General features: G+C 48.5%; 53 protein-coding genes and 1 riboswitch (2 of these 54 running past the window's edge). Of the genes, 19 read left to right on the top strand and 34 right to left on the bottom strand.

The genetic code is table 11. The annotated features are described in order from the left end of the window. From fapR to ACEN86_RS13820, 3 genes are all read right to left on the bottom strand, one after another. Positions 1-504 carry the 5' portion of a transcription factor FapR gene (gene fapR / locus ACEN86_RS13810; RefSeq protein WP_495631191.1) on the bottom strand. 93 nt of this gene lie to the left of the window's left edge, so only the first 504 of its 597 coding nucleotides appear in the window; it begins with the start codon at positions 502-504; the stop codon falls past the left edge of the window. Between the two features lie 202 nt (positions 505-706). Further along, positions 707-880 (bottom strand): 50S ribosomal protein L32, encoded by a 174-nt coding sequence (gene rpmF / locus ACEN86_RS13815; protein WP_026263995.1) that lies wholly within the window; start codon positions 878-880, stop codon positions 707-709. 108 nt (positions 881-988) lie between these two features. Next, positions 989-1,504, bottom strand: coding sequence for a YceD family protein (locus ACEN86_RS13820; protein WP_495631192.1), 516 nt, complete (start codon positions 1,502-1,504; stop codon positions 989-991). A gap of 243 nt (positions 1,505-1,747) precedes the next feature. On the opposite strand from ACEN86_RS13820, the gene ACEN86_RS13825 reads away from it, so the two are divergent. Then, positions 1,748-2,977, top strand: a complete 1,230-nt coding sequence (locus ACEN86_RS13825; RefSeq protein ID WP_495631193.1) for a nucleotidyltransferase — start codon at positions 1,748-1,750, stop codon at positions 2,975-2,977. Here the strand turns inward: ACEN86_RS13825 and ACEN86_RS13830 are convergent. Beyond that, a complete protein-coding gene (locus tag ACEN86_RS13830; RefSeq protein ID WP_495631194.1) occupies positions 2,964-3,995 on the bottom strand; it encodes a SepM family pheromone-processing serine protease in 1,032 nt (343 codons plus the stop codon). The genes ACEN86_RS13825 and ACEN86_RS13830 overlap by 14 nt on opposite strands. Positions 3,996-4,149: 154 nt before the next feature. On the opposite strand from ACEN86_RS13830, the gene ACEN86_RS13835 reads away from it, so the two are divergent. Further along, positions 4,150-5,367 (top strand): nucleoside recognition domain-containing protein, encoded by a 1,218-nt coding sequence (locus ACEN86_RS13835; protein ID WP_495631195.1) that lies wholly within the window; start codon positions 4,150-4,152, stop codon positions 5,365-5,367. Here ACEN86_RS13835 and coaD read toward each other — a convergent pair. The 9 genes from coaD to gpmA all read right to left on the bottom strand — a co-directional run bounded on the left by coaD (position 5,364) and on the right by gpmA (position 11,942). Then, entirely contained in the window at positions 5,364-5,882 is a 519-nt protein-coding gene (coaD, locus tag ACEN86_RS13840) for a pantetheine-phosphate adenylyltransferase (RefSeq protein ID WP_495631196.1), read from the bottom strand. The two genes, ACEN86_RS13835 and coaD, sit on opposite strands and share 4 nt — an antisense overlap. Before the next feature lie 5 nt (positions 5,883-5,887). After that, a complete protein-coding gene (gene rsmD / locus ACEN86_RS13845; RefSeq protein WP_495631197.1) occupies positions 5,888-6,475 on the bottom strand; it encodes a 16S rRNA (guanine(966)-N(2))-methyltransferase RsmD in 588 nt (195 codons plus the stop codon). 398 nt (positions 6,476-6,873) lie between these two features. Next, the gene (locus ACEN86_RS13850) at positions 6,874-6,981 is read right to left on the bottom strand and encodes a YjcZ family sporulation protein (RefSeq protein ID WP_495631198.1); all 108 of its coding nucleotides are present in this window, start codon (positions 6,979-6,981) and stop codon (positions 6,874-6,876) included. Between the two features lie 83 nt (positions 6,982-7,064). Beyond that, positions 7,065-7,349 (bottom strand): hypothetical protein, encoded by a 285-nt coding sequence (locus tag ACEN86_RS13855; protein WP_495631199.1) that lies wholly within the window; start codon positions 7,347-7,349, stop codon positions 7,065-7,067. 304 nt (positions 7,350-7,653) lie between these two features. Next, positions 7,654-8,166 carry an accessory gene regulator B family protein gene (locus tag ACEN86_RS13860; RefSeq protein WP_495631200.1) on the bottom strand — a complete coding sequence of 171 codons (513 nt, stop codon included), beginning with the start codon at positions 8,164-8,166 and terminating at the stop codon, positions 7,654-7,656. Next, positions 8,129-8,827: a hypothetical protein gene (locus ACEN86_RS13865; RefSeq protein WP_495631201.1), complete on the bottom strand. Its 699-nt coding sequence runs from the start codon at positions 8,825-8,827 to the stop codon at positions 8,129-8,131. Before ACEN86_RS13865 ends, ACEN86_RS13860 begins: the two co-directional genes overlap by 38 nt. A 261-nt stretch (positions 8,828-9,088) precedes the next feature. Further along, entirely contained in the window at positions 9,089-9,994 is a 906-nt protein-coding gene (locus ACEN86_RS13870; RefSeq protein ID WP_495631202.1) for a cation diffusion facilitator family transporter, read from the bottom strand. A 313-nt stretch (positions 9,995-10,307) separates the two neighbouring features. Continuing rightward, positions 10,308-11,126: a glycoside hydrolase family 25 protein gene (locus tag ACEN86_RS13875; RefSeq protein ID WP_495631203.1), complete on the bottom strand. Its 819-nt coding sequence runs from the start codon at positions 11,124-11,126 to the stop codon at positions 10,308-10,310. Positions 11,127-11,192: 66 nt separating this feature from the next. Then, on the bottom strand, positions 11,193-11,942 hold the full coding sequence (gene gpmA / locus ACEN86_RS13880; protein WP_495631204.1) for a 2,3-diphosphoglycerate-dependent phosphoglycerate mutase: 750 nt from the start codon (positions 11,940-11,942) through the stop codon (positions 11,193-11,195). 130 nt (positions 11,943-12,072) lie between these two features. Here gpmA and ACEN86_RS13885 point away from each other — a divergent pair, with 130 nt between their 5' ends. After that, positions 12,073-12,747: a tetratricopeptide repeat protein gene (locus ACEN86_RS13885; RefSeq protein ID WP_495631205.1), complete on the top strand. Its 675-nt coding sequence runs from the start codon at positions 12,073-12,075 to the stop codon at positions 12,745-12,747. A gap of 130 nt (positions 12,748-12,877) precedes the next feature. Here the strand turns inward: ACEN86_RS13885 and nirB are convergent, their stop codons facing one another. From nirB to ACEN86_RS13925, 8 genes are all read right to left on the bottom strand, one after another. After that, positions 12,878-15,325 (bottom strand): nitrite reductase large subunit NirB, encoded by a 2,448-nt coding sequence (gene nirB / locus ACEN86_RS13890; RefSeq protein WP_495631206.1) that lies wholly within the window; start codon positions 15,323-15,325, stop codon positions 12,878-12,880. A gap of 342 nt (positions 15,326-15,667) precedes the next feature. Further along, positions 15,668-18,835 carry an MMPL family transporter gene (locus ACEN86_RS13895; RefSeq protein ID WP_495631207.1) on the bottom strand — a complete coding sequence of 1,056 codons (3,168 nt, stop codon included), beginning with the start codon at positions 18,833-18,835 and terminating at the stop codon, positions 15,668-15,670. Next, on the bottom strand, positions 18,835-19,281 hold the full coding sequence (locus tag ACEN86_RS13900) for a MarR family winged helix-turn-helix transcriptional regulator (RefSeq protein ID WP_495631208.1): 447 nt from the start codon (positions 19,279-19,281) through the stop codon (positions 18,835-18,837). The genes ACEN86_RS13895 and ACEN86_RS13900 overlap by 1 nt, the downstream gene beginning before the upstream one ends. 194 nt (positions 19,282-19,475) lie before the next feature. After that, a complete protein-coding gene (locus ACEN86_RS13905) occupies positions 19,476-19,907 on the bottom strand; it encodes a GNAT family N-acetyltransferase (RefSeq protein ID WP_495631209.1) in 432 nt (143 codons plus the stop codon). Positions 19,908-20,114: 207 nt separating this feature from the next. Further along, positions 20,115-20,789: a ribose-5-phosphate isomerase RpiA gene (rpiA, locus tag ACEN86_RS13910; RefSeq protein WP_495631210.1), complete on the bottom strand. Its 675-nt coding sequence runs from the start codon at positions 20,787-20,789 to the stop codon at positions 20,115-20,117. 134 nt (positions 20,790-20,923) lie between these two features. Continuing rightward, positions 20,924-22,165 carry a bacillibactin exporter BcbE gene (gene bcbE / locus ACEN86_RS13915; protein ID WP_495631211.1) on the bottom strand — a complete coding sequence of 414 codons (1,242 nt, stop codon included), beginning with the start codon at positions 22,163-22,165 and terminating at the stop codon, positions 20,924-20,926. A gap of 91 nt (positions 22,166-22,256) precedes the next feature. Beyond that, entirely contained in the window at positions 22,257-24,602 is a 2,346-nt protein-coding gene (gene helD / locus ACEN86_RS13920) for an RNA polymerase recycling motor HelD (RefSeq protein ID WP_495631212.1), read from the bottom strand. 221 nt (positions 24,603-24,823) lie between these two features. Then, on the bottom strand, positions 24,824-25,849 hold the full coding sequence (locus ACEN86_RS13925; RefSeq protein ID WP_495631213.1) for an FUSC family protein: 1,026 nt from the start codon (positions 25,847-25,849) through the stop codon (positions 24,824-24,826). A gap of 161 nt (positions 25,850-26,010) precedes the next feature. Here ACEN86_RS13925 and ACEN86_RS13930 point away from each other — a divergent pair, with 161 nt between their 5' ends. Beyond that, complete coding sequence (locus ACEN86_RS13930; RefSeq protein WP_495631214.1) at positions 26,011-26,541, top strand: hypothetical protein; 531 nt, start codon at positions 26,011-26,013, stop codon at positions 26,539-26,541. Positions 26,542-26,650: 109 nt separating this feature from the next. Here ACEN86_RS13930 and gntK read toward each other — a convergent pair whose 3' ends face one another. Both gntK and ACEN86_RS13940 read right to left on the bottom strand, forming a co-directional pair. Beyond that, a complete protein-coding gene (gene gntK / locus ACEN86_RS13935) occupies positions 26,651-28,216 on the bottom strand; it encodes a gluconokinase (RefSeq protein WP_495631215.1) in 1,566 nt (521 codons plus the stop codon). A 170-nt stretch (positions 28,217-28,386) separates the two neighbouring features. Next, a complete protein-coding gene (locus ACEN86_RS13940; protein ID WP_495631216.1) occupies positions 28,387-29,490 on the bottom strand; it encodes an AI-2E family transporter in 1,104 nt (367 codons plus the stop codon). A gap of 224 nt (positions 29,491-29,714) precedes the next feature. On the opposite strand from ACEN86_RS13940, the gene ACEN86_RS13945 reads away from it, so the two are divergent. Next, the gene (locus tag ACEN86_RS13945) at positions 29,715-30,533 is read left to right on the top strand and encodes a PPK2 family polyphosphate kinase (RefSeq protein ID WP_495631217.1); all 819 of its coding nucleotides are present in this window, start codon (positions 29,715-29,717) and stop codon (positions 30,531-30,533) included. A 130-nt stretch (positions 30,534-30,663) separates the two neighbouring features. Here the strand turns inward: ACEN86_RS13945 and ACEN86_RS13950 are convergent, their stop codons facing one another. After that, positions 30,664-31,719, bottom strand: a complete 1,056-nt coding sequence (locus ACEN86_RS13950) for a lactonase family protein (RefSeq protein ID WP_495634306.1) — start codon at positions 31,717-31,719, stop codon at positions 30,664-30,666. Between the two features lie 149 nt (positions 31,720-31,868). Then, positions 31,869-32,867: a Gfo/Idh/MocA family protein gene (locus tag ACEN86_RS13955; RefSeq protein WP_495631218.1), complete on the bottom strand. Its 999-nt coding sequence runs from the start codon at positions 32,865-32,867 to the stop codon at positions 31,869-31,871. Between the two features lie 191 nt (positions 32,868-33,058). Between ACEN86_RS13955 and ACEN86_RS13960 the strand changes: the two genes are divergently transcribed. After that, positions 33,059-34,168, top strand: coding sequence for a Gfo/Idh/MocA family protein (locus tag ACEN86_RS13960; RefSeq protein ID WP_495631219.1), 1,110 nt, complete (start codon positions 33,059-33,061; stop codon positions 34,166-34,168). Between the two features lie 195 nt (positions 34,169-34,363). Then, positions 34,364-34,717 (top strand): LytTR family transcriptional regulator DNA-binding domain-containing protein, encoded by a 354-nt coding sequence (locus ACEN86_RS13965; protein WP_495631220.1) that lies wholly within the window; start codon positions 34,364-34,366, stop codon positions 34,715-34,717. A gap of 116 nt (positions 34,718-34,833) precedes the next feature. Here the strand turns inward: ACEN86_RS13965 and ACEN86_RS13970 are convergent, their stop codons facing one another. The 3 genes from ACEN86_RS13970 to ACEN86_RS13980 are packed head-to-tail and all read right to left on the bottom strand — an operon-like array spanning position 34,834 to position 38,285. Further along, positions 34,834-35,829, bottom strand: coding sequence for an aldose 1-epimerase (locus ACEN86_RS13970; RefSeq protein WP_495631221.1), 996 nt, complete (start codon positions 35,827-35,829; stop codon positions 34,834-34,836). Positions 35,830-35,869: 40 nt separating this feature from the next. Continuing rightward, positions 35,870-37,147: an MFS transporter gene (locus ACEN86_RS13975; RefSeq protein ID WP_495631222.1), complete on the bottom strand. Its 1,278-nt coding sequence runs from the start codon at positions 37,145-37,147 to the stop codon at positions 35,870-35,872. Between the two features lie 43 nt (positions 37,148-37,190). After that, complete coding sequence (locus ACEN86_RS13980; protein WP_495631223.1) at positions 37,191-38,285, bottom strand: ArsR/SmtB family transcription factor; 1,095 nt, start codon at positions 38,283-38,285, stop codon at positions 37,191-37,193. 207 nt (positions 38,286-38,492) lie between these two features. Here ACEN86_RS13980 and ACEN86_RS13985 point away from each other — a divergent pair, with 207 nt between their 5' ends. The 9 genes from ACEN86_RS13985 (at position 38,493) to ACEN86_RS14025 (ending at position 48,379) form a co-directional block, all read left to right on the top strand. Beyond that, positions 38,493-39,134 (top strand): metal-dependent hydrolase, encoded by a 642-nt coding sequence (locus ACEN86_RS13985; RefSeq protein WP_495631224.1) that lies wholly within the window; start codon positions 38,493-38,495, stop codon positions 39,132-39,134. Positions 39,135-39,342: 208 nt separating this feature from the next. Further along, positions 39,343-40,728: a class II fumarate hydratase gene (fumC, locus tag ACEN86_RS13990; protein ID WP_495631225.1), complete on the top strand. Its 1,386-nt coding sequence runs from the start codon at positions 39,343-39,345 to the stop codon at positions 40,726-40,728. A 279-nt stretch (positions 40,729-41,007) separates the two neighbouring features. Continuing rightward, a complete protein-coding gene (locus ACEN86_RS13995; protein WP_495631226.1) occupies positions 41,008-41,916 on the top strand; it encodes a GDP-mannose 4,6-dehydratase in 909 nt (302 codons plus the stop codon). Positions 41,917-41,920: 4 nt separating this feature from the next. Next, positions 41,921-44,308 carry a glycosyltransferase gene (locus ACEN86_RS14000; RefSeq protein WP_495631227.1) on the top strand — a complete coding sequence of 796 codons (2,388 nt, stop codon included), beginning with the start codon at positions 41,921-41,923 and terminating at the stop codon, positions 44,306-44,308. A 52-nt stretch (positions 44,309-44,360) separates the two neighbouring features. Then, on the top strand, positions 44,361-44,699 hold the full coding sequence (locus ACEN86_RS14005) for a L,D-transpeptidase (RefSeq protein WP_495631228.1): 339 nt from the start codon (positions 44,361-44,363) through the stop codon (positions 44,697-44,699). A 188-nt stretch (positions 44,700-44,887) separates the two neighbouring features. Next, entirely contained in the window at positions 44,888-45,268 is a 381-nt protein-coding gene (locus tag ACEN86_RS14010) for a MerR family transcriptional regulator (RefSeq protein ID WP_495631229.1), read from the top strand. Beyond that, positions 45,265-46,035: a carboxymuconolactone decarboxylase family protein gene (locus ACEN86_RS14015; protein ID WP_495631230.1), complete on the top strand. Its 771-nt coding sequence runs from the start codon at positions 45,265-45,267 to the stop codon at positions 46,033-46,035. The genes ACEN86_RS14010 and ACEN86_RS14015 overlap by 4 nt, the downstream gene beginning before the upstream one ends. 91 nt (positions 46,036-46,126) lie before the next feature. Beyond that, on the top strand, positions 46,127-47,011 hold the full coding sequence (locus tag ACEN86_RS14020) for a molecular chaperone DnaJ (RefSeq protein WP_495631231.1): 885 nt from the start codon (positions 46,127-46,129) through the stop codon (positions 47,009-47,011). A 117-nt stretch (positions 47,012-47,128) separates the two neighbouring features. After that, positions 47,129-48,379 carry a methyl-accepting chemotaxis protein gene (locus ACEN86_RS14025; protein WP_495631232.1) on the top strand — a complete coding sequence of 417 codons (1,251 nt, stop codon included), beginning with the start codon at positions 47,129-47,131 and terminating at the stop codon, positions 48,377-48,379. Between the two features lie 69 nt (positions 48,380-48,448). On the opposite strand, the gene ACEN86_RS14030 is transcribed toward ACEN86_RS14025, so the two are convergent. Together ACEN86_RS14030 and ACEN86_RS14035 are read right to left on the bottom strand one after the other, a co-directional pair. Next, on the bottom strand, positions 48,449-49,498 hold the full coding sequence (locus ACEN86_RS14030) for a DUF4349 domain-containing protein (RefSeq protein WP_495631233.1): 1,050 nt from the start codon (positions 49,496-49,498) through the stop codon (positions 48,449-48,451). A gap of 142 nt (positions 49,499-49,640) precedes the next feature. Further along, positions 49,641-51,416: an ABC transporter ATP-binding protein gene (locus tag ACEN86_RS14035; protein WP_495631234.1), complete on the bottom strand. Its 1,776-nt coding sequence runs from the start codon at positions 51,414-51,416 to the stop codon at positions 49,641-49,643. Between the two features lie 173 nt (positions 51,417-51,589). Between ACEN86_RS14035 and ACEN86_RS14040 the strand changes: the two genes are divergently transcribed. The 3 genes from ACEN86_RS14040 (at position 51,590) to ACEN86_RS14050 (ending at position 54,342) form a co-directional block, all read left to right on the top strand. Continuing rightward, complete coding sequence (locus tag ACEN86_RS14040; RefSeq protein ID WP_495631235.1) at positions 51,590-52,480, top strand: AraC family transcriptional regulator; 891 nt, start codon at positions 51,590-51,592, stop codon at positions 52,478-52,480. Positions 52,481-52,558: 78 nt separating this feature from the next. Beyond that, positions 52,559-52,713, top strand: a riboswitch (FMN riboswitch). A 139-nt stretch (positions 52,714-52,852) separates the two neighbouring features. Then, a complete protein-coding gene (locus tag ACEN86_RS14045) occupies positions 52,853-53,809 on the top strand; it encodes a DMT family transporter (protein WP_495631236.1) in 957 nt (318 codons plus the stop codon). A 119-nt stretch (positions 53,810-53,928) separates the two neighbouring features. After that, positions 53,929-54,342 carry a hypothetical protein gene (locus ACEN86_RS14050; protein ID WP_495631237.1) on the top strand — a complete coding sequence of 138 codons (414 nt, stop codon included), beginning with the start codon at positions 53,929-53,931 and terminating at the stop codon, positions 54,340-54,342. 93 nt (positions 54,343-54,435) lie between these two features. On the opposite strand, the gene ACEN86_RS14055 is transcribed toward ACEN86_RS14050, so the two are convergent. The 4 genes in view from ACEN86_RS14055 to ACEN86_RS14070 are tightly spaced (at most 38 nt apart) and all read right to left on the bottom strand, a layout consistent with a single transcriptional unit that may run on beyond the window. After that, the gene (locus ACEN86_RS14055; protein ID WP_495631238.1) at positions 54,436-54,888 is read right to left on the bottom strand and encodes a PTS sugar transporter subunit IIA; all 453 of its coding nucleotides are present in this window, start codon (positions 54,886-54,888) and stop codon (positions 54,436-54,438) included. A gap of 38 nt (positions 54,889-54,926) precedes the next feature. Then, the gene (locus ACEN86_RS14060) at positions 54,927-56,294 is read right to left on the bottom strand and encodes a PTS fructose transporter subunit IIC (RefSeq protein WP_495631239.1); all 1,368 of its coding nucleotides are present in this window, start codon (positions 56,292-56,294) and stop codon (positions 54,927-54,929) included. 13 nt (positions 56,295-56,307) lie between these two features. Beyond that, on the bottom strand, positions 56,308-57,261 hold the full coding sequence (gene pfkB / locus ACEN86_RS14065; RefSeq protein ID WP_495631240.1) for a 1-phosphofructokinase: 954 nt from the start codon (positions 57,259-57,261) through the stop codon (positions 56,308-56,310). Between the two features lie 11 nt (positions 57,262-57,272). Beyond that, a protein-coding gene (locus ACEN86_RS14070) for a DeoR/GlpR family DNA-binding transcription regulator (protein WP_495631241.1) crosses the window boundary here: on the bottom strand, positions 57,273-57,671 show its 3' portion. The gene runs 372 nt beyond the window's last position; the window shows 399 of its 771 coding nt (coding positions 373-771); the start codon falls outside the window, past its right edge — the gene reads right to left on this strand; the stop codon is at positions 57,273-57,275.

A 57,671-nucleotide genomic window follows, 5' to 3' on the forward strand; every position in this document is an offset into this window, starting at 1 on the left:
ACCTACATAGGTGAAGACCTCGACCTTTGCCTTCCCTTTGTTGCCAGCCTCCGAACGGACATAGGCCTTGGCAATACATTTCTCCCCCAAATGCACCGATCTCACAAACCGGATATCTGCAGAAGAAGTAAGTGCGATTTCATCATTGATTACGGCGACCGCAAGGGAGTTCGCTTGTGCGAATACATGATGCCCCCGGGCGATTCCGGTGCGCGAGAAAACATGCTCGTCTCGTATTTCAAAAATGGAAATCCCGCTCTTGTCCAGCTGAAGGTCAACGATATCCCCAATCACTTCATGCAGCGGCAGAGACTTCACTTGATCATAAGAAAGCTCGGCCATCAGCTTCATCCGTTCACGGAGTTCAGGTATGCCAAGTTCCAGACGATCCAGACGAATGGTCTGAATACTTACTTTAAGCTGACGCGTCAGTTCCTGATCGGTAATGAACGGATTCTCTTCAATCATTCTTACGAGCTGCTGCTGTCTCGCCCGTTTGGGCAAACGTTCGATAAGGATCGCCCCCTGCGTGATCTATAAATTATTAATATAGTAAATATATCGTCTTAGAACCAGGTACTAAGCTCCAGTATAAATCATCCTGTTTTAAAAAGAAAGACAATCCCAGCAGGAGAGTCTCTTCTTCCGATATTCAAAAAAAAATAGCACCCCATCCAAGATGTAGGTACTACTTTGATTTCGTTCATTATTGCTTGATAATTTCTCTTGCTTTGTATGTGCCGCATACTTTGCATACGTGGTGAGCAAGCTTTAATTCTCCGCATTGTTCACATTTTACCATGCCCGGCACAGCCAATTTGAAATGAGTGCGACGTTTGTCACGACGCGTTTTGGACGTTCTCCGTTGAGGTACTGCCATGGTTCCCACCTCCTTATTCAAGTCAACCTGGTTCCATTGCTTAGTTTAGACAACCGTTATATGGATTGAACTTACTTCTCTTCATTCCATATCGATGTCAGACTTTTATTATTGTTGTTTAAAAAAGTCCTTCAGCGCCGCAAGACGCGGGTCGATGACTTCTTTATCACAGCCGCAATTCTGTTCGTTCAAATCGGTTCCACAAGTAGGGCACAGACCTTTGCAGTCGTCCTTGCAGACGGCAGCAAACGGGAGATTCAGAAGCAAGGCTTCTTCTATGAAAGGAATCAGATTCACGTTATCCTCTGCAACGTAGCGGATCTCGTCTTCTTCGTCCTGTACATTCTCTGTATTCTCACTGTACTTAAACCGTTCCTCGAAATGAATACCGACTTGTTTCTTCAAAGGCTTCAGGCATCGGGAGCACGTCATGTCCAGTTCCGCAGATAATCTCCCCTTTACTTCTACTTCTCCCTCACCCAAAGGAATTACCTTCAGATCAGCTTGAAGCGGACTCACATGGGTTATATCCTTGCGGCCTTTGGCAACATGATGAACATCCAGCGCCTCGTGGAACTCCACAGGGCCTTCGGCTGACGCCAATTTACGAAATTGAAAGTGCATGATCATCACTCCAAACAAACAAAAATTATTATACCGATTTTTAGAGAGTCTTGTCAATAACTTATACGAGATACTCCCTTTATTATACGGCATTTGCCGGTTTCCTACCCACAATAATTTGCAGCACTCCTTGTGCAGCCAAAGGGACAGGTTCGTAAATTATAGCATGTTTATTCTGTAAATGATGCAGTTCATGATATTATTTCTTTTAAAATCATCCACAGATGCAAGGAGGCCAAGATTTTGAGCATTGTCGGCGTAATTGTTGAATATAATCCGCTCCACCACGGACATGTCTATCACTTCACCCAGGCCAAGCAGCAGACTGGCGCCGAAGCGGCCATCGCCGTAATGAGCGGCAGCTTCCTTCAGCGGGGCGAGCCGGCCCTCGTCTCGAAATGGGCCCGGGCGGAAATGGCGCTGTCCATGGGAGCTGATGTCGTGTTCGAGCTGCCCGTGTCCTATGCCGTGCAGCCAGCGGAGTGGTTCGCGTACGGGGCCGTGTCGCTGCTGAATGCGACCGGTCTTGTGACGCACCTGGTCTTCGGCAGCGAGGAAGGAAGCACGGACAAGCTGCACGAGCTGGCCTCGCTGCTCGCCGAGGAGAGCAGCGACCTGAAGGACGCCGTGGCGGAGGAACTCGCCGCTGGCGTAAGCTACCCCGCCGCCTATGCTGCGGCGGCGGAGCGGACCCTTGCGCGCGGCGCAGCCGAAGGCGCGCGCGAGCTCTTGATGCAGCCCAACAATTCGCTTGGGCTGCACTACATGATCGCGCTGCGCCGGCTCGGCAGCACGATCACGCCCTTGACCATCCGGCGCGAAGCGGCCGGATACCACGATGCGCAGCCGGGCGAGGGGCCCATCGCCAGCGCCACCGCGATCCGGCGGCTGATATTGGCCGAGGGACTGCCGCAGGCGAGTCCCTACATGCCTGACTATGCCGCCGGCATCCTGGCCCGCGAGCTGCACGCGGGCCGCGGGCCTGTGACCTGGGAGTCGCTCCGTCCGCAGCTGCTGCACCAGCTGCTGATCAGCCCTGCGGAGCAGCTCTCCCAGATCTACGAGATGACTGAGGGACTGGAGTACCGGATCAAGAAGCTGCTGCCTCATCTGGCGGAGCCCACCGTAGCAAGCCTGCTTCAGGCCCTGAAGACCAAACGCTACACCCACACCAAGCTTCAGCGCCTGCTGGTGCATGTGCTTCTTGGGCACACTAAGCAGTCATTCACGCGGGAGATTCTATCGACAGGGCCTGGCTATTTGCGTGTGCTTGGCTTCACAGATAAGGGCCGAGAGCTGCTCCGTCGCATGAAAAAGACGGCCTCGCTTCCCATCCTGACGAGGCCGTCCGACTTGTCACATCCTCAGCTTGAGCTCGATCTTAGAGCCTCGGCTGTCCATGCGAGTTCTTACTCTTCCCTTGATACGAACCAGCTCTTCCGTGATTATCGCCAGCCACCTATCCAGCTTTAGCTGTAATCGAGCTTAGATAACGTAGGGCATCATCCACCGTCTTGACCGGTACAAGCTTCATAGAAGTCCCGATATCCTCAGCTTTCTTCTTCGCATCTTTGAAATTATCCTCAGGCACGAAGAAAATCTCAGCCTTCTGCCGGTCAGCCGCCACAATTTTGAACTGTACGCCGCCGATCGGCCCCACAGTTCCATCTGCCGACATGGTACCCGTTCCAGCAATCCGGTAACCTTTACTGAGGTCACCGGATGTGAGCCGGTTGTATATTTCCAGTGTGAACATCAGACCGGCTGAAGGCCCGCCGACCTCCGTCTTGGCGAATTCCACCTGCTTTTGCGGATCGGTAGATTTCACTTTTCTGAGTTCGCCTATGTTCAGCCCAAGACCTGCCCGGGTCTCCCCTGTTGCAGAGTCCTCCAAGCTCACGAGTCCTACCTTCTCGGTGATTTCTCTCCCGTCCCGATTTAGCTCAACCCGGACAACTTCACCCGGTTGTCTTCCTTTAAGCACCTCGGTCATATCTTCATGCCGGGTAACCGGCTTGTCCTCAACCTTTTGAATAATATCCCCAGGAACAAAATCCCCTTTAGGCGCAGGGGAAGTGGATAGGGATATGACAAATAGATATTCCGGCTCGATCCGGTAGGGCAGCTTGGCCTTGGCGTATGCCGCAGCCATCGCACTGGACTGGGAATCACTCATATAATACACCTGCTGAGTCTCATACTCTTTCCCGCCCTGCTCCGGCCTTTTTCGGACAATCTCCGCCTCGGAGTTGAACTGGGAAGTAATCAGCATCGCCAGATTCGCATAGGTCACTGATACGGTGGTCATCATGAAGGTCCCCTTCTCTTCGGGGTCTCCTCCCTTCACAATAATCATCGGCTTGATCTCCTCAGCCGTACCCGGCTGATTCACCATGTAAGGCGTAGGCATGTACACCACTACATACACAATTATAGTCATCATGATGATGTACATCGCCAGTTTAAAGATTTTTGAATTTCTCAGCTGCACCGGTGTCTCCTCTCCCTTGCCCGCAGCATGGACGAAGCTGGTCTGATCTCTGCCCGCCATGCATAAAATTTGTACTAGCCGTAAGAACAAGATGATGTGTCTTTGTAATTGAATAGTTCAATCCATCTTTATTCCATAATGAGGTGAGACATTCATGAAGGGAACGCACCAGCAAGGGGGATCCTTATGGGTAACTATTGCTTTGGCCAGCTGCGCCGTACTGCTTGCAGCCAGTATTGTGAATTCACCGGGTGCCGCGTTTGAAGCATCACTTCAGGGCTTGACTCTATGGTGGAGAATTGTATTCCCTGGACTATTGCCCTTCCTGGTCCTCTCCCAAATGCTGGTTGCTTACGGGTTGGTCCATGCCCTGGGCACCCTGCTTACCCCCCTGCTTCGAAAAGGATTGGGGGCTCCAGGGATTGCAGGCTGGGTCATCCCGCTCGGCTTAATCGCCGGTTTCCCAGCCGCTGCAGAAGCATCAGCCCAGTTGTATACAAGAGGAAGGATTACAGCCAGGCAGGCGGAAAAATTAGCCGCGGCCGGACACTTCTGTAATCCGATGCTGATTATTGTCGTTGTCGGTACCGGCTTTCTCCATAATCCGGGACTTGGCCTTCTTCTGGCAGCCGTGCATGGTATAGCAGGCATCCTTGCTGGAATCACTCTGCACAAGGTCATACTCCAGAGCCGCCGGGATCTATACCAGGCCGGCCCCGAACCTGTACGCACGGGGTCGCCACTACAGCAAGTAGTTCACAGCATGGAAGAAGCCCGCCGAATAGACGGGCGCAGCTTTGGTAAATTGCTTGGAGATTCAGTAGCTTCCGCAGTTCAGACATTAATGATGATCGGCGGGTATATGCTGATTTTCGCGGTGATCATACGTATGATCCAGTTCCATGTTCCGGGGATCGCCCCTTCCTTCATCCTTCCAGGCCTCCTAGAAGTACACTTGGGAGCGAACGCTGCCTCGACTTCCCTCTTCTCTTCCCCGGCACTGCAAGCCGCCTTAATCGGCGCGATTCTGGGCTTCAGCGGACTGTGTGCCTATCTGCAGGTTCGCGCCGTACTGCGGCCTTCCGGAATTGGAACGGGCGGGTTCCTGCTCACCCGGATTTTGCATGGAATCTATGCTTATGTACTAACACTTCTGCTTTGGAAGCCGCTGCTAAAGCTGTTCCCAGACGCTACCCCCGTCTATGGGGATTTCACTACTGACGGGAGGCTGAGATACCCCATACTTGAACTTCCGAGCTGGGACCAGGCCTTTTCACTAATGAAGCTGCAGTTCCTCAGCCTATTATTCATCACTGCCTGTCTGGTAGTGTTCGCCATACTGTGGCGCTTCCGTCACAGAGTATCCCGTTAAGGCTTAATCTGTGCCAATGCAGCGAACTTCTGCCTAAGAGCCTCCTCAACTTCCGGAAGCACCAAATCTACAACTTCACCCTGAAAACGGGCAATTTCCTTCACTACACTAGAGCTTAAGTAGCTGTATTTGGGATTCGTCATCATAAATATGGTCTCCACTTCACTATTCAGCTTGTGATTGATGGAGGCCATTTGCATTTCATATTCGAAGTCTGTAACAGAACGTACACCCTTAACAATGACGTGCGCCTTCTTCTGCACCATATAGTTCACCAGAAGATCACTGAAGCTGTCTACCTCAACATTGGGCAAATCCTTTGTTGCCTGCTGCAGCAGCTGCTTTCTCTCTTCCATGGTGAAAAGCGGGTTTTTACTCGAATTGTTAAGAACAGCTACAATTAAAATATCGAACTGTCTCGCGGCCCGCTGGATAATATCCATATGCCCCATCGTGACGGGATCAAAGCTGCCCGGATACACGGCAATTCTCAAGCTTTTGTTGTTATCATTCATACGACTTACTCCTCCTGTCCAGCCTCTTCCAAGTTCGCGCCCCGCTCATAGCTGTACACCGAGACTGCCGTCTCGCCGTATTCGGCTTTGCGTACACGTGTGAAATTACCAAATCGCTCCGGATATTCATAGGAAGATTCATATTCCAGAACAATCGTGGCGTTGTCCTCGAGAAGAGCCAGCTCATCCATCTTATTCATCAGCTTGTCCCCATGCTTGAGGCGGTATGGAGGATCCAGAAACACAAGGTCAAAGGAGGTCTCGCGCTTCGCCAGCGCCTTCAAAGCCCGCTCCGCATCATTCTTGTACACTTCGGCTTTATCCTCCATGCCTGTCGCTTTGAGATTGGCCTTCACAACCTCAAGACTCTTATATTCAAGATCTATAAATACCGCTCGATCCATGCCCCGGCTTAACGATTCGATCCCGAGTCCCCCGGTTCCAGCGAATAGGTCCAAGGCTCTCCCGCCGTCAAAATATGGACCAATCATACTGAATATGGCCTCCTTCACTTTATCCGTGGTCGGCCTTGTCCCAGTACCAGGCACAGCTTTAAGCGGTCTGCCTTTGGCAGTTCCTGAAATTACGCGCAATTTATGTCACCCTATCCTTCGTCACATCCGTGTCGCTTTTTTATGACGATATCGTACCATACTCCTCCCTGAAATGAAAAACGGATTCCCTATGTTTTCCCTTTTTTGTGACACCCAGGTATAAAAGTGACAAGAGCGGACACAATAAAGATATCGACATCACCAAATGTCGTAGACAACCGCGGAGAAGACTTACGTTTCCCCATAAGCTCTTCGTCCGGTTTCTCCTCTCCCATGATGGGGATCTCGCAAGAGATCCCCGGACAAAAGCCCTTGTATCGTGCATTTGTACGAGGGTTTTTGTCCTTTTTTTATTGGAGACAGGCTGGAAATACGTACAAAATCCCCGCCAGGCTTTCTCTGCCCGGCGGGGATAATGTTACATCACCTGGATTCCATTATAAAAGAATAGAACGGGAGATGATAACCAGCAGAATGAACAGAACCAGGATTGCGCCAGTCGATGTAAACATTCCGCCACCGTAGCCGCCTCTTACTTCGCTCATTTGTGAAAACCTCCTCTTTATTTAAGATACAATGGTAAGGTATTCAGGAGACAACCTGAAGGTTTGTACACTCACCCACCGATTTAATATTTCGTCCAATACTCTGTATTGCCATCCTCGCCGCTTTCCCGGGGAACTCCAGATTGTGCACGATCCCAGCCTTCCAGAATCCGTATGGTTCCCATATCACTCCGGTTCTCCCAAATAATATACTTCTCCTCCTCAAGCCGATGAAGTCCGGCCTCGATCTCCTCAGGACGGTGTCTGCCTGTGAGACGCTGAATATCCCGAATATCCGGCATACGCCGGTACTTCAAAGAAAAATTATACAGAATCCGCAGCAGCTTACGCTCGTAATCAGGGAGCATACGGAGTCCTCCTTTTCTATGTACATATGGCAGTTACAATTTCCCGAATGAGCCCATTTAAATTATATACGAACATATGTTCCGTTATCAAGCCTGAAGAAAGCCCATGTGAACCATGGGCTTCCACAGTTATATTAAATTGCTTCTCTGGTGGGTCTGAGCTGTTTTACAGCGAATTACTTAGACTTAATTTCTTTTAGTTCTTTAGGTAGCGACTTAGCTCCAATAAAACTTTTTGTGGAGAAGGAGGATTTCTTTGCACTTCTATACAACAACAACGAGATACTGCGGGCTAATTGCTGCTTCACCTTGGTTCACCTCCCTTCCAGAAAGGCAGAATAAGAAAAGCTTGTACAGCACAGGCAAGCGCTATCGCTGTAGAAAGAAATATTAAGTTAGAGAGCACAAGGGTAAATGAGGTGATTTTCATGTAAGGTGTCAAAGGCGAAGGGTTTAATTCCTCTAGAATATTAGGAGAGTACATCAAAAATACTGCTGCAGATAAAAGTGTGAGTAACCGTATTTGATCATGCTCCAATGATATGAACGAAATACTAACAAAAATGGTAGCGGATACAACAGCACAAAGGGTAAGCGACTTCATATGAACGCCGCCCGAGAACCTTCTTACCACCAGGAAGGAGGCCATGGCAAGGCAAGCCTTGCCCAAGTCCCCGGTGATCCATCCTGCCAGCATGGTGATCAGTATAGTGGCGATGAAATTCAGTCGTATTCCCAGCTCATACTCCAAAACTTCGAGGCTGACCGGTCCCTCTGGATCACTGGCCTTTATCCTGCTGGAGAGATGCTTCGACAATGCTTCTAACCCCTTCATAATCGCTCCTTTGCGAGAGGAAATAAGAAATGCTGAAGGTTGAGAAAGCCATGATGATAATACCCAGAGTATCTACGTTGTACAGAAAAAAGCTGATTAAGAAAATGGTTATCGTTGAAAGAATAGAGGCAATTAGCAAGGATGTCTGGTTGTTACGGGGAGTAGGGTGCCCGTCCTCTGGAATCTGGATAAACGAGAAGCCCAGTCTAAATGACTTAAGGAAGATAGCGATCCCATAGGCCGTGAGAATGGAGCTGATCTGGATCAGATACACAGCACCTTCAGTCTTCAACAGATCACTCTGATAGATCATACCCACCAGATGATACACGTAGTAGATCGTAAGCTGCAAAACTGCGTAAGCCGTAACTCCCGCCCCAGCAACAAATGAGGAATGACTGAACCTGAGCCTGTACACATATTTGATAAAGATCAGGAAGAATACATACTGAATGGGAAGATCCAGTTGCGGGATTTCAAGCACCAGTCTCATTACGAAGGAAAAAAGGGCTATGAATACAACAAGAGCAGCCACTTTGTAACGCTGGGACCAGAGGGGAAGCCTGTAAAGGGAGATCATGAGAGCAAACATGGCGAGGGCGTCAAAAACCCCAAGACCAATATAAACATAAGAAGACAACAAAATCCTGCACCACCCTTTACTTATTACCTAAATTATAGGGAAGTGCAGAGGAAAGTTCTAGTACTTTATGAATGCAAAATATGAAATTTAACAAGTATTTTTAGTAGTATCTTCACGAATCGATGGATATTATTGTATAATTAGTTAACATTTAAACGAGGAGTGATTATCTGTGAAAAGATTGGACTCGTTTGAGAGAATCCTCATTCTCTTTGCTGCTATCATCGTCCTCTTTATTATCGGTTCATGTACGGCCTTTCTCTACTTCTCCTCCCTTGTATCCCCTTGATACCAAGGATTGATATGCACCATAACCTCTTCTACGTAATTCACTTCACTCTTAATTGAATTCCGAATCGCTTTGCTTACATCATGACCTTGCTGTACCGTCATCTCACTTGGAATACTTACCCTGACATCAACAATAATGTAATTCCCGAGCTCCCGCGCCCGAATTCGGTCAATCCGCTTCACATGCTCGGCCCGCTTCACAATCTCATTGATCTGATCCAGCTGATCTTGGGAAATATTTTTCTCCATCAGGACGTCAACGGATTCCTTTCCCATCTTATACGCCAGCTTAAGCACGAAATAAGAGACTACCAGCCCGGCAATGGGATCACCGTATTTCGTAAAAGGAATATCATAATAATCTCCGATCAGTGCAAGACCTATCCCCGCACATGCGGCAGCAGAGGCATAGACATCTGCAAGATGATCATAGGCGGTTGCCATCAGACTTTTGCTGTTCTCCACCCTGCCGACCCGGATACAATACACATACAGCACCTGCTTCCAGATCAGTGATATCACTGCGGCGGATAAAGCGATTAAGCTTGCTTCCTCAGCAGGCGAGAAGAATGCTTCTATAGATTTGACTATCATAAGAACTGCGGCAAGCGCCAGGATTAAAGCCACTACGGCTGAGGCCAGAACCTCCGCTTTACCATGCCCGTAAGGGTGGTCCTCGTCCGCGGGTTTCTTCGAGATCCGGGTAGAGGTAAGCGCGGCAAAAGAAGCCACCACATCCCCCGCATTATGTATACCGTCTGCAACGAGAACTTGGCTCTTGAACAGAAAGCCGACAAAAATTTTAAGTCCTGTCAGAAACAAATTGCTGATCAGACTAATCCACACTGCCATAAAGGTTTTGTTTGCTTCTTGCATTCTTAGACATACCGCCTTGTTCGTAATTTGTGAATTCCTCCGGTCGATGGCCGGTCAATCTATCTTAACCAAAGGTGTGCGAGTGGGTCTAGAGAAACAGTGTTGTTGCCAGCCTTAAACAAGGGACATTCACAAAACTATTGACAAACCACAAAATTGTTTCTGTAGAGCAAAACAAGCTGAACTTGAACACGAATTAGACATGAAAAAAGCCAGCACCGATGGACATCCCCCTTTTCACTTGACACAGGGGGGTATGACCACGCTTTAACCACGGGTGCATGGCTATTCTAAGGACAGCTTTCCACTTAGATTAAGATTTCATGTTTCTTGAAGTGAACTTGGCAAGGATCGCCCCAAGCGTTCCAATATCAACCGGGTCTTCCGCTTTCCAATCCGTACTGATTCCGGCATTGTCGATCAGCCATTGTCTGCCGGATTCCTTCCAGGCTGGAACGCCTTTGTTGGTGCCAGAGGATTCCTGGTCGTCCTTGCCCTTCTTGTAGGCAGCCATCAGTTCAGCCTCACTCCCCTTATATTCATTAAGATCGACATTTCCACCGATTCCCGGAACCTTCCCTTCGCTCGTATACTGGAGGAATACCCAGGATTTCCATCCGGACTTATTTACCGGAGCTGTATTACTGTAATAGGCATACCACAGCGGCACATCAGCAAGACTGGCGTCCAGATATCCCTCTACAAAGCTGGGGTACGTGTATAACAAGGGGACCGTACCGGTCTGCCGCTTGAACTCATCAACCCAGGAACGCACTGTGGCGGTTATATTGGCCCGGGTTCCCGCCTCCTTGGTCTCTGCATCCAGCACAAAAGGCAGATCAAAAGTACTCATCCCCCCAGCTTGATGAATGACCTCCAGGAAATGATCTACTTCTGCTTTCACATCAGCAGGCTTGGCTGCTCTGGTGAAGTGATAGGCTCCTACCAGAAGTCCTGCTGACTTGGCTCCCTTAAGATAACTGAAAAACTGATTATCCGTGTATCGGCTGCTCTCCGTAGCTTTAATAAATACAAAGGATTTGCCTGCCGCTCTCACCTTCTGCCAATCGATAGATCCCTGCCAGTGGGAGACATCAATACCTTGTGCATGGTTCACGCTTCTGGTCTGCATACGATCCCTCCTTTTAGCTTAAGATAGCATATGCCAAAAAGGATAATCCCGTATCGGCCTGTACCCTTACTCCATAATCTTTCCGGGATCAGCCACCTTCTCGATCTTCTTCTCGGTCCGTCTCTCACTGCCCAGATAATACTTCTCTATAGGCCTGAAGTTCTTATCAAGAGTATATACGAGAGGTGTACCTGTAGGAATGTTGAGATCAATAACCTCCTCATCACTCATCTGGTCCAAATATTTAACCAGGGCTCTCAGGCTGTTGCCATGCGCGGAAATAATAACCCTTTTGCCTGCGGTGATCTGAGGAATAATCATCTTGTTCCAGTAGTCCTCCACCCGGACAATCGTCTCCTTCAAGCTCTCGGTCAGAGGTATATATTGATCCGGTACATCCCGGTATTTCACATCATTGCGCGGGTACCGATCATCCTCTTTGGTAAGGGCAGGAGGCAGCACATCGTATCCCCTGCGCCACAGATGAACCTGGTCCGCTCCATACTTCACAGCTGTAGCCTCTTTGCTTAGTCCCTGAAGGGCCCCATAATGCCGCTCATTGAGCTGCCAAGTCTTATGGACCGGAATCCACAGCAGGTCCATTTCTTCCAATATGTAATGTAAAGTCTTGATCGCCCGCTTCAGATAGGAAGTGAACGCTACATCAAACACGAACTCATCCTGCTTCAGCAGCTTACCAGCTTCCTTTGCCTCCGTTATTCCTTTCTCGGACAAATCCACGTCCGTCCAGCCGGTGAACCGATTCTCCAAGTTAAAAATACTTTCTCCGTGTCTCACAAGAACTAATCTGTACATGCGGCTATTCCTCTCCTCTCTAATTCATATAATATTTACCCATTATCTGCTGCGCATGGAACTAGTCCCGCCAGAGTCCTTCCTGCTTGTGATATAATCGGAAATAATTACAAATCTTCTGGAGGTTCCGATGTCTAAATTTATCCTTTTCTCAGCATTGTGGTGGCTTGTAGGAAACCCTTTTCTGGCATTAATCATTCTGCTGGCCATTATTTATGTGCTTGACCGGCAATTCGTCGGTGTGTTCCCCAGTGTGACCAAGCCGTTCAGACGATTGAGGGGCATATCCTTGCTTCGGCAGCAGCTTGCACTTAATCATCATGACATCTCAGCCAAACGTGATCTCGCAAGACTTCTGCTGGAGAGAAAGAAATACAGCGAAGCTTATAAGTTGTTACAAGAGATGGAATCGTCCTCGGAGGAATCTGCGGAATATTGGGACGATCTTGGAAATGCCGCTTTAGGACTCGGTCAAGTAGAGGAAGCCGAGGTACATATCCTTCATGCCCTGCAGCTTAATGAACGTGTTCGTTATGGACAACCCTATCTAAGACTTGCAGCTGTCTATCAAAATAAAGATCCCGAGAAATCTATAACCTATGCCGGGAAATTCAGCCTGATCCACTCTTCCTCCAGCGAAGCCTATTATTTGCTGGGCAACGTATACCAGTCGCTGAACCGAAAAGACGAGGCACGCAAGGCCTATACGGAATCAATCAGTATTTACCGTTCACTGCCCAAGTACAAGAAGCGTCACGAACGCAAATGGGCTTTGAGAAGCTGGTTCAAACGTCTAAGATTATAATCTGCCAATATTATACATCATAACCAGGGTATATAGAAAACCAGCCACCAGCAGACGATGATTTCGCATGCTGATGGCTGGTTATTTATTTAACATTTTAAACTTCTTAACTGTCAGAAATGCTTAAATCCTATTCCCCTTGATGACTCACACCCGTCACGGCAAGAGGCTCAAAGTTCTTACGCAGGCTCGGGTCATGGATAATTTCCTTCCATGGGTCACGGGTCTGCTCAAGAGCTATCCCAAGACGGTCCAGCAGCGCCTGCCGATCCTGCGGCTTCTCCAGCGCTTCCTTGATTGAAGCAAGCCCTACTCTCTCTACCCAATGGGCGGTTCGTTCATTCCACGAAGCATCCTCCCTGTAATACTGGAGAAAAGCTCCCGACCATTCCATGACCTCTTCTTCGGTCCGTACCGTACAGAGCAGGTCGGTTGCCCGCACCTTCACTCCTCCATTGCCTCCAACATGCAGCTCCCAGCCCCCGTCTATCGCCACAACGCCGAAATCCTTGATTGTGGCTTCAGCGCAGTTCCTCGGACAGCCGGATACCGCCATCTTGAATTTGGAAGGCGTACTTATTCTCTCATAGGCCTTCTCCAGCCGAACTCCCATGGCCATCGCATCCTGTGTACCGAACCGGCAAAAGGTATTACCCACACAGGTCTTGACCGTCCGAAGCGTCTTCCCGTACGCGTACCCGGAAGCCATATCCAGGTCCTCCCACATCCCTGGAAGATCCTCTTTCTTCACGCCAAGCAGATCCAGGCGCTGTCCGCCCGTAAATTTAACCAAAGGCACCTCATAGCGCTCGGCCACCTCAGCGATTCTCTTCAATTCAGACGGTGAAGTTACTCCGCCATAAATGCGGGGAACAACGGAATAGGTGCCGTCTTTCTGAATATTGGCGTGATAGCGTTCGTTCGTAATTCGGGATTCCCGCTCATCCTCATAAGAATCCGGCCACAGCATACCCAGATAGTAGTTAAGGGCGGGCCTGCACTTGGAGCAGCCTTCCGGCTCGCCCCAGCCCAGAACATTCATCGTCTCCTTCACACTCTTAAGCCCCATGGACTTCATCGACTGAATGATCTCGTCACGTCCAAGCGTAGTGCATCCGCAGATGCCCTCCTTGAGATCAACGGAAGCCGCTTCACCTGCATACAGATTCAGGAGTCCTTCTACAACAGGCTTACAGCCTCCACATGAGCCGGTTGCTTTTGTACAGGCTTTAATCGATCCAATCGATGTACATCCTTTATTCGTAATCGCATCTGCGATGGCTGCTTTGGACACTCCGTTGCACCCACATACAATCTCATCGTCCGGCATGGCTGCCAGCCGCTCAGAGGGATCGGCCTGAGTCTTACCAGGAGTGTAGCCAAGAAGCAGTTCCTTCTCCCGTCCTGCAACGGATTCTCCGCTCTTCATCAGAGAGAAAAGCATCGGGCCATCCCCCGTATCCCCGAACAATACGGAGCCAACCAGCTTATCGCCCCTTAGCACGATTTTTTTGTAGATTCCTTCCACTTCATCCTGATAACACATGGATCTTGTATCCTCTGAGCCTTTGAATTCCCCTGCAGAGAATACATTAACTCCGGATACTTTCAACTTGGTTGATGTCACAGATCCGTGATAGCCTTCGGTTGGCACCCCTGCCAGATGTTTGGCAAGTACGGCCCCTTGTTCATACAAGGGAGCTACAAGACCATAAGAGATCCCCCGGTGCTCTGCACATTCCCCCACCGCGTAGATCCCTTCTACGCCGGTGGACATATAGTCATTGACAAGAATCCCGCGCCCTACTGGAATCCCCGCATCCTTAGCAAGACTCATATTCGGTCTAATTCCCACGGCCATTACTACAAGATCCGTCTCAAGCAGGGTATCGTCTGTGAACGTAATATGGGTAACTCGCTTCCGTCCCCCGATATACTCGGTCTGCTTGTTCATCAGGAACTTCATTCCCTGATTCTCGAGTTCCCTTCTCAGCATCCGTGAAGCAGGAGAATCCAGCTGACGGTCCATAAGCTCTCCATGGAGATGAATAACGGTCACATCCATCCCAAGGTTCAACAGGCCCCTTGCTGCTTCCAGACCTAGCAGACCTCCGCCAATAACAGCCGCTTTCTTATACTTGCGAGAGACGTCAAGCATGGCCCTGCAATCCTTAATGTCCCGAAATCCGATAACCCCGTCCTTGGCAGCACCCGGAATAGGAAGCATATACGGGGAAGAGCCAGTCGCCATGACCAGAACATCGTAATCCGCAACTATCCCTTGATCCGAGACCACTCTTCGAGATTTGATATCCACATGCCCGACCCGGTGTCCCGCATAAAGCCTGATTCCGTTGTCTTCGTACCAGTTCCAGTCATTCAGCACAATCTCACTAATATCGGTTCCGCCTGCCAGGACAGTGGATAACATAATCCGGTTGTAGTTAGGATGCGGCTCAGCACCAAATATGGTGATCTCATAAGCATCCGGTGATAGTTTCAATAAATGTTCCAAGAATCTGATACCGGCCATTCCGTTGCCGATCATGACTAATTTCTTCCGCGCTGAGGTATGCATGAGCAGAACTCCTTTCAAATAGAGGAAGCAAACCGATTCAGGCACCTGCTGACCTTAATTTGTATCCATGTAAGATTTGTTACAGAAAATATACAATAGCATTTACATGTATGTCAATATATATGACATAAGTTTCTTTGAATTAGCTCTTTTTGACCAATAAACTTATGTATTGTGTTACGTTATATAACATAAACATACCATATTTATTTTTCAAACACTCATTAAAGTACTTAAGTCCCACAATATATAACATCTGCCACCGTGGATAAATAATAAAAAGAGCATCCCCCCAGCCAGTAAATGGCTGTTGGGACACTCTTTATAAGCAAAGCTTTTTATTCAACCGATATTCTGAGCCTTGGATGCTTTGACGCTCCCTGCTTCTTCCTTGCGGGAGAAAGGCCACCAGTTGGCATTTCCGAACATCTTGACCATAACCGGAATAAAGAACGGAAGAATAACCAGGGAATACAAGGCCAGACCCGTCAGCACCACGGTAGCAATTTGCATCATAGACATGACACCTGACGGATACATGGAAGCAAAGGTCCCGCCCAGAATAACAGCAGCAGATAGAATGACAGTACCCATATTTTTCATCGCATGCAGAATGGAATCTCCAACATTCCACTCTTTGTTCTCATTGAAACGATCCATCAGGAAGATACTATAATCGATCCCCAATGCCACAAGAATTACAAAACCGAAGAATGGAGTGGCCCAGCTGATGCCAGACATGCCCAGTATCTTCACGAAGATAAGCTCCGTAACTCCCAGGGAAGTGTAGAACGTGAGTACCAGTGAAGCAATGAGATAGATCGGCATAATAATAGAGCGAAGCAGGAGTACAAGAATGATGAATATACCCACCAGCATTAAAATAACTGTACGCAAGTAATCTTCGTTAGAGATGGCTCTCAGATCATTAAATGTGCTCGACACCCCGCCATATCCAATCTCGGCATCCGCTAGCTTGGTGCCTTGAATCGCACGGTCCACAGCTGCCTTGACCTGATCAACCTGGTTGATCGCTGTTGTTCCGTATGGGTTCTCAGAGAAGACGACATCCAGAGTCATAATCTTGCGATCCGGAGACAGGTAAGTATCGAACAATTGCGTGATATCCTTGTTGTTCAAAGCCTCAGCCGGAACGTAGAAGCCGCTCAGCCCGTTGTCTGCACCCCCGACCTCATTCAGATAGTCCTTCGCTGTATCAATTCCGCCGGACACTTTGGCAATTCCGTTCGCACTTTGGCTTAGCCCGTCAGTAAGCTTCGAAATTTGGCCTGAGAACTGGGTGAAGCCGTTCTGTACCTGCTTCTGACCGTTCTCAATTTGAGAGAGTCCGCTCACGACAGAAGGGATCTTGCCAATAATCTGGCCTTGACCTGAAGCCGCTTGATTCAGACCTGATTCTAGCTGGGAGATGCCGTTAATCAGCTGATCAAATCCGCCTGCAAGGGCAGCCTGGCCTCCTGCGACTTTAGCAAAGCCCTCATTCGCCTGCTTCAAGCCGCCAGCAGCCTGATTCAGAGCCGTCTGCAGCTGCTTAAGCCCTGCGGCCATCTGCGTCATACCCTTACCTGTCTCGGTAACCGTACCGCGAATGGTCAGATAGTCCGGGTCTTTCGCAAGCTCTGGATACTTGCTTTCCAGGCTGCTGAATTTACCACTGAGGCCATTAAGTCCTTGTGCAGCACCACTTAGCTGTTCATTAACATTGGACAGTCCGCCATCAATCGAGCCAAGTCCCTGGCCAATTTGCTGGTAAGACTTCAGAAGCTGCTGCTGGGCAGCGGCCAGCTGCTGGGCACTCTTCTTGGCCTGCTGCAGGCCCTGCTTAAGCTGCCCCGCTCCAGAGGAGCCGCTTCGGATTCCCTTCTCGATAGCAGATAATCCGTTACTTAGCTGGGAGATTCCGTCCTTGAGCTTCGCCGTACCTTCAGCCAGCTTCCCTGTGCTGTCGGCAGCCTGTTTAAGCTTCGGCTCATTCTCGCTTAACGAATTACTCGCCTTAGTAAGGCCCTCCTGAATGGTATTCAGCCCTTCATTTCCTTTGCCTAGTCCCTCGCCAACGGTCTTCACCTGCTCCGTCAGTTTGAAGTCCTTGACCTCATCACCGGTTGGACGGCTTAATCCGCGCACACTCGCCACGCCGTCAACCGATTTCACCTCCTGGCTGATCTTCTCCGCCAGAGCCATATACTCAGCCGAATCCATGCGTTCCTTATTCTTGATCACGATCGAAGTAGGCAGGGATTCACCAGGTTCAAAGCTGTCCGAAATGATGTTAAAAGCCTTGACGGACTCATAATTGCTGCCAATCTCCTCCATGCTGTTGAAGGATACCTTGCCGCTGTAAGTGAGCAGAAAAGGTACTGTGAATATGGCTACAAGCAGAATCGCCGCCCAAGGGCGCTTAAGAGAGAAAGAACCAAAGGCTCCCCAGAATTTGTTCTCCTTGTGCTCAAGCGAGCCTTTTGCAGGCCAAAAAATCTTGGTACCCAGCACAGCCATAAAGAACGGCACCACCGTAAGCAGGGCAAGCAGCATGACAGCAACCCCTACCGCTACGGCTACGGCTGATTTGTATAGAATAAATTTGGACAAACCAATTGCCGCAAAACCAACAAGTACAGCAAGACCTGAGAAAAACACCGTTTTTCCCGCAGTACGGTAGGTAGCAATAATAGCTTCCCATTTATCATCCGTATGCTGAAGCTCTTCCTTAAACCGGCTGATAAGCAGAATACAATAATCCGTCCCGATCCCGAACATAATAGCGACCATGAATATCTGGGTAAATGTCGATAACGGGAAATCATAAGAATCCACCAGGAAGGCAACCACCGACTGGGATACCACATAGCTGATTCCGACTGTAAGCAGCGGGATAAACGGCGCTACAAACGAACGGAAGCTAATGAATAGAATCAGTAGAATGAAGACGACAGTAATGTACTCAGATTTCTTGAGGCCGCTCTCCGAGCTGGCAATCGTATCTTCACTAATCTGCTCTTGACCCGTCAGATAGTGCTTAACCTTTACGGAATCCAGCGTACTGCGGATATCGTTCTCGATATCCTTGAGGGAGCGTTTGTCCTTATCAACCGAGAGGGCTGTCAAAATGGTCTTTCCATCCTTGGAGATCATTTTATCCGCCGCATCTGGAGTGGAGAAAGGATCCGTGATGGACACAATTCCAATTTTAGCTTTGGCCGCATCCAGTTTCTCAATGCCATCCTTGACCGCATCCTTGTCGGCCTGACTTAACGAAGTATCTTCATGAAAGACGAGCGCAATCTGTGTTTCTTTGCCTCCTCCCTTCATTGCTGTAATTTCCTTCATAATGGCGGACGCCTCGGATGAGGAATACCCGTCAGGGACCGATAAGTTCCCTTTCTGACGGACCAGATCCGCCATGGAAGGAGCCGTCATGACCAAGAGAACTGCAGCCGCAATCCACAGAAGGATAATCCACCATCTGGCTTTTAGAATCAACCTCATTATTCCTTACTCCCCTCTTCAAACATACTCGCGAGCTTCTCAAAATTAGTGATGAAAGACTCAATCTCTTCCGGAGTAAAATGGGTGAGATACCTGGACACCACTTCCTGCACTTTCTCATCAGCCTTGTCAGAAATCTCTCGGCCAAGTTCCGTAAGTGACAGATACACAAGTCTGCGGTCTCCCTCATCCCGGGTCCGCTCAATCAATCCCCGGTCCACAAGCCGGGTAATGATTGCTGTTATTGAGCTCTTGCCCACGCAAAAAACATCAGCAAGCTCTGTAGAGGTGCACTCCTGCTGTGTCTTGATATAGTACATAATCTGATACTGATCAATGGTCATCTCATCTTGAACCACCTTGGCAATCTCGCTGCTCAGCCGCTTGGTTACAATAGAAGAAGCCGTTACATACCGATCAATCAGCATCTTAGACTGCTGCTCCATTTCTCCCTCCTCCTTTTCTCTCTAAATGATTCACCTATGAAATAGTTCGACAATAGAACTTTAACGGTTTCCAATCCAGAAGTCAACCAGAGCTCTATAAGAATTATTAATCATGCCCTTAATCACAAAAAACCAACGTGAGTGTATGCATTACACCTGCGTTGGTTATCTAGCCCGCATATCCGGATGCTTGATTAGTCTTCCTGTAGTTCCGTTTCGTACATACAGCGAAACCGTTCGATTCCGTTCGGAAGCCGGCCGATACTTAATACGACAAAACCGATATTCCGATAAAAGTCAACCGCGTCTTCATCCGTCTCTGCGATGATGCGGTCCGGCTTCGCTTCATACAGAGCCTCAAGAACGATAGCTCTTCCGTAGCCCTGATTCCTGTGTTCGGGAGCAATCGCCAGATGGGTAATGTTCAGAGTATTGTGGTCATCCATCACATAACCGATAAGACCAATCAGCTCCCCTTCATGCTTAAGAGCATATAACTCAGCTCCTGCTTCTGCACGATAGCGGTTGATCGCGCCGGCGAGCGCATCTTCATCTGTATACACTGCATATTCCAACAGCTGACTTATTTCCGGACTTTCCACTTGATCCTTAACATTCACTAACATTTGCATATCCCCCTCTATGTAAAAACATCCAGATTATCGTCTGTATAGTTTACTCTATATAACAGAAACAACACAATCTATGCCGTCCAGCAAAGATCAATACCTTGGATTGCCAAATTTTCACCCGTTATCTTCTTATCAAAAAAAAGACCACACCCGCGCTAATGCCGGGCTGGTCTCTGGGTCCGATGCTCTCTAGCACCGGAGCTATTTCACTTCAATGATTTCAGTATGTCCATCCTCATAACCGACAACCGCCTTGGCTGCAATCCCAATGAACAGACCATGGTCAACAACCCCTGTTATGCGCTTCAATTCCTCGGCCAGCTGCTGAGGGGACTCAATCCGTCCGAATGACGCATCAATAATATAATTCCCATTATCCGTTACCACGATGTCCTGGTCTTTCATTCGAAGCTCAAAAGGAACTGGATAGCTCTCCCGAAGCGTATGCAGAGTCCATTCATAACAGAACGGCACAACTTCAATCGGCAGCTTGAACGCTCCCAGCTGATCTACAACCTTGCTGCCATCCGCCACAACGATAAATTGATCACTATGAAGTGCAACAAGCTTCTCACGAAGAAGCGCCGCGCCGCCGCCTTTGATCAGATTCAGCTGCGAATCAAGCTCATCAGCGCCATCAATCGCGATATCAAGCTTATCTACTTCGGACGCCTTCAATAATGGAATGTTATATTTCTGGGCAAGCTCCTCAGAGGCCTTCGAGGTGGCAATCGCGGTAATCTTAAGGCCCTCTGCTACCCTCTGCCCTAACTTCTCAATTGTGTAATAAGCGGTTGACCCGGTACCAAGCCCCACAGTCATGCCGTCTTTAACCCATTCGGCAGCCAGATAACCCGCCGCTTGTTTTCCATTCATTTGCTGTTCCTCCCGGTATGTATTGGCATGCCTCTATCATACCAAATGTGCACAGGGCTTGGCACCCCTTTCATAAATCAAAAGAAGCCCGCATACCGCAGGCTTTGGATAAAAATCTACACAGGTGTCCCTAACTAAGGCTGATGAATAGCATGTCTCCTTAAAGGAGGCTCCCCTTCCGGCTCCGCGGAGGGCCTAATCGCGAGGAGAATAAGGATCACCGCAGCAAGGGATACCACGGCAATGACGATGAACATGGTCATATGCGTCGTATGGATGAGCAAAGATACAACAGGCGGTCCCAAGGAGACGCCAATGAACCTCATGCTGCTGTACAGGGAGGTAATCGTCCCGCGCTGCTCCTTCTCGATGCCTTCTGTGATCAAGGTGTCTGTACAGGGCAGAACAATCCCTACCCCGGCACCGCAGACGATCAGGCAGGAGATCACGAAATAGATGTTATTGAACATGCTAATGCCGAATAGGGATCCCGTGGACAGTACCATTCCGATAACACTGGCCCATTTCATCAGCACTTTGTTTTTGCCGATTTTTTTGCCGGTAATATAGGAGGCCAGACACAGAGCCGCGAGCGGGATAGCCAGCACCAGTCCCTTCATAATACCCTTCAGGTGATGCTTGGTCTCAAGCTGCTCGGACAGATAGAACAGCACCCCGAACAACAGGAACATGCAGATCCCCCCGATAGCAAAGATCGCGTAGAGCCAGCGCCCTTTCTCCTTAAGGACGTCTTTCACATCCCGAAGGAACGATCGAAGTGAAGGAGCCTTCTCTTTTCGCTTGGGTGATTTGACCAAGAAGATTACAAGCAGCAGAGAGATCAGACAGAGGGCCGGAATGGTCAGGAAGGGAAGATACCATAACCAGGCTCCGAGGGCGGCGCCCAGAATTGGGCTTAACACTTTACCAAAAGTGTTGGAGGTCTCAATCAGCCCCAGGCTCTTGCTGACATCCTCCTCATTTTCAAACATGTCCCCCACGAGAGGAATCACAATAGGAAATGCTCCAGCAGCACCAATTCCCTGCAGGAACCGTCCCGCCAGAATGATCCAGTATACAGAAATCCCTTGCCCGAACCAAGGGGCAATTCCACATAACGCACCTCCGAGCCCCGTTATAATCAGACTGGGGATGATCACCATCTTCCGTCCAAATTTGTCCGATAAATAGCCGGCAATCGGAATAAGAATAATGGCTACGATAGCGTATACCGTAATTAGCATACTAACTTGGAAAGAATTAACCTTTAATTTCCGGGCAATTTCCGGAAGGATCGGAATGAGCATTGAATTACCCAAGGTCATGATTAACGGAATGGAAGCAAGCGCAAGAAGATCCCCTTTTTTGCTGTCCATGCTTTACTTACCACCTTTCAGATAACGAGCTGGCCCGAATACCTATTATTGTGGTTGAAAAGCAATGAGAATATTCTGCCTGCCCCATGAATCATGACAGGGTTAGATAGGTATCCGGCTTGGCCCCGGTAATGAAAGGACTAATGTCTCCGACCGAATAAATATGAAGCAGATGCATGGCCCGCGTGCATGCCGTATAGAACAGCTTCCGCTCTGTCTCACGAGCATAAGAGGCCGCAGATCCGTCATAGATCAGAACCGCATCAAACTCCACGCCTTTGGCTAGATATGCCGGAATCACGTGAATCCCACGTTCAAAATTCAGGGTCGTCTTCTTGATCAGCTTCACAGAGGGAACTTCATGCAGAACTTGATACGCGGCAAGGCTTTCCGCTGCTGTCTTGCAAATGACCGCAATCGTCTCGTACCCTTCGTCACGAAGAGTTTCGATATCCTTAAGCAGATTCCGGTGCAGCTCATCCTTGTCAGCCACTTTATGAACTTCCGGCAGCTCCCCGCTCCGGTTAAAGGCCTGAATCCGTTCTCCGCCTGGAATCATTCCCTTGGTGAATTCAACAATTTGCTTGGTTGATCGGTAGCTCCGTGTAAGAACAATCTGCTCGCTTTCCTCTTCACCATAGAGATCCGCAAGCACAGAAGACTGCTGCAGAACCGAGGCGTGGGCATAGATAGCCTGGTTAAGATCTCCGAGCGCAGTCATTCTGGCTCTGGGGAATAGCCGTTTAAGGAAGAACAGCTGGAACGGCGAGTAGTCCTGAGCTTCATCTATAAAGACATGCCGGATTGAGGTGTTGGAATGGAATCCCAGGATAAGCTCCTTGAGATACAGCATCGGGGTCGCATCCTCGTAAGCGAGCTCGGTCATCTTCAGTTTATTCAAAGTGAAGCTTGCGATCTCGGACCAGTGTTCCGGCAGGGCTCCACCGTTCAGCTCCTGCATCAGCTGCGGCTTCTCAAACAGCTGGGCATACAGCTTCTTGTTATCGATGAAGCGCAGACCCTTCACCCATTTCCGAAGCGGCTTGAGTCTGGTGCTGACCACCATCTTGGCCAGTATGGTCTTCTCGTCCTCATAGTCGTTGAAGGACTCACCCTTACGTCGATTCTTACGGCGCATCCGCTGAAAAGCCCTTTGATATTCTTCGCTGTCCAGCAGCTGAATCTGTTCTTCGACCCATGGTTTGTCAAGTTCACTCTTGGCGAAGGCCGCCAGCTCCTTGAGCAGCCACTCTTTCAACAATTCACACCGGTTAGCCAGTCTCACGGAACGGTCAAAGGCATAGAAACGGTCGTGAATAGCCGAGGCACCCACAATCTCCTGCCCCTGAAATCGTAAAGGCTTGAAGCGCATAAATTCCTGTTCCAGCTTATCCTTGTATTTGTTAATGACTTGGTAATATTGATGGGAGGATTTGTACTGAATGCCTTCTATCCGAGCCTCATAACCGTCTTCATTGTACTTTGAGAGCACGTATTCCAGCTGTTCAAAAGGATCCTCCAGTTGAAACTCCCGGCCGATCCGGTGTTCGAGATACTCCTGAAACGTAGTCTGGCGCATGTTCTCTTCCCCAAGCTCGGGAAGAACGGTCGATACATAGCTGTTAAACATGGGATTCGGAGAGAACAGAATCACCTGCTCTGCACTGAGATGCTCCCTGTATTTATAGAGCAGATAGGCTACACGCTGCAGAGCGGCTGAGGTCTTCCCGCTGCCCGCGGCCCCTTGAACGATCAGCATCCGGCTCCGGTCATTGCGGATAATCCGGTTCTGTTCCTTCTGGATTGTAGCGACAATACTCTTCATTTGTGCATCGGAAGATCGGCTGAGCACCTGCTGCAGCAGCTCATCTCCGATGGTTACGCCGGTATCGAACATGAATTTGATCTCGCCGTCACGAATGACATACTGCCGCTTAAGCTCAATAGTCCCGTCGATCTCGCCGGAAGGGGTCAGATAGGATGCCGGCCCCGGGGTACTGTCATAATACAGGTTCGAAATTGGCGCCCGCCAGTCATAGACCAGGAATTGTTCATCCTTCTCATCCAGAAGGGAGGCAATTCCAAGATAGATCGCTTCGGACTGTTCACCATTTTCTGCAAAATCAATCCGTCCGAAGTAAGGGGACTGAAATAAACGTTTCATCTTACCCAGAGCCGCATAGGCATGAAGATGACTGCGCTCCCGGTCGGACAGAATTTCAGACTGCTGGCGCAGGCTCGTGGACGTCTCGCCTACGTCATCCGATTCGCTGAAGTTAATCGTAACCTCATCCCAGAAGTCCTTTCTCATTTCAACAACGTCCCCGCGTACGCTGCCTACTTCCTGCTCCAGGCGTTTGATGCGTCGGCCAATGAGATGAGTCACTTCACTTACCCGTGTCTGCTCCTCCTGCCAGTCCTGATCATTTATAGTCAATGTTCATTCGCCCCTTTTCCTGTGTCTCTCATACCTGTTGACAATGTTGATGAGATGTGATAAAATTGACACAGGATTAATTTAATGTTCGTATTTACTTTTAGAGTCTAAGCTTTATTTTAACAGTATTGTTACGGCAAATCAATGGTGCTTGCTTGTTCAGTGCCGTATAATAAAGTCCCGCCAAGCCGGCGGGACTTTTTGTTATGCTTATGAATCCTTCAGCTCTCATCAGGCTTGATGGTGGTATGATCGGAGAGACGGTTCAGCCGCTCCAGCTGATGGCCATAATCATACATCTCTGCCGAGACAATGGACAGCCTGAGCACCCCCACTCTTTTCTCCGCATAGTGATCCAGCATCCTTCTAAGAAAATCATCATTATCCTGTTCGAGCAGCTCCGCTTCCAGGAAATTCGGCTTGAGCTTGTCATCGAACTTGAGAAGTATGTGCTCATGGAACCGGATTAGCCTCTCCAGATGGGCATCGAATTCCTGATTGATCGACTCCGGCCGTACAGCCTGAAAGTAATGCTGTTCCACCGCATCCAGAACCTCATATCCCTTACGCAGGGTGTTCAGCATCTGCTTGTAGACAACAAGCTTTCGGCTATCGCTGAATTTAGGAGTCTTGAGCTTCTTCAAGTCTTCTTCCATCAGCTTGAATTTATCCGTTAGGGAATTGATAGAGTCTTCCAGCTCCCGCTTCTCCTTACGGAACACGGACTCCTTGATCTCATCCGAGATAACGGTTCTTAGCAGCAGAGACAGCTGACCAAAGGTCTGTCTAATTTGACTGACGAACTGAACACGAGGCTTGGGCGGAAATACAGCCATATTGATCACGAACGCAGAGACTATCCCGATTAGACTGAGCAAGAACCGGTTAAGCGCGAACTGCCATTGCCCTGAGGCTTCCATAACGGCAACTACGGTGACCAGAGTAATTCCGATTGTATCGCCCATGTTTAATTTAAGACAGATCATAATAACGAGAATACATACCAGTCCCACCGCAATCGGCTCTTTAGAGAATACACTTCCGGCCAGAAGCGCCAGGATAGCTCCTAGGGTATTCGTCTGTATCTGATCAATCAAGTATCTCCAGGACCGGTAAATGGAGGGCTGCATTGCAAAGATAGCGGCCACCGCAGCAATAACGGGTGAAGCCAAATTCAGCCACACACTTAAATATAAAGCCAAAGTTACCGCGATTCCGGTCTTCAGCATTCTTGCTCCAAACGTCAAGGCTATCCCTCCTGTTCTATATACGCCTTAACTATCCATTACCCGAAAATTTTATCTGATATTAAGCTTGTCTGGTTTATGAACTATGTATTTTGGTCCACACTTAGTAATGTCCCACTTGTAACAGCTCCCCATACTCAACATGAAAAGGTGGAAGATCTATGCAGCAACGAAGCTTATTCCGGCTTGTCCGTGCCCTTGCAGCTGTGTTCCTCACGGCAGGAGCCGCATTTGGTGCCTTTTCAGGCAAGGTATCCGCTCTTAGTGAGCCGTATGCAGTCCGTCCGCCAGGTAATGAGATCAGTCACGCGGAAGGCAGGAGCGGGAAGCATCAGGGCCATTTCTACGGTCACCTGGTTCGCGAAACTGCAAGTCAGCTGGGAATCCGATATGAAGATGTGATCGCAGAACTAAAACAAGGGAAGTCCCTGCTCCAGATCGTCAAAGAAAAGAAGGGCTGGAGTGAAGCTGAGTACACCGATAAGCTGAAATCCTCGATCTCGGCCCGAATAGATCAGAGTGTAGCATCAGGAGAATTGACCAAGGATAAAGCAGACAAATTCAAGGCCCTGCTCCCGGACAAAATCCAGAAAGCAGTCAACCGGTCGTGCAAGGGAAGAATGAACCGGCCCCACACGGATACGGGTCTAAATCCAGGCCAGAATCAGATTAACAGCCCTATCAGTCCATGATCCCATGATCAGTCCATAATCAGTCCATAAACAGTCCATGAAATGAAGCTGCCCTTAAGGGCAGCTTTTATTGTATATCATTTATCCGAATGTGTCAGGGGGATCGATCCTAGTCCAGTGTAGTCCCGAAGCCTCCGCTGCGCTGGAACTCGGCCATGATGTCGAACTCATCCTTTAGCTTCTCATACAGCCGCTCATACATATAATAAAGCTGCAAATAAACCTCGCTGTTCTTAAGATCCGGCTTATGTCTGTGGGTGATACGTACCCATGACCTTATCTCCGCAAGAGAATCGATATCCCCTATGGCATACAGCGCCAAGACAGCGGCTCCCATGGCGGACGCATCGGCCACTTCCGGTACCAGCAGTTCCTTACCCATCACATCAGACAGGATCTGGCGCCACACGGCAGAGCGCGCGAATCCACCGGAAGCAATGATCTCCTTGGCTGGACCTGTTAATTCACGAAGGGCGACGCCAACGGAGAAGATGCCCAGCACGACGCCTTCCAGAACGGCGCGGATGAAGTGTTCCCGCTGATGGCGGAGGCTGATGCCGAAGAAGGTTCCACGGGCATTGGCATTCCAGTATGGCGCCCTCTCCCCGGTAAGGAAAGGAAGGAACAACAGCCCCTCCGATCCTGCCGGGACCTTCTCCGCATACTGAATCATCAGATCATAGGGATCAATGCCTAGCTTCTTCGCAACCTCGATTTCGGGGGAGGCGAACTGGTCCCTGAGCCACCTGAGCATAATTCCGCCGTTATTCGTCGGGCCACCAACCACCCATTTTTGGTCAACAAAAGCATAACAGAACGTTCGGCCCTTCTCATCGGTTACCGGCCTATCTGTTACGGTCCGGATTGCTCCACTGGTTCCGATGGTTACTGCAACCTCACCCGGCCCTGTAGCCGCCACGCCCAGGTTCGCCAGAACCCCGTCACTCGCGCCCACAACAAAAGGAGTCCCCGCAGGTATCCCCATCTCCAGAGCATAGGCGGGAACCATTCCGGTGAGTACATGAGTAGTTGGCACAAGCTCGGGAAGCTGTTCCCTGGAGATACCAAGAAGATCAAGCACCTCCTGATCCCAATCCATGGTCTCAAGCCGCAGCAGCCCTGTGGCGGAAGCAATCGAATAGTCACTGACATAGGTGCCAAAAAGTCTGTGCAGGATGAACTCCTTAATGCCAGCGAACATCTTGGTCTTCGCAAATAGACCCGGTGCCTCTTCCTTCATCCATAATATTTTGGAAAGCGGCGACATCGGATGAATCGGCGTCCCTGTTCTTAGATAAATCTCATGCCCACCCAGCTCATTCTTAAGCTTATCCGCCTGTCTCAGGCTTCTATTATCAGTCCAGACAATCGCCTTGGTGAGCGGATTGTCACTGGCGTCCATAGCAATCAAAGAATGCATCGCGGTACTAAACCCAATGGCTTTGACTGCGCAACCTTTGGACTTCTCTTGTGATCGCACTAGGCGAATGGACTCCACTACGGCTTGAAGAATTTGTTCAGGGTCCTGCTCGGCATAATCCGGCTTGGAATGACTTAGCGGATATTCAATTGTACTTGAGGCCAGAACAACCCCCCGCTGCCCGAACAGAACTGCCTTCAGACTGGTGGTTCCAATATCAAGCCCCAGCACAGCTTCATTATGCTGTAATGTCATAGTAACGACTCCTCACCATATCAATCAGTTTCAATGAATCTTAGATCAATTACCCGAAAAGCAGCCAATTGATCTATTCACTCTGTCGTTATACAGAAAATCAATATAGCTAAGACCCGATCATAACGGCTGTACCGCTTCACGATCGGGTCTTTAACTCCGCTGCAGGACTACTCGAGCGGAGGATTCTGGGATCTTGACTTATCATCCTCGATTACAGGAACCGCAGCCTGCAGCGCCGGCTGTACACCAACTCCCACGGGCACCTCAAGAATGTCCAGGAAGAACATGAACACAGGCACACCGACGATGAGCCCCCATACCCCGAAGAAGTGCTCTGATACGAGCAGAATCGTAAAGGTATAGAATATCGGCAGATGGGTCTTAGAAGACATGAATTTAGGATTAAGAATATAAGATTCGATGGCATGCAGTACTACAATCATAATGAGAACGTAGATGATCTTGGTCAGTCCGCCGATCTTGAATGCAATCGCACACAGCGGAATCAGGGACACGAATACGCCCAGTACGGGCACCAGACCTAGCAGGAAGATCATTAGCCCTAATGCAATTAGATTCGGGAACCCGAGAATCCATAGAAATACAGTCGAGAGCATCGCATTGGTTAACGAGATCAGGAACTGCACTTCGATGATTTTGCCAAAAGAATGAACAAACTTCTTGCCAAAATACTGCAGTTCACTGAAGAAATAAGAAGCCTTGCTTTCTTTGAACTTGGAGGTGAAGCGAACCACCTTTTCTTTCTCAAGTAGAAAGAACAAGCTGAGAATCAGAGCGATGAACAGGTTGAAGCCCCATTTCCCGATGTCCGTAACCGTCTTGAGAATGAAGTCCAGACCTTTGTCTACATAACTTGCAAGGTCAATTTTCTTGAGAGACTCCATCAGATAATCCACAATAACATTGCTTGGAAGATCAACCGGAGGCTTGTTGTAGAAGGAGATCACCTGGTTCACCAGCTCATTGACTTCCTTAACAAGAACGGGTGAATATTTGTAAATGACGTAGCCGACCAGCAACAGAATAACCACATAAATGGAAGCCACCGTAAAGGTCTTGTTCAGCCTGACCGTCTTCTCCGTACTCTTGATAATAAATTTATGAAGCCGATTGATCAGATAAGTAAAAATAAAGGTTATCAAAATTAGATTCAGCATACTTCGGAACAAATACAGTACTGCAATTAAAAACACAAGTGCGAAGAATCTCCGGATTCCCGGAACTTGAAACAGCTCCTTAAAAAAAGTCATTCAGCTATAGCTCCTTTTCCCCCATCTTTTTGTATAAATCCCCTATCCAGCATAGGCCGCAAATATTTCATTTAATCAAGCAAGCAGCCTCTTTCTAATAACAATACGAACAAAGTCTGCAATAGTAACACTATTTTATATAAAAAAGTAATTTTTTATGAAGCCTTTTGAAATGATTATAATCGAGATGGCAGGTTTATACGTATCAATAAGGAGTGATAAGCATGGATCTGAAAAATTTTTTAATCAAACCCAAAGACGATTTCTCATTAAGCAGTGCCGATCCGGCCGATACAGGCAGCTTTAAGAGCAAAGAAGAGGCCGAATCCGAGACAGAAGGCCTTCGCAAACGGCTGAGTGAGCTGCAGGATATCCTATACGCCGAGAAAAAGCACTCGGTCCTCATTATTCTGCAGGGAATGGATACCAGCGGCAAGGATGGTACGATCAAGCACGTCTTCTCGGGTGTCAATCCGCAGGGATTTAGTGTGACCAGCTTCAAAAAACCTACCGTGGAGGAAGCCTCCCACGATTTCCTGTGGAGGGTTCATCAGCATACGCCGGCCAAAGGTTATATTGCCGCCTTCAATCGGTCCCATTACGAGGATGTGCTCGTTCCATGGGTTCATAAGACAGGCACAGAAGAAGCTTTGAAGCAGCGATTAAAGCATATTCAACATTTCGAGGACATGCTTACGAATGAGGGAACCAAGATTATCAAGCTTTTCCTTCATATCTCCAAGGACAAGCAGCTGCAGAAAATTCATGAGCGCATGGAAGAGCCGCGCAAGTTCTGGAAGTTCGATCCGACGGATCTGCTGGAACGTGAGTACTGGGATGAGTACCAGAATGCTTATGAAGAGGTCTTCGCGTCGACTAGCACGAACCAGGTCCCTTGGTATTGGATACCTGGCAATCAGAAATGGTTCCGGAACTATATGGTTCTGCGCATTCTCGTCCAGACCCTGGAAAGCCTTAATCTTGAATATCCACTGCTTCAGGCTACCAAGTCTGAGATTGCCCGCTATATGAACGAGAAGTAAATGCTTGCACGTATAACCGTATAACTTTATGCACAAACGCCCCCGTTTCGTCTTGAAGCGAGGGCGTTTGTCTGTATTCTAGGACAGTTCTTGATGACAGCTTGTCTTGTTCTCGAACTGTTAAATAGATTTAGAATTGCACGGGCTTCACACAGACCGGCTTGGCTACCTCAGCTGTCTGACCTGTGAACGACAGACGTCCAGTCTCCTTGTCCACACTGAACACAGCCAGGTTGTTGGAATCCCGATTAGCCGCAATAAGAAGGCTGCCATCAGGGGTCAAGGCGAAGTGTCTTGGATGACCGCCTTCGGTAGACACATGCTCCACATAAGTAAGCTTGCCGCTGTCTTGATCAATCGAGTAGACCACGATGCTGTCATGTCCCCGGTTGGACCCGTACAGATACCTGCCATCCTTAGATACTGCAATTTCAGCCGTCGTATTCTCGCCCTTGAAATCTTCCGGTAGTGTAGGAACGACTTCCAGTGCCGCAAGCTTGCCTGCTTCCTCCTCATAGGTAAAAGCTGCGATCGTGGAGTTCACTTCATTGATTACATAGACATACTTGCCGCTGGGATGGAAGGCCAAGTGACGGGGACCAGATCCTGGCGGTAAATGGGTGTCTGCATGGAATTCAAGCGAACGGCTAGCGTCGTTAATCGTGTAGGCCCTTACAATATCAGTACCGAGATCGGACACGAACAAGAAGCGGCCATCCGGACTGAAGAAGGCGGAATGCACGTGCGGCTTGTCCTGACGTTCAGGGTCTGCTCCATGACCGGTATGCTGCTTCGTATCGAGCAGCTCGCCAATGGTTCCGTCTGCATTTAAGGCAACAAGCCCAACCGTACCTCCATGATAGCTGGATACAACCAGGTATTTATCTTCCGCATCCCGGTTAATATGACACGTCGTGCTCTCCAGATTGACCTCCCGGTTCAATTCACGAAGCTTACCGGAGCTAGGATCAATCTCGAAGGAAGCAGCGGCGCCCCCTTTGCCCCCATTTACAGCCGCTTCTGTAATCGAGTACAGCTTGTGATTCTGCTTATCCACATTCAAGAAAGTAGGATTCTTCAGACCGGACACCTGGTCCAGCTGTTTGAGCTCTGCTGTATCCGCCTGCAGCTCATATACGTAGACACCAGGACCTTCAGCCTCAGCGTACGATCCTACAAATAACATCAGTCGATTGGGTGATGTAGACAATCTGTATTCCTCCTTATGTAAACGTCATTTCATATTGTTTCTCAATTTTGCACAAAAGTCCAGTTCAGCCGGATAGATTCTTTTTATAATGTTTGTATGCCAAGGGAGTCATCTGCAGCTCTGCATCATGATCTCAGCACTACTCTTCTGCGCTCTCCGGCCGAGAGACGACAGGCATCCAGCAGCTTCATGTTGAGATAAGCGTCCTCCGGTACGAACAGCTGCGGCATATGGCCAAAGACAGCTCGTCCGAAATCCTCAATCTGACGTACGTACGCATTAATCGCTGTTTCTCGGTATTCCTGCAGTTCTCCGCTAGAGAACAGGTAATAGCCGGACTGCTCCTTGCCCGAAAAGGCATGAGGAATCTCGATCCGGCCTTCAGAGCCGACAATTTCAAGGCAGCGCCGTTCCTCGGCCCACATGCCGCAGTCGAAAGTCATGGTTAGTCCGTCCGCGAATTCCACAAGTCCGGTAGACATCATGTCTACCCCATCATGATCGCTTGAGAAGAAGGAATTGACCGTTACCGCCTCCGGTTCCTTTCCGGTGAAGAATCTTGCTGCGCTGAGCGGATAACCGCCAACATCATAGAGGGAGCCCCCGCCCCATGCCGATTTGAAGCGGATATTACTGGCTTGACCCGGATTGTTATAAGTAAAAGAAGCTCGGATCACTCTCAGGTCTCCGATCCCGCCGCCTGCAACCAGCTGCTGCGCCCGCCGCAGAACAGGATGATGCCTATACATCATCGCTTCTGCAAGCAGCACTCCAGCGTCCGAGCAAGCTTTGATCATCAGCTCCGCTTCCCATGCATTAAGCGCAATGGGCTTCTCGCAGAGAACATGCTTGCCCGCCTGGGCTGCCTTGATCGTCCATTCCTTATGAAGGTGATTCGGAAGGGGAATATAGACCGCGTCTATCTCCCGATCCTCAAGAAGCTCCTCGTAGCTGCCATAAGCCTTTTCCACCCCAAATTGTTCCGCAAGAATCCGGCTCTTCTCTACCCCGCGACTTGCTACTGCTTCTATCCTTCCATTTGAGGATTCCAATATCGCCGGCATGATACAGTCACGGGCAATCCCTGCGCAGCCCATGATTCCCCATCGAAGCTGATCATCCATTAGGTTCGCCTCCAATTCTACAGAATCACCATGCACGCTCGGTGGTTAAATATATGTATTAGCATAAACCCACATCAGAGGGATGAAACACACACTAAGGTTATGATAAGGTATCCTTATGCCAAGAACATGATATCCGAAATTACGAACAATAATTTGTATCCTATTACATATTTAAGGAAGTGACAGAGATGAGAAACATTAAAGTCGGAATAATTGGCGGCGGCGGGATAGCAGGGGCACATGCCAAAGCCTACCGCAAGCTGCCTTTTGTTGAAATCATTGCCGTCGCGGATATAACGCCGGGCCGGGCTGAACAGTTCGCCGAGAAGTACAATCTAAAAGAAACGCAGTCTTTTACCGATTACCGCGATATGCTCAAAATCAGTGAATTGGATGCTGTGAGCATCTGCACTCCCAATGTATCTCATCATCAGATTTCCATTGATGCTCTGAGGGCAGGCAAGCAGGTGCTTCTGGAGAAACCGATGTCCGTTACACTGGCCGAGGCCATTGATATGGTGAATGTGTCCAAGCAGACCGGGGGGATGCTGTCCATCGGCTTCCAGCCGCGTTATGACCCCAACATGAAGCTGCTCAAGGATATCGTAAGCTCTGGCGAGCTCGGACAAATCTATTATGTCGAGACAGGCGGCGGTAGACGCCGGGGAATGCCGGGCGGCACCTTTATCAATAAGAAGCTGGCCGGAGCAGGCGCCATGGCCGATGTAGGCTGTTATTCTCTTGACTTGGTTCTGAATACGCTGAACCACCCTAGGCCTCTGACGGTATCCGCCTTCACTACGAATCACTTCGGAACCAACAAGCGATATCATCCGGAAGCCGAGAAGTTCGAGGTGGAGGATTTCGGTGTTGCCATGATCCGGTTCGAGAATGATATGGTGCTGCAGTTCAAGATATCGTGGGCCATGCATATGGACACGCTGGGTCCGACCATGTTCCTCGGAACTGATGGGGGACTGAAAGTAACACCTCAAGGGATTGGCCCATGGTCAGGCGTATGGCAGGGCAAGGTAGGCTCTATGCAGCTGTTCCAGGATGATAACATGGGACACTTGTCGAGAGATGTGCTCCTCAAGGACGATGATATCAATCTCTTCGACGAGAAGGTGCGGGACTTTGCTGAAGCCGTTCGCGATGGCCGCCCAGCGCCGATTCCGGGTGAGGAAATTTTGATTCAACAGGCCATTATTGACGGTGTGCTTCGTTCCTCCCAGGAACGCAAGGAAGTCAGCATTGAGCTTCCGCATCATATTTCGCTTCCTTCCAAGCAAGGGTAATCTGCACCCTTTAATAAGAGTGTCTCCAAGCCTTCTATGGAGATGCTCTTATTTGTTTTGTAGAATCGTTTGCACAAAGCGAGTATACAAATTGCCCAAAAAAAATTGTGAAAAATGTGAAAAAACAGTTTCCGGGGAGATGGTTTTATGTTACGATGATAACGCTTCCATCGATCTTTTAAAGGGGGGACTTGGATGTTACAAGTGAGCAGTGCAGCACCGTCGCGAAATGTGTATGAGGAATTCAATCCCAAGCTGGACGCGTACTATTTCAAAATAGGGGACTATGGTCTGATCAGCTTTCACGGAAGGAACTATACCATAAAGAAGAGAATGTCTTCCGCTGACAAAGCTAAGCTCCTATCCGATTCTTCTTTCTATCGTCTAGCCTCTAACTTCTATGTCAACCTGGACAAAATCACTCATATTGAGAACCAGGCTCTCTACTTCAAAGATAAAATTTCGGGTGATAAGTGTATTCCGGTATCGCGTAGAACTCAGGAACAAGTAAGACGCATACTCATCAAGCAGAATCATATCGCCATCTAAGTTGGCAAATGAAGACAGCCGTCCTCGTATAAGGAGAGACGGCTTTCCGTTTGTTCGGTACCCGAAACACAAAAAAACGTAGAGCAAGCGATGCAACCGCCTGCCCTACGTTTATTTTATTTTTTGATATAGATTCGGGCGGATTCTTCCCAAATTTCACCCTTTGCCAAGCCGATCAAGCCGATCTCTTCAGCTGGAAGAGTAGATTTAGGCGCGTTCACCAGGTTCATCTGAGGCTCCGGACAGAAGAAGCCTTCGGTTGCCCCATTGTTCCAGACCATCCACTGCTTGTACGAAGTTCCCACATCATACACCAAAGTTACTCCATGCTTCGTGTCGGTCAGTTCCATCCGGTTCCGGCCATTGCGCGGCACAGCTGTATAATGGTTGTCCATGGAGGCGAAGAAAGGATTCACGCCGCCCTCCTTGAGCTTCTCCTCTTCCGGAGTCAGCGGCTGATGCTCCCCTGTTGGCAGCATCCGTTCATTCAGCTTCCAGCGCTGACCGATCGTAATCTCTGCCAGGTAATCCTTGGCGCTTCCGCCGGCTACGAATGGAGCATTGACTGCCGTATGGAATGCGATCAGGCATGGCAGCGGTTCTGCTCCGTCATTCTTCACGCTAACCTGCTGGGACAAGCCATCTTGTCCAAGGGTATAGCGCATTTTTACCGTGAATTCAAATGGGAAAACCTTGTACACGGGATGATCCGGGTTGATGCTTACTTTTACCGTTACAAAGCTTTCAAGCGCAGTCTGCCCGTACTGCTCAACTTCCCACGGAATCGTATGCAGGAATCCATGTAAATGATTGCCGGTAGCCGGCTCATTGATTGGCAGCTGATACGTCTTGCCATTCCACGGAAATTGTCCATCCTCGAACCGGTTCGGTGGGAAAAGAATAGGGATGCCGTATGTACCCGGGCCTTGTCTAAAGACCTCCATCTCCTCCTCACCTGGTTCCCGAAGGAACCGGTAACCGTTCTCATGATCGCGGAATGCAATCAGGTTCCCTCCGACTCCTGGCACCAGCGCAGCCTCATAGGGTCCGGCTTTGAGCCATACCGCCGGCTCGCCTTGGTAATCCCCTTCATATGCTCTAACTTCAGCCATCTGAATGAACTCTCCCTTCCTGTGTCACCTCAGCATTGAATTATACATCTCTTGTCATTTTAACAGATTCTTTGGATGTTAGCGCTATAACTCCTGAGTTTGAACCTTTTAAGTGAGGATTTAAAAACATGCATAACACAATTAAAAATCCTAGCAGCCCCATGATACCAAAAATCATAAGTATAGGTATGTAATCGCTAATAATTCCAGCCAAAAACGTAGAAACAGGCACCGCACAAAGTACGATTACACTAATAAGACTTGATGCACGACCCAATACATCATGAGATACTGACAAAGTTATCATTGTACTCATTTTAATATTCACATAAGCTGAACCAATCCCATTGATAAAGACACAAAGAACTTGAATAACAAATGGGATATTAAAAGCAAATAATCCGATACCGAAACTAAACAGGCTTATCCCCAAACAAATGTAGACGATGGGAGGGTGTTTTTTCAAATAATTAACACTAATGGACCCAAGAAGGATTCCCAAGCAGTAACCAATCTCAAGACCCGCTAGTTCAGTTACGTGCGACACGATTAAAGGGAGTAACACGGTTTCAGGGGCAGTTACAAAATTGATTAAAGTAAAATACAGCATACTATTCCTTAAAAAAGGATGTCTTGTTATCGCTTGTACACCTTCTCTCAAATCAAACCATACTTTTTTAAAAGTTAATTCATCTATTTGAGAATTTTCAAGTTGGGAATGATGTATGAAAATAATGAAAGCACATCCAGTTAAGTAAGCAGCCACATTGAACAAGAAAGCGATTTGCAGCCCAAATACAATCAAAAGAGCGGCCAGAGCAGGTGCAGCCAGATTTACAATAGTCTGTATAATTTGAGAGAGACTTTGAGCTCCAGTCATTAGATTATCTGGTACCAAGGTACGAATGGTCACAGTTATGGCCGGCTTATGAAAAGCAGTAAGACTGGTCAAAAGAACTGCGATAATTACAAGCATGTAAGGCTTTAATAACCCCATACCCAAGAGAAGTATTAATACACCTAGTAGCAATGCCCTTATCAGATGAGTAATCATCATAATTCTTTTCTTGTTTCCCTTATCCACCAGAACACCCGCAAACAATCCAAACAATATCAAGGGCAATGTCTCTGCAGCTAATAATACCGAAATCATGAATGCATCACCGGTAAGAACTTTCATAAGCCAGATCAAGGCTATCCGGTATACTCCATCTCCTAAGTTTGAGACAAATTGTGTCAAGATTAAGTTCCTGAAATTCCTGATCTCCAGGAGCTTCCTCAAGTTTCCCTCCACTTTACCATTTATCAGCTCATTCATAGATCCTCCTACATCTTAGCCTTAAGTGACTTTTGTAACATGGTTATTGCAAAAGTACACGTTTGGTTAGATCCATTAATAGGGCAAGGCGTTCAGAGTTGACCTGATAATAAATTCGATTATCAGAAGGTATTATGCGTATAAGATTCAGTTCAATAAGTAGATTGGTATGATAATTAATCGCTGCAGGGGTCAACTTCATCAACTGAGCCAGTTCACTGGCATACCGATCACATTCCTTAAGCAGATTGATTAAATCAAGCCGCCGTTTGTCTGAGATAACTTTCAAAAATTTCTGAACCGTTTCCTTTTCATCCTGCTCCCCAAACAAAGCATCGTTACGAACCCCAAGAACAAGCCAATCTGGTTGGTTGCCTTTACTTGAGCGTCTAAAATCCATTTGGATCTGTGCAATATAACTGACATGTACTCGTGTACACTTTCTTATAATATTGGGTTCACTGCGAACTAGCTCGCTAAACGCCCTTTCTGGCTCATTTACAAAGTAATCCTTGTATCGGACTCCCCCCTCTTCACCCAACTGCCTTAATAGGTCACGAACTGGTATAAAACTATGCTCATGAAATGAGTGAATTACCGTCAGTACTCTACTCTTAAATTCGCGTGGAAAACGGATGTGTTCCAGCAAATCAGCGTGAAGTATCTCATCTTTCAGTGGAGAGACAGCTGCAAGAGAGTATAGAAGCTTCATATCCATACTTACATTATGAAAACTATGGTCTCCAAGCCAATCTACACCTGCATCTTCGAAAATTGATTTAGCCAGCAATGCAATTAGCTTTCCTTCTGACTGTTCTGTATAGCAGGTTATCCATTCTTCAACAGTCTGGGGCTCAATGTCTGCTTCATAAAACACCTCTTGCAGAACCCTATCAAGTCTGTTGTAAGTGGAACTTTGGCTAAAAAAATGATTAAGCTCCTCCTTAATAAAGCGGGATAGGCTTGATGCCATGCCTTCCGCGAGTTGTAAAGCTTGATCGTCTGGTTGGAATCGGAACTCCCGAGAAAGCCAAGCATATTCCTTCTTTGCAATAAGAGTCATAGCAATCAAAAATTCTAAAGGTTCACTATAACTAAATTGCATAAGTGACTTTAACTGGTTTGAAGTTGACAGCATAATCACCCCTGAACTTATTAAGTTTTCATTTAACAGTTATTAAAAGTTGTTAAATAAAAACTTAAATAAAAGATACACCCGTTTCCCTCTTTTTGTCAATAACTGGGTATACAAGTCCAACTTGTCCCCCTCTTCCTATCCATGTATAATAAGATAGCAAACATATGTTTGTATATCGAATCTACTTATGTCAGGCAGGAGGAAGAAATGAAAGGAACCAGTCATTTGGCTATTGGTACCGCCATTGGGGCTGCAGCCGCAGCTCATTATCCGTTCTCTCCGGGAAATGCTGCGCTTTATCTCGCGGTCTCTGCTTTCTCAGCACTAAGTGCCGACCTGGATGGTCCCAGCATGCTTAGCTCCCGAATCGGCAAGGTATCGCACACAATACGGAGTCTTTTACTGTGGTCAGGGTTCATTGCCACTTCCATACTCATCTATCAGTACTTCGCCCTGGGAGTATTCTACCCGGAGTATACAGCTGCCTCTATCGCTCTCTTTATGCTTGGGCTGTTAACTAGGGAAGGATTAATCCGCAATACACTTATTAGTGTGATCGGCGGCGGATTCATCTACGCAGCCTTGGTGTGGCAGATGTACTGGCTTGGAGGGCTTGGCCTCTTCATTGCTATCGCCCCCTGGCTCAAGCACCGGGGAATGACGCATACGGTATGGGCTGTGATCCTCTGGGGATTGATTGGGCGGGGCCTTGAGCACCAGCTTCAGCTCCCAGGAATTATGACAGCTGCCACGCTTGGTTATCTGTCCCATCTCATTGCAGATACACTTACCCCCGCTGGGGTAAAATGGCTGTATCCGATCTACAAGAAACCTTTCAAACTTCGTTAATATGTTATTACGAATCATGGTCTTACTAACTCTTACAGCCAGAGCAGGTCTCCGTCCACGGGAATATTAGCTTTGGCTGTTTTACTTTGTCAGGATCATAACTTTCATACCGTACACCTTCTCCTCTCTCTTCATGTAAACGCTGTCCGTATCTCCTACAAGATGATATAATTTCTAGTAACCAAACGATTTGGAGGGATTAATAACAATGGATTACCGTATTGAGAGAGACACGATGGGAGAAATCAAGGTTCCTGCAGACAAGCTCTGGGGAGCACAGACCCAGCGAAGCAAAGAGAACTTCCCGATCGGGATTGAGCATATGCCAATTGAGGTTATTAAAGCTTTTGCCATCCTCAAAAGAAGTGCCGCACTCAGCAACCAGAAGCTTGGGAAGCTGTCTGAAGTGAAGGCAGCTGCCATCGCCAAGGCCGCAGACGAAATCGAAGCTGGCCGCTGGGATGAGGAGTTCCCTCTAGTCGTTTGGCAGACGGGAAGCGGAACCCAGTCCAATATGAACGTGAATGAAGTCATTGCTCACCGCGGTAATCAGCTGCTCGAAGAGCAGGGTGCGTCAGAGCGCCTGCATCCCAATGATGATGTGAACATGTCCCAGAGCTCCAATGACACCTTCCCTACCGCCTTACATATTGCTGGAGTTATCGCGGTTGAAGACCTTCTGCTCCCTGCAATTCTTAAGCTGGAAGACACCTTCAAACAGAAATCCGAACAATTCAAAGATATTATCAAAATCGGCCGTACCCACCTTCAGGACGCTACACCACTTACTCTGGGACAAGAGATCAGCGGTTGGCAGCATATGCTGGAGAAGAGCCGCCGGATGATCTCCGAAAGCGTACAGTATATGAAAGAACTTGCCATTGGCGGTACGGCGGTGGGTACAGGAATCAATGCCCATCCTGAATTTGGCGACAGATCGGCTCAGGAGATCAGCGCTTCCACCGGCAAGACTTTTACATCAGCTGCGAACAAGTTCCATGCCCTTACCAGCCATGATCAAGTAGCTTATACCCATGGAGCAATTAAGGCACTTGCAGCCGATGTGATGAAGATCGCCAACGACATACGCTGGCTGGCCAGCGGTCCCCGCAGCGGTATCGGTGAGATTACAATTCCCGAGAATGAACCGGGCAGCTCGATCATGCCGGGCAAAGTCAATCCAACGCAGTGCGAAGCGATTACCATGGTCGCAGCCCAGGTATTCGGCAACGATGTAACAATCGGCTTTGCAGCCAGTCAGGGGAACTTTGAGCTTAATGTATTTAAGCCTGTTATTATCTATAATTTCCTCCAGTCCACAAGACTTCTTGCTGACTCTCTCATAGCATTCAACGATAACTGCGCAGTCGGGATTGAACCGAACTATGAGAAGCTGGAGCACAACCTGAAGAATTCTCTGATGCTGGTAACTGCCCTTAATCCCTACATTGGATATGAGAACGCAGCCAAAATCGCCAAGCTTGCCCACAAACAGAATCTTACGCTGAAAGAGGCTGCCCTTCAGACAGGTCTATTGACCGAAGAGCAGTTCGATCAATATGTTCGACCAGAGAATATGATCACTCCTAAGTGATTCTGTGCGAACTCCTGCATGAATTATTAATACAGCACAATTCAATTTCAAGTTAAACAGCGATTCCTGAAGCAGGGGTCGCTGTTTCTTGTATCTCCCCCACAAATCTCTTCTGTTGCGAAATATATCTCTCAGCCTCCCACTGCGTTCGCCCTGCCTCGCCGAATACTTATGCATATACATAAAAGCAGATGCTCAACTATAAATAGTCCATCCAGGTCCGTCTCGTCATCTAAGAAGATACAAACCTTAAATTTAAAAGAATTGGATGTGAATTCAATGTCGGCTAAGGTTTTGATTACGGGGGTGAATGGATTCACAGGAAGGCATGCTGGTGAATTGCTTCAGCAATTGGGGTTTACCGTAATCGGTATGGTAAGAGGAGAAATGAGCTCTGACTCTACATTTCCTACTATAGAGACTTATTCATGCGATCTCATGGATGCCGTACAAACAGAACAGGTCATCCGATCTGTCCGTCCGGACTATGTACTGCACCTGGCAGGCCGAAATTCTGTAACTGAATCTTGGGCTGAACCGCTCAACTATTATCAAGCTAACGTAATGTCCACGATGAACTTATTGAATGCGCTGAGAGACTTCCCTGCATGCCGGATTCTTATTGTAAGTTCCATCGCAAGCATTGCCAATCTGGAGGAATTGAAGCGGCCTTCCCATCCTTACGGCTCTTCCAAGGCGATCCAGCGGCTGTTGTCCTTGGCGTGGGGACATCTGTATCACATGCAGATTGTCACGGCCGAGCCGTCGAACTTGGTTGGCCCCGGCCCCTCCAACGGCGTCTGCGGACTGATGGCCAGGTATGTCGCCCGGGCGGAGCGGGGAACTGACCAGCCTCCTTTCTATTTGTCCTCCCCCTACGAGGTTCGTAATTATCTGGACGTTAGGGATGCGGTAAGAGCTTATGCGGTCCTGCTGCAGTCTGGCGAGGTCGGTACTTCGTATACTATCGGCTCCAAGACTGTGCGAAGCCTGGCTGAGATTAAGCAGGTATTTCAGAGCATGGCCCGGGTTCCGATATCTGTGGAATACAAGCAGGATCACCAAATCGATGCTCCGCAGGTCGTAGATTCTTCCAGGATAGAAGCCCTCGGCTGGAAGCCAACGATTCCGTTCGAGCAGTCTGCTGCCGAGGCGCTGGATTACTTTAGAGCAAAGGGGGACAACTGAATCCATGTTACACAGCAGAACTGAGCAGCCGCCCTGGATATCCATCATCATCCCCTGCTATAACTATGGTGCCTTTCTGCTCGAAGCCATAGATTCCTGTCTTGCTTCTACGATTCAGGACTTTGAAATCATCATAGTCAATGACGGCTCTACAGACCCCCATACCCTTGACCTGCTCGCCCGGCTTGATCGACCTAAGACAAGAGTGATACACCAGCACAATCAAGGCATTTCCATGTCCCTCAACAACGGTATTCGAGAAGCGAAGGGGAAATATATATTCCGGCTTGATGCCGATGACCGGATTCATCCCACCCTCCTTGAGAAAGGGGCTTGGGTACTAGAGACACGTCCTGATGTCGGCTTTGTAACCTGTCATTTGAAGACATTTGGAGATGAGGAGTGGACATGGACACCCCCTCCCTTTTCCTTAAATATCCTCCTGAATGAGAACATCGTTATAGGAAATTCCATGTTTCGAAAAGCCGCTTGGGAACAGGCTGGAGGTTTCGACGAAACGCTGAATGGTTACGAGGATTGGGAATTTTGGATCCGGCTTGCTGCATTGGGCTGGCAGGGATACCAAATTCCGGAGCTTCTGTTCCATTACAGAAGGCATGGTTACACAACCTCAGCCGAATTCGGCAGCAGGGACCAGCAGCTTAGAGCAGAGATCCGCAAGCGCCATCCGCTCATATACCAGGCACTCGATCATGGCTTGCTATCCGGAGAACCTGGCTTCGTAAAGCCGGGAATTACAGAGTGGATCCACGAGGCAGATGCATATGCCGTGAGACCTCCCGTGATTCATAAAACCCGGATTATGCTAATCATGCCCTGGATGATCGTTGGAGGAGCAGAGAAGTTTTTTCTCGATTTAGTGGAAGGCCTCTCCAGAGACCAATACTATATCACCCTGGTTACGACCTATCCTTCAGAAAGTCCTTGGCTGGAGCGATTTGACAGCTTCTGTGATGAAGTGTTCCAAATGCCCCTGTTCGCGGATACTTCGGCTCAGATGGAGGCATTGATTCTTCACCTGATTGCAACCCGGAATATCCAGATTGTGCATATTAACAATAGTCAGGTAGCCTATGACATGCTCCCCCGCCTGAAGAACAAATTTCCTTACATCAAGACCGCCGCCCTTCTTCATGCTTATGTGCCCGAGCTGGCTTGGGACCACGTTAGACATTCACGTCAGTTCGATAACTGGATCGATTGTTATACCGTATGCAAACCTTCCTTGAAGCAAATTCTGCAGGACCAATTCCAGATTGATCCCGCCAAAATCATCATTGTGCCAAACGGTGTAGACACAGATCGCTTCTCTCCAGGAAGTGACGAAGAGACCGCAGTCCTGAAGCAGCAATTTCATATCCCTCCTGGCAATAAGGTCATCAGCTACATTGCAAGGCTTGATGCGGACAAAGACCCCTTGAAATTCATATCTATCGCTCGAACCATGATCGCGGCGGATTCAGCCGATCGATTCTGCTTCCTCATGGTTGGTGACGGACAGCTGCGAAGTGCCGTAGAGCAGGAAGCAGTATCGTTGTATCCGAAGCTTAGGGTGCTGGGATCGCGAGAGGACATTCATCAAATTCTGAAAATCAGCGATGTGATGGCCTCCACGTCTCCAAGTGAAGGCTTACCGGTCAGCGGGCTGGAGGCCATGGCTGCGGGAGTGCCCGTTGTGGCCTTCTCCGTTAGAGGCTGGGACGATCTTGTAGACCCGAATGAGAACGGCCTGCTTATTCCGCGATCTGAACATGAAGAAGCGGACTATATTTTGCAGCTGACCTATTTGCTGGAGCATGAGGAATGGCTGCAGCGTCTTCGCCATGATGCCAGACAAAAGATACTGTCTACCTATACACGGAGTCACTTTATTCAGCGCTATCAGGCTTTTTATAACCGATTACTGGCTGGAACGACAGCGACAGAAATGACAATCAGAATGGAGGAGGACGATATGGGACGGGTACGCGATTTCTCTTATAACGAAGCTAATGCGCTGGGGAATCCTTTCCGGCTGCCGCTTGCACTTCAGGCTGGGGTGGAAGAACAGCTAACCATGGTGATTCTGCACCATATTGATCCCGGTAACCGGATCCACCTGACTGGAACCGTTGGCTATAACAGCATGGGCAGTACGGCAGATACGGTAATTACACTGAGATTATACCGGGGAGCTTCATCCCCTGGCGTTCTTGTAACTGAGGTCAGCCAGTTCATACAGAGCGGGGCTTCTCCGGGAGTGATTACCTTTCAGCATGCCGAGCTAGGAACAGCCTCCCCGGTAGAGACGTATTATTTAACCGTCCTGGCTCATGGGGCAGACGTACAGATTTTAAGTATCGTTCACCTGAGCGGGGTTGTGTACGAGTAACCAATATTGTTATAAGGGCTAAGATGGATTTGAGTAACAAGGAGTGAACCAAGTGCCCCAGTATCGGATCATCGTAGATTTGTCGGAAAGGCAGCTGTACCTGCTGGATGGGAATACGGTATATCGGGCGTTCCCCGTAGGTGTAGGCCGCATGTTAACCCAGACCCCCACAGGCGAATACACCATTATTAATAAACAGGCCAATCCGGGTGGACCTTTTGGTGTCCTCTGGATGGGACTATCCAAGCCTCATTACGGAATTCACGGTACGAATGATCCCGCGTCGATCGGGCATTATGTATCCCACGGATGCATCCGAATGTACAATGAGGACGTGGTCGCATTATCGAATCTCGTACCGGTAGGAACGAGAGTAACCATACGTCAATAAGGCAGCAGGAGTTCTGCCTGTCCGCTTAGAGAAGGATGAGAACCTGATTTCAGGTCTCATTCTTTTTTTCACGTGCGCTGATTCCAAGTACCCGTACCCTGCTCATCACCTCTGTATATTTTTACCTTTCATGCTGTTGACTTAGAGCGCGCTCTAAGTTGTAGAATGAGTTTATGGAACAACAACTATTGAGTATAAAAAGTATATCCGAGTTAACCGGCATCAGCACATACACCCTGCGTTATTATGAGAAAAATGGGCTCATTCATCCGATTACACGAGCTGCAGGTGGACGCCGGCAGTATTCCGCAGGCGATTTGGAATGGATCCGGTTCCTTCTCCGTCTTCGGACAACCGGAATGTCCATTCGACAAATGCAGCAGGCTGCACACCTAAGAAGACAGGGTCCATCCACTGCCAAAGAAAGGAGACAGCTTCTCGAATCCCACCTGGAATCTATTAAGAAGCAGATCGAAGCTTTACAGGAACATCAAGATGCGATTGAGGACAAAATCAAGGTCTATACACAATGGGAAACAGACTTTTCCCTAAAGGAGGAATTCAAATGAATCATGCCTATCACAAAGGCGAACAGCTGTTGATGGATACATACCCGGAAGGCATCAAAGCCGTCCTGGATAGTTTAAGTGAGCTCTCTCCGCATATCGGTAGATATATAGTTGAGTTCTTCGGACAAGTGTTCACGAATCCCCTTCTATCCTACAGCCAGCGTGAAATGATTACGATCGCCGCGCTTACATCACTAGGAGATTGTCCGAGCCAGCTGAAATGGCACATTCAGTTCGGGATGAAGGCCGGTCTTGCTCCGGAAGAAATCGTCGAGTTAATCACCCATACGATTCCGTTTAGCGGCTTCCCTCGCGCGCTGAATGCAATCTCAGCTGTCAAGCTGGTGTTCGAGGAGCTAGGTATCCGGATAACCGTTCAGGATGAGCTCCTGAATGCCGGGAGTATTCGCGCTGCGGGACTTGAGAAGCTCCAAGAAATTGACGGAGAGCATGGCGTGCAGGTACTGGAGTCACTTGCCGGAATCGCCCCCGTGCTGGCTGACCAGATCGTCGATTTCACTTTCGGTGAAATTTACGGCAGAACCACGCTCAGCGCCAAGCAAAGACAGCTGGTTACACTGGCTTCCTTAACGGCTCAAGGGGGATGTGAACCGCAGCTGCGCGTACATATCCATGCGGCACTTCGTGTAGGGCTAACCCGGCAGGAAGTGATCGAGGCCTTGCTGCAGTGCTACCCTTATACTGGATTCCCTAAAGTGCTTAATGCGGTTAGCACGGCGCGCCAAATTTTCGACTCCCAGAAGTGAGATGCTGATGGATATTTTCATTTCATTCCCCCACCCCTTATAATTGGAATTACAGAACTTGTGATAACAAAAAAGGGGAATTTAGATGGATATGGACAACGATTCTGATTTGAAGCACTCCTACGAAGTGCTTGATTTACCGGACCATGCCTCCCGGGAGGATGTAGAGAAGCGGTTCGATATCCTTGTCAGGCAGTACCGCTCCAAGCCTTCCGAGGAGTTCGAGCCTATCGCTAAGGCATACCGGAATATTACGGGAACACAGGACAGACAGAAGTTCGAGGAACTTTCCAGAAAGAAGTACGCCAAGTACAAGGGCTTCGCGGGACCCGCTGAGAAAATTGATGATTTCTTTCGCCTGTACAAAGCCAGATTCTTCGCCGGTCTAATTGCTCTAATTGTGGTTATTGTTGGTATCAATGCTTACCTGAATCATAGAGCGGAACAGGAGCGGCTCGCCAAGCTGCCCCCGGTTGATTTGTCGGTTATGATTCTAGGAGACTTCTCTCCACTGGGCACTCAGGAAGGAACAGCGGCGATTGAGGAATCTCTGAAGGCTCCTTTTCCCGAATGGAAAAGAGTAACCGCCGTGCTCTCCTATCTACCCAAGGAGGGCTTAGGACAGACCAGCATGGCATTACAGCAGAAGGCCCTGCTGCAGCTTAGCACCGAAACCCCGGATCTCTTCATTATGGATAAAGAATCCTATGCCTGGATCGCGAAGAGCAGCGCCCTTATGAACCTGGATGCCGTAGCGAAGAATAGATTTGGGCCGCTGCTACAGGAATCCCAGATCCTTAAGGGTAAGCAGGAGGAGAATCCGGCCGAGCATATTTACGGCATCGATGTCTCGAACACCCCTCTTGCAGCTAAGCTTCAGCTTACCCACACGGATGTCATTCTTGGCATTCGAGATGGTGCAGCCCATCAGGAGCAGGCGATTCATTTTATTGAACAATATCTCAAGAGTAAGTGAACTGAGCGGTTCTACATGTGAAATAGGTATACCGGCCCCCTATCTTTATATAGACCATTTATCCTGCACGATGTTATAATATGGAAACGGGTCTTATAAAAGGGGGACGATTTTCCTATGTCATGGTTAAACAAGCTACCAATGTCAACGAGAATTACAGCATCGTGCTATTTGATTGCCGCATTGTTCGGAATTCCTGTTCTGGTAACCTTCCTTCTGCTAGGAAATGTACTGGTAGGCATTGCATTGATCGTGGTACTCGCGGTCCTGACCTATCCACTTTCACGCGTAATTGAGAAAGCGCTCACATCTTCCTTTGATGAGATCACGAGCGTAACTAACCGCATTTCCAAGGGTGATTTCACGCAAAGAGCAGATGAGACGGGAACTGCCAGCAGCTTAAGCCGCTCTTTCAACAGCATGGTGGACAAGCTGACTCAGATTCTAAGAGATGCTTCAGGAATCACCAGTCAGGTCATGAATGCAAGTCGGGGAATTTCAGATAAGAATCAGGAGCTTTCCACGGTCATGCATCAGGTTGCAATTTCTGCACATGAACTCGCAGTCGGAGCTAACGTGATTTCCCAGGACGTTGCCGGTATGACAACCGCCATACAAGCGATCGAGCAGAAGGTCGGCAGCTACGCCGACTCAACCAAGGAAATGAATGTGCGATCAGCCCATACTCTCAGCCTCGTAGAACAAGGAAGTCAAGCTGTGGAGAAGCAAGCGGAAGGCATGCAGCGAAACATCGAGGCAACCAACAAAGTAAGCGCAACTATAGATACTCTCTCCAGAAATGCTAAGGGAATTACCAAAATCACCAAGACGATCTCCGAAATTGCGGAACAGACGAATCTTCTCTCGCTCAATGCTTCGATTGAAGCTGCACGTGCGGGTGAACACGGAAAGGGATTTGCTGTTGTGGCTGAAGAAGTCCGCAAGTTAGCCGAAGAATCAACACAATCCACCAAGGAAGTATTCGAGCTCGTAAGGAATATTGAGATGGATATAATGCACGCGATTAGCCATATATCTATTAATGAAGAGGTTGTCCGTACTCAGAACGAAATGATTAAAGAGTCCAAAGAGATCTTCCAGCAGATCGTTCAAAGTGTTCAGTTCATTACCGAACAAATTGAAGCTTTCTCCAAAGAGAGTGATGGTATGCTTGAAAGTGCCCACCAGATTTCCGGCGCGATCCAGAATATATCCGCCATCACGCAGCAATCGGCAGCCGGTACCGAGCAGGTATCCGCGTATATGAACGAGCAGATCTCTTCCATCAAGCTCGTTGCCGACGAAGCAGAAGCCATGAATCAGGCGGTGTTCAAGCTTCAGAAGACGATACACATTTTCAAATTCTAATCCAGCTTTACGTCGAGATCCCCCCTAACCTACGGCTTATAAGCCATAGGTTAGGGGGGATCTTTTATTTTACGAATTCCTATCTGCGTTCTTGTCTTCTACTACATTCGTATCTGCATTATCCTGGGCCTCACCAATTGTACCCTCTCTCAATTCATTCCGTGTAGCCGCCCTCCGCTGAGCTCTAACTTTACGCACTCTCCAGATCACTGTTACCAGAACAGCCCCTATTATAAGAATAGGAAAAGCACCTGCCAATACAATAACAGTCCACTGCAGAAGCAGGGAAAGGACGTGAAGCGTGCCAGATAATGCTTCCTTAGCCTGCTCCATTAGCGGGGTGTCCTCTTTCCCGGAATCTACCGTATTGTCCGCCCCATCCCGCTGAAAGAGTTGGATTGTCACAGTAGAATAAGCAACATTATTATCTATAAACCTCATTCTTCCCTTTGCCTGTTCAATCTCTTCCTGGATGCGCCCCAGCTCATTTGCAAATTTAACAAGCTCGTCGGTCTTGGTGGCTTTCTTCATGAATGACGTGTACCGCTCTTCCATGATCAGCTTGGCTTTCAATCTGGACTCGAGATCAATGTATTCCTCGGTTACATCCTGGCCCTCAATATTCTGCTCCAAGGTTTCATGCTTAATCTTGCCGATACGGTCAATGAAAGAAGTGAATCCTGCTGCGGGAATCTTGATGATGAAGCTGCCTCCCAATTGCTGATCGCTCTGATTTTCCGAGAATTGAACGATATACCCACCAGCCTGACCGACTTGGTTCTTAATTTCCGCCTGGACCTTCATATAGTCCTTGACGCTCATCGATAATTCAGCCTTGTAGATGAGCTTCTTATCCGCGCCCACCTTGTTCTCGCTGTCTGTAAATCCCGATGCAGCCTGCTTCGAATCGTTCGCAGCAGTTGTATCAGCTGTAGCTTCTTTAGCTTGACTGTTGGTATCCGAACCGGATACAGACGAGGAATGCGCCGAACTCTGAACGTCAGATGCAGCCCCGCCGCTTAGCTCCTTACTCGAGGAGCTGCTGCCAGACGAAGAACACGCTCCAAGCATAAGAGCAAGACCTAACACCAAGATACTCATGAACCCCCGTTTTAACATTTCAGATCCCCCTGTTTTATTCTAATAGTCTCTCTCCACTCCAACGCTTACAAATGCTGGAAAGTTGCACCTCGTCTTGATCCATGACAAAAAAGCAGCCCTCATGGGCTGCCTATGTGCTTAATTCATTAAAACGACTGCTTTACATATTCTTAAGCTTGTAGAACTCACCTTTCTTCTCGATCAGCTCGTCATAGGTCCCGCTCTCTACGATCCTGCCCTTCTTCATGACGACAATTCGGTCCACATTCCTTACGGTGGACAGCCGGTGAGCAACGATAAAGGTCGTTCTTCCTTCCATCAGCTGTTCCATAGCCTGCTGCACATGCCGTTCAGACACGTTATCCAGCGCCGACGTCGCTTCGTCAAGAATAATAATCTTGGGATCACGCACAAGGGCTCTTGCGATCGCAATACGCTGACGCTGACCGCCCGACAATCTTCCCCCGTGTTCCCCGACAGAAGTGTCAATCCCTTGCGGAAGACTATCGATAACATCCTTCAGATTCGCCATCCAGATCGCTTTCTGTAGATGCTCTTCCGAGATTTCGGGGAGCCCATAGGTTATGTTCTCACGAATCGTGCCCGAGAAAAGAATGTTGTTCTGCAGTACAATCGCCAGGGATTGTCTGTAACGCTTCATGCTCAGCTCATCCATGGGAATCCCGTCAATCCAGATACGTCCGGCCTGAGGCTTGTAGAAGCCGATAATTAAGTTCAGGATCGTTGATTTGCCTGATCCGGATTCGCCTACAAAGGCGATTTTCTCGCCAGGCTTTACGTCTAGCGTGAAATCACTCAGCACATGACGGTCGGACTCCTTATACTTGAATCCCATATTCTCGAACTTGTAACCACCGTGAATGACCTCAGGATTGACTCGCCCTTTATATTCTTCCGTCTCCTTAGATAGCAGAACCTCGGATACAGAATGAAGCGATTCAAAGCCCTTCACCAGGTTCGGATATACGTTCAAGATGGAGCTTACCGATCCGATAATCATATTGAAAAAGCCTTGATACATCACGATGTCACCGATCTCCATCATACCAATACGGGCCAAATAGGCTGTGAAGAAGAGACAGCCGACCTGGAACAGCTGGAAGACCACCCAGCTTGTTGAGCCGAAGTAGGCCTCAAGCACATCCAGCTTGTATCCCCGCTCACGGATATGCTGAAGGGCCTTATCCACCTTGCGTATCTCCACATCTTCCAGTCCGTGTGCACGGGTTACCGGAATCATCTCCACTGTCTCGGAGACAGTACCCGACATCTTCTCAATATTGCGCCGAACCTCCCTGTTGCTGTTCGACATCTTCGTCCGGAAGAACCGAACGAGGTAGATTGAGGTAGGCGCCATAAGGATGAAGAATAACGCAACGATCCAGCTGTGGTACAAAGTAAGTCCGATAATGATAATTAAGCTGATTACCGAGGGAATAATGGTCATCATCATTTGTCTGGACAAGAAATCGATAGCCTCCACGTCCCGAAGCACCTTCGACTGGAGTCTTCCTGCATTCATGTCCCCGTGGTAGCCCAGCGAAAGCTGCTGCAGCTTGCGAACCAGCGTACTGCGCAGTCCGGCTTCCACATGACGGACGGCCATGCTGATATTGCTGATATGAAGCGTGTGTGTGGGAATGTTCTGCAGAATAATGACAACAATGACCGCAAAATTAATCCAGAACTCGGATAGGGAATGCCGCTCCGGATAGCTAACGAGGTTGATAATATTCGCTGTAACCACGGGAAGTACCCATACAGGCAGTGCCTTCAGTGTAAAGTAAAAAGCCGATAGCGCTACTTTGCTTCCGTGATCTTTAAAAAGTCTGGCCAGCAGGCTTAGCGGTTTCATTTTGGCTACCTGCTCACTTTCGAACCACTTCGTATAATCCAATGTTTCTAACCTTGCCATTTCCTTCACCTGCTTTTTTACTTATGATATGAATAGAGACTTCCTATTTAGAGCTGGCTGAACAGCACAGAAATAAGTATAATTCTACAGGCCCAGATCATCTATAACATAATCGGCCCCGATTCTAACACAAGTTTAACCAAATCGGACATTCAGGGGAGTTGTTATTCATCATGAGAAATTTACCGCCGGAACGATGGTTCCCTCATATACGTTCAGAAATCTGTATCTATTCTCCCCATACCCGCACTGTAACCAGCGGTTGGACCTGCGGTCGTCATGTCCATCACATGCTCTTCGAGATTAACCTCGTGCTGGCAGGTACTCAGACAGCTATAGTCGGTTCCACTGAGTACGAGCAGCAGGCCGGAGATCTGATGCTCATATCTCCCATGCAGATGCATGATTATCAGATAAGAGGACAGGATGATGCAACTTTCTTCGTCATGCATTTCCAGGTGGATGATCCGATATTTCTTAAGCTCTTCGAGATGAATAATAAGGGACTTTATCCGAAGGGACATCCCCTTAATACTCTGCTCGTTCCGCTGGTAGAGAGTCTGATGGAAGCACTTTACGACAACTCTAAGTCGACCTCAAGATTGTTCCTTCATCTATTCACCCTGATAACTGAGCTCCAGTCCTATTTCGATCATGAGAATCAGGGCAAGGAGCCGAATCTGCGCTCAGAGCTTTCTTATCTGATTGCTAAGCAGGTGGAGACGCTGGTCTTGTCCTCAGATACGAACACCCCGGATATCACGGGTGACTGGCTCGAGAATATCTCACATCAGCTCGGCGTCAGCCGCCGCCACTGTCACCGGGTATTCAAGCAGTTCTACGGGATGTCTCCGCGCGAATATTTGATGATCCTCAAGCGGCAGGAAGCGATGCAGATGCTGGTTAGCAGCAGTGAGTCTATTGAGAGCATAGCCCACCGAATTGGATATGAGAATGTACAGAGCTTCAGCCGCCAGTTTGTGGCCTGGACCGGATATACACCAGGAACCTTCCGAAGGAACCATCAGGACGAAGTGCTGCATTTAACACCGCTTGATCTATAAAACGGTCATAAAATATTTGAGACTGTCATATTGACAGTAAGCGTTTCCATATAGTTAGATGAGAATAACTAATCGAATATGGATCTTCGGGGGCAGGTGAAATTCCTGACCGGCGGTGAGGGTTCGTACGTGAACCTCAAGCCCGCGACTCGTCATGATTGCTCAAGCAAAGTGGCGACTGACTTGGTGTGATTCCAAGGCCGACGGTAAAGTCCGGATGGGAGAAGATCATACAGCAAGCCGAGTTACGGTTCTATTTCCGTTCACAGTGGCTTGTTTGATGAGCCCCCGTGTGTACTTGCTCAAGTATACATGGGGGTTTTCTACATCGAGGTCCAATATTCAAAACTATTCAGTTAGGAGTTTTTGAATATGGAAAATGTCAACACTGCACTAAATTACAGCCGTAGACGTGTAGGTACCGGATTCTGGTTCGTCGTCCTTGGGGCAGCGCTTTGGGGTGCTGATCCACTGTTCCGGATTCAGCTGCTGAAGCACCTGACCTCGGCTCAAATTGTTCTTCTGGAGCATGTCCTGTTATTCCTGTTCGCGGCGCCGGTATTATGGTCCCACCGTAGTGAACTTAAGTCCATTCGCCTTAAGCAGGCCGCTGCCCTTCTGTTTATTTCCTGGGGAGGCTCCGCGATTGCCTCCATTCTATTCACCCAGGCCCTGTCTTCCGGTAGCGGCAATCTCAATGCCGTCCTACTGCTTCAGAAGATGCAGCCTTTGTTCGCGATTGTCATGGCAAGACTTATTTTGAGAGAAGCCCTTCCTAAATACTTCTCAGGGCTCATTATCCTGGCTATTGCCGGAACTTATTTATTAACCTTTGGATGGACACTCCCGATTGGCAATTTTAGCGAATTCATTCAAGTTGGAAGTCTGCTCTCCCTTGGCGCTGCTGCACTTTGGGGAGGCTCCACAGTTATGGGACGCTATATGCTTCGGAGTATGAAATATGAGACGGTAACTTCCCTGCGCTTCATGCTTGCCTTACCCCTGCTGTTCCTGATCACCACTTCAGAGAGCGCCCCTTGGACGCTTCCTTCCGGCGCGGGTGAACTTACAGCCACCACGGTGAACATGTTCCTGCAAGCGTTGGTTCCGGGTCTGCTTAGTCTCCTTCTCTACTATAGAGGGCTATCCACGACCAAAGCTTCCTTCGCTACCCTTGCTGAGCTAAGCTTCCCGATGGTTGCCGTACTGGTCAACTGGATTGTCTTCAAGCAAGTCATAACCATGCCTCAGTTCGTTGGGTTTATTTTCATCTGGCTGGCTTTGTATGTAATATCCAGACAACAGCAGGACGAGGATACAATACACTAGATGCCTAATAAATAACCAGTCTCCGTGAATGATCCGGGGCTGGTTATTTAGTCTCAAGTACACTTTTATAGGGGGGGAATCTCAGGTTGATATCCCCCTAACTTAAAGGGGAGAAATTAATGACGATCGAGGACAGACTGGAGCTATTAACCCATCAGGTCAATCTTTTGAAAAAAATGATTCCTTCAGATGCTTATCCTTTCTTTATGTTTGCACTCAATCATAATTTCGACGAGAAACAAATGGTCGCAATCTTAACGATTGTTCGCATATTAAATTGGCGTTTCAAACAAGACTATGCTTCACCGCCCATGCTTGATAGACAAGAGCTGCAAGACAAGCTTAGCCCATATTCAATTAGTGTAGATCACTTGACGAGGAAGGAACTTCCCACATTTGAAGAATTCTCGGGCTTGTCCAATTCAATACTCGGAACGAACTATAAGGTCAATCACCTATTACTAAGTTTGAAAAGCCAGCATATCTTCCCTGCATTAGTTGACTACCTGCTAAACCAACAACAGAATTCCTGATTCAACCGGTCAACTGACCGCATGAATTTTAGATCTCAGCCTACCAAAAAAAGCCGCCTTGATTCATTCAAGGCGGCTTTTTGTTATACACTTTTAGATACTCTTCACAATCTCGATCACTTCGTCCACCGATTTAGCATTCAGCAGCTGCTGTCTGAACTCCTCGTGGATCAATTTACGGGACAGGGCAACCAGGATCTTCAAGTGCTCATTACCCACATTCTCTTCCGGTACAGCAATCATGAATACCATCGACACAGGCTCGTCGTCAAGGGATTCCCAATCTGCCGGTGCCGAGAGTCTGGCGAATGAGAGGCTTGCTTTCGCTACCCCTGCAGATTTACCGTGAGGAATGGCCACACCGAACCCGATCCCTGTTGAGCTTTGTTGTTCGCGGGCAAGCACAGCCTGCACGTACTGCTCCAGGTCAGTTACTGACCCTGATGCCTGAAGGCCACCTGCCATCTTGCGGATAATCTCTTCCCTGCTGCCGGACTCCAGTGGCAGGAAGATGGAATCTTTATTTAGCAAATCATGAATATTCATAGCTGACAACTCCTTTTTTAATACATATACCCCAACTGTTAAGCAGCGGCTTTATTTCTTTTGAACAAGTTCACGCAGAGCGCAGTAACAATCGTTCCAACCGCAATGGCAAGCACATACCACAGAATATTATCGATCGCATTAGGAATAGCAAGAACGAAGATCCCGCCGTGCGGAGCATGAAGGCCAACTCCGAAAGCCATGGACAAGGCTCCGGCAACCCCTGAGCCGATCATAAATGCAGGAATTATGCGCAGTGGATCTGCCGCTCCAAAAGGGATAGCTCCTTCGGTAATGAATGACAGTCCGAGGACAGAAGCGACTTTACCCGCCTCGCGTTCTTCCTTGGTGAATTTCTTAGGTGCAAGTACTGTAGCCAGCCAAATTCCAAGCGGTGGTGTCATTCCAGCCGCCATGACGGCTGCCATCGGACCGAACAAGCTGCTTGCAAGCAAACCTGTGGCGAAGGTGTAGGCCGTTTTGTTAAAAGGCCCGCCCATATCGATTGCCATCATCGCACCAAGTACGGCTCCAAGAATTATAGCATTCGCTGAACCCATGGTCAGGAGCCAAGATGTCAATCCGTCCATCAGCCATTTTAGAGGATCTCCAATTACATAGATCATTAGCAGTCCAACAACTAATACAGATAACAAAGGAATCAGCAGTACAGGCTTGAGCCCTTCCATAATTTTAGGCAGTTTAAGGTATTTGATTAAGCCTTTAGCAACATAACCGGCAAGGAAACCGGCGATAATGCCTCCCAGGAAGCCTCCGCCAATTTGGGTAGAGAGCATTCCGCCGACCAGGCCTGGAGCTAATCCAAGCTTACCGGCAATGGAGAAGGAAATGAATCCGGCAAGAATTGGGACCATAAGTCCCATCGCCGCTTTACCGATTGTCAGCAGCTGGAATCCGAATGTTCCTTCTGCAGGCTTGAGACCGAATATAAAGGATAGGGCAATAATGAGACCTCCGGCTACAACCAACGGAAGCATATTGGATACACCATTCATCAGGTTCTTATAAATGGAATTGCCTGAGCCCGTTTCTTTCTCTTCGGTTTTTGCTCTCGCCGCTGGTGTTGTTGATGGGGCAGAAGGCTGTTTGGAGAGTGCCTGCTCGATCAGTTCTCCTGGTCTCTTAATGCCATGAGCAACCGGTACTTTAACAACCGGCTTGCCTGCGAAGCGTTCTTCCAATACATCGGTATCCGCTGCGATAATAATCGCATGGGCTTCCGCAATTTCCTCAGGAGTTAATTCGTTCTCTACTCCCATCGCCCCGCGCGTTTCAACTTTAATAGGTACATTTCTCTCTGCTGCTGACTTCTGCAAAGACTCTGCTGCCATATAGGTGTGTGCAATTCCTGTTGGACAAGCTGTAACAGCTAATAATTTCTTCATGTTATCTTCCCCTTTAGAAGCTGATAAAATCAATGTTTTCGATACCTACTAAATTCAAGCTTTGAGCAACCTCATCTATACTGCACACTTCTGTTCCATTCTTAGATGCTGTAATGGATCCCGCAGCTGTGGCCCAGCGGGCTAGCTCCTCCAGATTGTGTCCGGCAAGGATGCTGGAAGATATGGAGGCTACCATGGAATCCCCGGCTCCCACCGTACTTTTCGGCTCAATAGGGAAGGGGCTGGCTTTAAGCACTTGGTCAGCGCTTACAAAGATCGCACCTTCAGCTCCCATAGAGACGATGACAAGTTGAATGCCTTCACGAAGCAGAGTTCGGCAGGCCTGAACAACAGCTTCTGTGGACTCCAGCTTCTGGTCCATAAGCTGCTCCAGCTCATGAATGTTGGGCTTGATCGCATAAGGCTTTCCTTTAATTCCTTCAGCAAGAGCCTCACCATCCGCGTCCAGTATGGTCTTCACGTTCTTGCGGCCTGCCATGTCTGTCAGTGTCCGGTAGATATCCACGGGTATACCCGGAGGAATGCTTCCACCAAGAACCAGAACCTCGGCCCCTTCGAGAAGGGTCTCCATCTGCCTCATAAATACCTGAACATCACGCTCATGGATCAACGCGCCTCGTTCATTGATCTCCGTTGTAATGGATGTAGATGCATCCACGATTTTGAGGTTCGTTCTCGTATCCCCTTCTACCTGGATAAAAGCCTGCTCAACTCCGAGCTGGTCCAGATCTCCAAGTAGCTGACGTCCGCTAAAGCCTCCCGCGAAACCCGCTGCTGTTACAGAGACTTGAAAATTTCTAAGTACCTTCGCTACGTTAATTCCTTTGCCGCCCGGATCTATTCTGATCTCTTGTACCCGGTTAAGCCCACCGACCTGGAATTCTCCAAGTGTCACTGTCTTATCCAGCGCAGGATTTAAGGTCACCGTGATTACTGATGGTTTCATCTCAATTTCTCCTATTCTGAAGCGAGTGTAACATCTATTTCCAGCTTATTAAGTTCATGGATGAAGTCTGTCCGTACTCCCTGATCAAAGATGCAATGATCGATATCAGAGAGATCAGCAAACTTGGCATATGCAACTTTACCAATCTTGCTGTGATCCGATAGCAGGATGACTTCTCCCGCAATTTGAATCATTTTGCGCTTCGTTGCTGCTTCTACCAGATTTGGAGTTGTAATTCCCTGCTTTAAGTCGATCCCGTTCGTTGCGATGAACGCTTTATCTACCCGAATCATGTCCAGCGATAGCTCGGTCATGGGACCGACAAAGGCCTGAGTTTCGGGCCTGAGAATACCGCCTAGCAGGGTAACTTCTATATTTCTGCTGTCCTTCAGTTCATTAAGTACCAGCAT

The organism is Paenibacillus sp. Paensp111, from assembly GCF_059492195.1.

Coding starts and splice junctions, on each gene's coding strand:
- ACEN86_RS14060 (WP_495631239.1), bottom strand. CDS start 56,294: ATGAAGAAATTATTAGCTGTTACAGCTTGTCCAACAGGAATTGCACAC.
- ACEN86_RS13835 (WP_495631195.1), top strand. CDS start 4,150: ATGAAGGGAACGCACCAGCAAGGGGGATCCTTATGGGTAACTATTGCT.
- ACEN86_RS14015 (WP_495631230.1), top strand. CDS start 45,265: ATGAATCATGCCTATCACAAAGGCGAACAGCTGTTGATGGATACATAC.
- ACEN86_RS13855 (WP_495631199.1), bottom strand. CDS start 7,349: ATGCTCCCTGATTACGAGCGTAAGCTGCTGCGGATTCTGTATAATTTT.
- ACEN86_RS14035 (WP_495631234.1), bottom strand. CDS start 51,416: ATGGCAAGGTTAGAAACATTGGATTATACGAAGTGGTTCGAAAGTGAG.
- gpmA (WP_495631204.1), bottom strand. CDS start 11,942: ATGTACAGATTAGTTCTTGTGAGACACGGAGAAAGTATTTTTAACTTG.
- ACEN86_RS13965 (WP_495631220.1), top strand. CDS start 34,364: ATGTTACAAGTGAGCAGTGCAGCACCGTCGCGAAATGTGTATGAGGAA.
- ACEN86_RS13945 (WP_495631217.1), top strand. CDS start 29,715: ATGGATCTGAAAAATTTTTTAATCAAACCCAAAGACGATTTCTCATTA.
- ACEN86_RS13895 (WP_495631207.1), bottom strand. CDS start 18,835: ATGAGGTTGATTCTAAAAGCCAGATGGTGGATTATCCTTCTGTGGATT.
- ACEN86_RS13950 (WP_495634306.1), bottom strand. CDS start 31,719: ATGTTATTTGTAGGATCGTACGCTGAGGCTGAAGGTCCTGGTGTCTAC.
- ACEN86_RS13960 (WP_495631219.1), top strand. CDS start 33,059: ATGAGAAACATTAAAGTCGGAATAATTGGCGGCGGCGGGATAGCAGGG.
- ACEN86_RS13870 (WP_495631202.1), bottom strand. CDS start 9,994: ATGCAAGAAGCAAACAAAACCTTTATGGCAGTGTGGATTAGTCTGATC.
- pfkB (WP_495631240.1), bottom strand. CDS start 57,261: ATGAAACCATCAGTAATCACGGTGACCTTAAATCCTGCGCTGGATAAG.
- ACEN86_RS14020 (WP_495631231.1), top strand. CDS start 46,127: ATGGACAACGATTCTGATTTGAAGCACTCCTACGAAGTGCTTGATTTA.
- ACEN86_RS13940 (WP_495631216.1), bottom strand. CDS start 29,490: ATGACTTTTTTTAAGGAGCTGTTTCAAGTTCCGGGAATCCGGAGATTC.
- ACEN86_RS13905 (WP_495631209.1), bottom strand. CDS start 19,907: ATGTTAGTGAATGTTAAGGATCAAGTGGAAAGTCCGGAAATAAGTCAG.
- ACEN86_RS13980 (WP_495631223.1), bottom strand. CDS start 38,285: ATGCTGTCAACTTCAAACCAGTTAAAGTCACTTATGCAATTTAGTTAT.
- ACEN86_RS13820 (WP_495631192.1), bottom strand. CDS start 1,504: ATGCACTTTCAATTTCGTAAATTGGCGTCAGCCGAAGGCCCTGTGGAG.
- ACEN86_RS13885 (WP_495631205.1), top strand. CDS start 12,073: ATGTCTAAATTTATCCTTTTCTCAGCATTGTGGTGGCTTGTAGGAAAC.
- ACEN86_RS14055 (WP_495631238.1), bottom strand. CDS start 54,888: ATGAATATTCATGATTTGCTAAATAAAGATTCCATCTTCCTGCCACTG.
- bcbE (WP_495631211.1), bottom strand. CDS start 22,165: ATGGACAGCAAAAAAGGGGATCTTCTTGCGCTTGCTTCCATTCCGTTA.
- rpiA (WP_495631210.1), bottom strand. CDS start 20,789: ATGAATGGAAAACAAGCGGCGGGTTATCTGGCTGCCGAATGGGTTAAA.
- ACEN86_RS13955 (WP_495631218.1), bottom strand. CDS start 32,867: ATGGATGATCAGCTTCGATGGGGAATCATGGGCTGCGCAGGGATTGCC.
- fumC (WP_495631225.1), top strand. CDS start 39,343: ATGGATTACCGTATTGAGAGAGACACGATGGGAGAAATCAAGGTTCCT.
- ACEN86_RS13930 (WP_495631214.1), top strand. CDS start 26,011: ATGCAGCAACGAAGCTTATTCCGGCTTGTCCGTGCCCTTGCAGCTGTG.
- ACEN86_RS14000 (WP_495631227.1), top strand. CDS start 41,921: ATGTTACACAGCAGAACTGAGCAGCCGCCCTGGATATCCATCATCATC.
- ACEN86_RS13975 (WP_495631222.1), bottom strand. CDS start 37,147: ATGAATGAGCTGATAAATGGTAAAGTGGAGGGAAACTTGAGGAAGCTC.
- ACEN86_RS14030 (WP_495631233.1), bottom strand. CDS start 49,498: ATGTTAAAACGGGGGTTCATGAGTATCTTGGTGTTAGGTCTTGCTCTT.
- ACEN86_RS14045 (WP_495631236.1), top strand. CDS start 52,853: ATGGAAAATGTCAACACTGCACTAAATTACAGCCGTAGACGTGTAGGT.
- nirB (WP_495631206.1), bottom strand. CDS start 15,325: ATGCATACCTCAGCGCGGAAGAAATTAGTCATGATCGGCAACGGAATG.
- coaD (WP_495631196.1), bottom strand. CDS start 5,882: ATGAATGATAACAACAAAAGCTTGAGAATTGCCGTGTATCCGGGCAGC.
- gntK (WP_495631215.1), bottom strand. CDS start 28,216: ATGACATTACAGCATAATGAAGCTGTGCTGGGGCTTGATATTGGAACC.
- ACEN86_RS13985 (WP_495631224.1), top strand. CDS start 38,493: ATGAAAGGAACCAGTCATTTGGCTATTGGTACCGCCATTGGGGCTGCA.
- rpmF (WP_026263995.1), bottom strand. CDS start 880: ATGGCAGTACCTCAACGGAGAACGTCCAAAACGCGTCGTGACAAACGT.
- ACEN86_RS13850 (WP_495631198.1), bottom strand. CDS start 6,981: ATGAGCGAAGTAAGAGGCGGCTACGGTGGCGGAATGTTTACATCGACT.
- ACEN86_RS13900 (WP_495631208.1), bottom strand. CDS start 19,281: ATGGAGCAGCAGTCTAAGATGCTGATTGATCGGTATGTAACGGCTTCT.
- ACEN86_RS13875 (WP_495631203.1), bottom strand. CDS start 11,126: ATGCAGACCAGAAGCGTGAACCATGCACAAGGTATTGATGTCTCCCAC.
- ACEN86_RS14025 (WP_495631232.1), top strand. CDS start 47,129: ATGTCATGGTTAAACAAGCTACCAATGTCAACGAGAATTACAGCATCG.
- ACEN86_RS14050 (WP_495631237.1), top strand. CDS start 53,929: ATGACGATCGAGGACAGACTGGAGCTATTAACCCATCAGGTCAATCTT.
- ACEN86_RS13970 (WP_495631221.1), bottom strand. CDS start 35,829: ATGGCTGAAGTTAGAGCATATGAAGGGGATTACCAAGGCGAGCCGGCG.
- ACEN86_RS13995 (WP_495631226.1), top strand. CDS start 41,008: ATGTCGGCTAAGGTTTTGATTACGGGGGTGAATGGATTCACAGGAAGG.
- ACEN86_RS14040 (WP_495631235.1), top strand. CDS start 51,590: ATGAGAAATTTACCGCCGGAACGATGGTTCCCTCATATACGTTCAGAA.